59 protein-coding genes and 1 pseudogene (2 of these 60 running past the window's edge) are annotated in these 53,277 nt (G+C 70.0%); 33 read left to right on the plus strand and 27 right to left on the minus strand.

The window, feature by feature from the left end:
• From AC1DSA_RS00565 to AC1DSA_RS00580, 4 genes and pseudogenes are all read left to right on the plus strand, one after another.
• Window positions 1–513 carry the 3' portion of an IclR family transcriptional regulator gene (locus AC1DSA_RS00565; protein WP_477884979.1) on the plus strand. 309 nt of this gene lie to the left of the window's left edge, so only the last 513 of its 822 coding nucleotides appear in the window; its start codon lies beyond the left edge, outside the window; its stop codon occupies window positions 511–513.
• A 217-nt stretch (window positions 514–730) separates the two neighbouring features.
• Window positions 731–1,641: pseudogene (locus AC1DSA_RS00570) on the plus strand (tripartite tricarboxylate transporter substrate binding protein).
• 10 nt (window positions 1,642–1,651) lie between these two features.
• Window positions 1,652–2,839, plus strand: a complete 1,188-nt coding sequence (locus AC1DSA_RS00575; RefSeq protein WP_477884981.1) for a CaiB/BaiF CoA transferase family protein — start codon at window positions 1,652–1,654, stop codon at window positions 2,837–2,839.
• Window positions 2,840–3,294: 455 nt separating this feature from the next.
• A complete protein-coding gene (locus AC1DSA_RS00580; protein WP_477884983.1) occupies window positions 3,295–3,597 on the plus strand; it encodes a YodC family protein in 303 nt (100 codons plus the stop codon).
• Window positions 3,598–3,628: 31 nt separating this feature from the next.
• On the opposite strand, the gene AC1DSA_RS00585 is transcribed toward AC1DSA_RS00580, so the two are convergent.
• The 4 genes from AC1DSA_RS00585 to glmS form a co-directional block, all read right to left on the minus strand.
• A complete protein-coding gene (locus AC1DSA_RS00585) occupies window positions 3,629–4,024 on the minus strand; it encodes a YciI family protein (protein ID WP_477884985.1) in 396 nt (131 codons plus the stop codon).
• A 25-nt stretch (window positions 4,025–4,049) separates the two neighbouring features.
• Complete coding sequence (locus AC1DSA_RS00590) at window positions 4,050–5,501, minus strand: MFS transporter (RefSeq protein ID WP_477884987.1); 1,452 nt, start codon at window positions 5,499–5,501, stop codon at window positions 4,050–4,052.
• A 2-nt stretch (window positions 5,502–5,503) separates the two neighbouring features.
• On the minus strand, window positions 5,504–5,983 hold the full coding sequence (locus AC1DSA_RS00595) for a VOC family protein (RefSeq protein ID WP_477884989.1): 480 nt from the start codon (window positions 5,981–5,983) through the stop codon (window positions 5,504–5,506).
• A 309-nt stretch (window positions 5,984–6,292) separates the two neighbouring features.
• Entirely contained in the window at window positions 6,293–8,137 is a 1,845-nt protein-coding gene (gene glmS, locus AC1DSA_RS00600) for a glutamine--fructose-6-phosphate transaminase (isomerizing) (protein ID WP_477884991.1), read from the minus strand.
• Between the two features lie 123 nt (window positions 8,138–8,260).
• Between glmS and AC1DSA_RS00605 the strand changes: the two genes are divergently transcribed.
• Window positions 8,261–8,755 carry an Lrp/AsnC family transcriptional regulator gene (locus AC1DSA_RS00605; RefSeq protein ID WP_477884993.1) on the plus strand — a complete coding sequence of 165 codons (495 nt, stop codon included), beginning with the start codon at window positions 8,261–8,263 and terminating at the stop codon, window positions 8,753–8,755.
• 30 nt (window positions 8,756–8,785) lie between these two features.
• Here the strand turns inward: AC1DSA_RS00605 and AC1DSA_RS00610 are convergent, their stop codons facing one another.
• Window positions 8,786–9,295 (minus strand): OsmC family protein, encoded by a 510-nt coding sequence (locus AC1DSA_RS00610; RefSeq protein WP_477884995.1) that lies wholly within the window; start codon window positions 9,293–9,295, stop codon window positions 8,786–8,788.
• 81 nt (window positions 9,296–9,376) lie between these two features.
• Entirely contained in the window at window positions 9,377–10,777 is a 1,401-nt protein-coding gene (glmU, locus tag AC1DSA_RS00615) for a bifunctional UDP-N-acetylglucosamine diphosphorylase/glucosamine-1-phosphate N-acetyltransferase GlmU (RefSeq protein ID WP_477884997.1), read from the minus strand.
• A gap of 19 nt (window positions 10,778–10,796) precedes the next feature.
• Here glmU and AC1DSA_RS00620 point away from each other — a divergent pair, with 19 nt between their 5' ends.
• Both AC1DSA_RS00620 and AC1DSA_RS00625 read left to right on the plus strand, forming a co-directional pair.
• Window positions 10,797–11,681, plus strand: a complete 885-nt coding sequence (locus tag AC1DSA_RS00620) for a DUF6279 family lipoprotein (RefSeq protein ID WP_477884999.1) — start codon at window positions 10,797–10,799, stop codon at window positions 11,679–11,681.
• Window positions 11,678–12,820, plus strand: a complete 1,143-nt coding sequence (locus AC1DSA_RS00625; RefSeq protein ID WP_477885001.1) for an MFS transporter — start codon at window positions 11,678–11,680, stop codon at window positions 12,818–12,820. Before AC1DSA_RS00620 ends, AC1DSA_RS00625 begins: the two co-directional genes overlap by 4 nt.
• On the opposite strand, the gene AC1DSA_RS00630 is transcribed toward AC1DSA_RS00625, so the two are convergent.
• From AC1DSA_RS00630 to AC1DSA_RS00640, 3 genes are all read right to left on the minus strand, one after another.
• Complete coding sequence (locus AC1DSA_RS00630) at window positions 12,821–13,117, minus strand: hypothetical protein (protein WP_477885003.1); 297 nt, start codon at window positions 13,115–13,117, stop codon at window positions 12,821–12,823.
• Window positions 13,118–13,244: 127 nt separating this feature from the next.
• The gene (locus tag AC1DSA_RS00635; RefSeq protein ID WP_477885005.1) at window positions 13,245–14,234 is read right to left on the minus strand and encodes an MBL fold metallo-hydrolase; all 990 of its coding nucleotides are present in this window, start codon (window positions 14,232–14,234) and stop codon (window positions 13,245–13,247) included.
• Between the two features lie 82 nt (window positions 14,235–14,316).
• A complete protein-coding gene (locus tag AC1DSA_RS00640; RefSeq protein ID WP_477885007.1) occupies window positions 14,317–14,814 on the minus strand; it encodes a DUF2917 domain-containing protein in 498 nt (165 codons plus the stop codon).
• Window positions 14,815–14,929: 115 nt separating this feature from the next.
• Here AC1DSA_RS00640 and AC1DSA_RS00645 point away from each other — a divergent pair, with 115 nt between their 5' ends.
• Window positions 14,930–15,913 (plus strand): LysR substrate-binding domain-containing protein, encoded by a 984-nt coding sequence (locus AC1DSA_RS00645; protein WP_477885009.1) that lies wholly within the window; start codon window positions 14,930–14,932, stop codon window positions 15,911–15,913.
• A gap of 4 nt (window positions 15,914–15,917) precedes the next feature.
• On the opposite strand, the gene AC1DSA_RS00650 is transcribed toward AC1DSA_RS00645, so the two are convergent.
• Window positions 15,918–16,514, minus strand: a complete 597-nt coding sequence (locus AC1DSA_RS00650; RefSeq protein ID WP_477885011.1) for a 5-formyltetrahydrofolate cyclo-ligase — start codon at window positions 16,512–16,514, stop codon at window positions 15,918–15,920.
• A gap of 9 nt (window positions 16,515–16,523) precedes the next feature.
• Here AC1DSA_RS00650 and AC1DSA_RS00655 point away from each other — a divergent pair, with 9 nt between their 5' ends.
• Together AC1DSA_RS00655 and AC1DSA_RS00660 are read left to right on the plus strand one after the other, a co-directional pair.
• Window positions 16,524–18,512, plus strand: a complete 1,989-nt coding sequence (locus tag AC1DSA_RS00655) for a lytic transglycosylase domain-containing protein (RefSeq protein WP_477885013.1) — start codon at window positions 16,524–16,526, stop codon at window positions 18,510–18,512.
• A 7-nt stretch (window positions 18,513–18,519) separates the two neighbouring features.
• A complete protein-coding gene (locus AC1DSA_RS00660; RefSeq protein ID WP_477885015.1) occupies window positions 18,520–19,014 on the plus strand; it encodes an MgtC/SapB family protein in 495 nt (164 codons plus the stop codon).
• Between the two features lie 9 nt (window positions 19,015–19,023).
• Here AC1DSA_RS00660 and AC1DSA_RS00665 read toward each other — a convergent pair whose 3' ends face one another.
• Window positions 19,024–20,412 carry an amidase gene (locus tag AC1DSA_RS00665; RefSeq protein ID WP_477885017.1) on the minus strand — a complete coding sequence of 463 codons (1,389 nt, stop codon included), beginning with the start codon at window positions 20,410–20,412 and terminating at the stop codon, window positions 19,024–19,026.
• Between the two features lie 135 nt (window positions 20,413–20,547).
• Between AC1DSA_RS00665 and AC1DSA_RS00670 the strand changes: the two genes are divergently transcribed.
• Together AC1DSA_RS00670 and AC1DSA_RS00675 are read left to right on the plus strand one after the other, a co-directional pair.
• Complete coding sequence (locus AC1DSA_RS00670; RefSeq protein WP_477885019.1) at window positions 20,548–21,231, plus strand: glutathione S-transferase family protein; 684 nt, start codon at window positions 20,548–20,550, stop codon at window positions 21,229–21,231.
• Window positions 21,232–21,244: 13 nt separating this feature from the next.
• Window positions 21,245–22,486, plus strand: coding sequence for a multifunctional CCA addition/repair protein (locus tag AC1DSA_RS00675; protein WP_477885021.1), 1,242 nt, complete (start codon window positions 21,245–21,247; stop codon window positions 22,484–22,486).
• Here AC1DSA_RS00675 and AC1DSA_RS00680 read toward each other — a convergent pair.
• Genes AC1DSA_RS00680 through AC1DSA_RS00690 form a run of 3 tightly spaced genes read right to left on the minus strand, consistent with a single transcriptional unit; the run spans window position 22,459 to window position 24,705 of the window.
• Window positions 22,459–23,385 carry an ROK family protein gene (locus AC1DSA_RS00680; protein ID WP_477885023.1) on the minus strand — a complete coding sequence of 309 codons (927 nt, stop codon included), beginning with the start codon at window positions 23,383–23,385 and terminating at the stop codon, window positions 22,459–22,461. The genes AC1DSA_RS00675 and AC1DSA_RS00680 overlap by 28 nt on opposite strands.
• A gap of 5 nt (window positions 23,386–23,390) precedes the next feature.
• A complete protein-coding gene (locus AC1DSA_RS00685; protein WP_477885025.1) occupies window positions 23,391–23,585 on the minus strand; it encodes a DUF2905 domain-containing protein in 195 nt (64 codons plus the stop codon).
• Window positions 23,586–23,610: 25 nt separating this feature from the next.
• The gene (locus AC1DSA_RS00690; RefSeq protein ID WP_477885027.1) at window positions 23,611–24,705 is read right to left on the minus strand and encodes a class I SAM-dependent methyltransferase; all 1,095 of its coding nucleotides are present in this window, start codon (window positions 24,703–24,705) and stop codon (window positions 23,611–23,613) included.
• Between the two features lie 17 nt (window positions 24,706–24,722).
• On the opposite strand from AC1DSA_RS00690, the gene AC1DSA_RS00695 reads away from it, so the two are divergent.
• From AC1DSA_RS00695 to AC1DSA_RS00750, 12 genes are all read left to right on the plus strand, one after another.
• The gene (locus tag AC1DSA_RS00695; RefSeq protein WP_477885029.1) at window positions 24,723–25,484 is read left to right on the plus strand and encodes an SDR family oxidoreductase; all 762 of its coding nucleotides are present in this window, start codon (window positions 24,723–24,725) and stop codon (window positions 25,482–25,484) included.
• A 91-nt stretch (window positions 25,485–25,575) separates the two neighbouring features.
• Window positions 25,576–25,944: a dihydroneopterin aldolase gene (locus AC1DSA_RS00700; RefSeq protein WP_477885031.1), complete on the plus strand. Its 369-nt coding sequence runs from the start codon at window positions 25,576–25,578 to the stop codon at window positions 25,942–25,944.
• A gap of 178 nt (window positions 25,945–26,122) precedes the next feature.
• Window positions 26,123–26,527 (plus strand): DUF1924 domain-containing protein, encoded by a 405-nt coding sequence (locus tag AC1DSA_RS00705; protein ID WP_477885033.1) that lies wholly within the window; start codon window positions 26,123–26,125, stop codon window positions 26,525–26,527.
• Between the two features lie 7 nt (window positions 26,528–26,534).
• On the plus strand, window positions 26,535–27,044 hold the full coding sequence (locus AC1DSA_RS00710) for a diheme cytochrome c (RefSeq protein ID WP_477885035.1): 510 nt from the start codon (window positions 26,535–26,537) through the stop codon (window positions 27,042–27,044).
• The gene (locus AC1DSA_RS00715; RefSeq protein WP_477885037.1) at window positions 27,016–27,708 is read left to right on the plus strand and encodes a cytochrome b/b6 domain-containing protein; all 693 of its coding nucleotides are present in this window, start codon (window positions 27,016–27,018) and stop codon (window positions 27,706–27,708) included. Before AC1DSA_RS00710 ends, AC1DSA_RS00715 begins: the two co-directional genes overlap by 29 nt.
• A 7-nt stretch (window positions 27,709–27,715) precedes the next feature.
• Window positions 27,716–28,384 carry a winged helix-turn-helix domain-containing protein gene (locus AC1DSA_RS00720; RefSeq protein ID WP_477885039.1) on the plus strand — a complete coding sequence of 223 codons (669 nt, stop codon included), beginning with the start codon at window positions 27,716–27,718 and terminating at the stop codon, window positions 28,382–28,384.
• A complete protein-coding gene (locus tag AC1DSA_RS00725; protein ID WP_477885940.1) occupies window positions 28,384–29,745 on the plus strand; it encodes an ATP-binding protein in 1,362 nt (453 codons plus the stop codon). The genes AC1DSA_RS00720 and AC1DSA_RS00725 overlap by 1 nt, the downstream gene beginning before the upstream one ends.
• Window positions 29,746–29,749: 4 nt before the next feature.
• A complete protein-coding gene (ttcA, locus tag AC1DSA_RS00730; protein ID WP_477885041.1) occupies window positions 29,750–30,670 on the plus strand; it encodes a tRNA 2-thiocytidine(32) synthetase TtcA in 921 nt (306 codons plus the stop codon).
• 27 nt (window positions 30,671–30,697) lie between these two features.
• Complete coding sequence (locus AC1DSA_RS00735) at window positions 30,698–31,291, plus strand: DUF4136 domain-containing protein (protein WP_477885043.1); 594 nt, start codon at window positions 30,698–30,700, stop codon at window positions 31,289–31,291.
• A 50-nt stretch (window positions 31,292–31,341) separates the two neighbouring features.
• Window positions 31,342–31,986 (plus strand): histidine phosphatase family protein, encoded by a 645-nt coding sequence (locus AC1DSA_RS00740; protein WP_477885045.1) that lies wholly within the window; start codon window positions 31,342–31,344, stop codon window positions 31,984–31,986.
• Window positions 31,955–33,148, plus strand: a complete 1,194-nt coding sequence (locus tag AC1DSA_RS00745) for a DSD1 family PLP-dependent enzyme (protein ID WP_477885047.1) — start codon at window positions 31,955–31,957, stop codon at window positions 33,146–33,148. The genes AC1DSA_RS00740 and AC1DSA_RS00745 overlap by 32 nt, the downstream gene beginning before the upstream one ends.
• A 54-nt stretch (window positions 33,149–33,202) precedes the next feature.
• Window positions 33,203–34,954 (plus strand): lysoplasmalogenase family protein, encoded by a 1,752-nt coding sequence (locus AC1DSA_RS00750; protein ID WP_477885049.1) that lies wholly within the window; start codon window positions 33,203–33,205, stop codon window positions 34,952–34,954.
• Here AC1DSA_RS00750 and AC1DSA_RS00755 read toward each other — a convergent pair.
• The 5 genes from AC1DSA_RS00755 to ruvA are packed head-to-tail and all read right to left on the minus strand — an operon-like array spanning window position 34,929 to window position 39,694.
• Window positions 34,929–35,645, minus strand: coding sequence for an ABC transporter ATP-binding protein (locus AC1DSA_RS00755; RefSeq protein WP_477885051.1), 717 nt, complete (start codon window positions 35,643–35,645; stop codon window positions 34,929–34,931). The two genes, AC1DSA_RS00750 and AC1DSA_RS00755, sit on opposite strands and share 26 nt — an antisense overlap.
• Entirely contained in the window at window positions 35,642–36,865 is a 1,224-nt protein-coding gene (locus tag AC1DSA_RS00760) for an ABC transporter permease (protein ID WP_477885053.1), read from the minus strand. The genes AC1DSA_RS00755 and AC1DSA_RS00760 overlap by 4 nt, the downstream gene beginning before the upstream one ends.
• 10 nt (window positions 36,866–36,875) lie before the next feature.
• Window positions 36,876–38,033 (minus strand): efflux RND transporter periplasmic adaptor subunit, encoded by a 1,158-nt coding sequence (locus AC1DSA_RS00765; protein ID WP_477885055.1) that lies wholly within the window; start codon window positions 38,031–38,033, stop codon window positions 36,876–36,878.
• A gap of 4 nt (window positions 38,034–38,037) precedes the next feature.
• Window positions 38,038–39,099: a Holliday junction branch migration DNA helicase RuvB gene (gene ruvB / locus AC1DSA_RS00770; RefSeq protein ID WP_477885057.1), complete on the minus strand. Its 1,062-nt coding sequence runs from the start codon at window positions 39,097–39,099 to the stop codon at window positions 38,038–38,040.
• 22 nt (window positions 39,100–39,121) lie between these two features.
• Entirely contained in the window at window positions 39,122–39,694 is a 573-nt protein-coding gene (ruvA, locus tag AC1DSA_RS00775) for a Holliday junction branch migration protein RuvA (RefSeq protein ID WP_477885059.1), read from the minus strand.
• A gap of 27 nt (window positions 39,695–39,721) precedes the next feature.
• On the opposite strand from ruvA, the gene AC1DSA_RS00780 reads away from it, so the two are divergent.
• Both AC1DSA_RS00780 and ybeY read left to right on the plus strand, forming a co-directional pair.
• Window positions 39,722–40,663: a PhoH family protein gene (locus AC1DSA_RS00780; RefSeq protein WP_477885061.1), complete on the plus strand. Its 942-nt coding sequence runs from the start codon at window positions 39,722–39,724 to the stop codon at window positions 40,661–40,663.
• Window positions 40,660–41,109: an rRNA maturation RNase YbeY gene (gene ybeY, locus AC1DSA_RS00785; RefSeq protein ID WP_477885063.1), complete on the plus strand. Its 450-nt coding sequence runs from the start codon at window positions 40,660–40,662 to the stop codon at window positions 41,107–41,109. The genes AC1DSA_RS00780 and ybeY overlap by 4 nt, the downstream gene beginning before the upstream one ends.
• A 136-nt stretch (window positions 41,110–41,245) precedes the next feature.
• Here ybeY and dtd read toward each other — a convergent pair whose 3' ends face one another.
• A complete protein-coding gene (dtd, locus tag AC1DSA_RS00790) occupies window positions 41,246–41,686 on the minus strand; it encodes a D-aminoacyl-tRNA deacylase (RefSeq protein WP_477885065.1) in 441 nt (146 codons plus the stop codon).
• Entirely contained in the window at window positions 41,686–42,603 is a 918-nt protein-coding gene (locus tag AC1DSA_RS00795) for a cation diffusion facilitator family transporter (protein ID WP_477885067.1), read from the minus strand. Before AC1DSA_RS00795 ends, dtd begins: the two co-directional genes overlap by 1 nt.
• Window positions 42,604–42,645: 42 nt before the next feature.
• Here AC1DSA_RS00795 and AC1DSA_RS00800 point away from each other — a divergent pair, with 42 nt between their 5' ends.
• The 4 genes from AC1DSA_RS00800 to AC1DSA_RS00815 all read left to right on the plus strand — a co-directional run bounded on the left by AC1DSA_RS00800 (window position 42,646) and on the right by AC1DSA_RS00815 (window position 46,151).
• Window positions 42,646–44,106, plus strand: coding sequence for a sensor histidine kinase (locus AC1DSA_RS00800; RefSeq protein ID WP_477885069.1), 1,461 nt, complete (start codon window positions 42,646–42,648; stop codon window positions 44,104–44,106).
• A 31-nt stretch (window positions 44,107–44,137) separates the two neighbouring features.
• Entirely contained in the window at window positions 44,138–44,758 is a 621-nt protein-coding gene (locus AC1DSA_RS00805; protein ID WP_477885071.1) for a response regulator transcription factor, read from the plus strand.
• Between the two features lie 206 nt (window positions 44,759–44,964).
• Entirely contained in the window at window positions 44,965–45,456 is a 492-nt protein-coding gene (locus AC1DSA_RS00810; RefSeq protein WP_477885073.1) for a GlcG/HbpS family heme-binding protein, read from the plus strand.
• Window positions 45,453–46,151 carry an ankyrin repeat domain-containing protein gene (locus tag AC1DSA_RS00815; protein WP_477885075.1) on the plus strand — a complete coding sequence of 233 codons (699 nt, stop codon included), beginning with the start codon at window positions 45,453–45,455 and terminating at the stop codon, window positions 46,149–46,151. Before AC1DSA_RS00810 ends, AC1DSA_RS00815 begins: the two co-directional genes overlap by 4 nt.
• 46 nt (window positions 46,152–46,197) lie before the next feature.
• Here AC1DSA_RS00815 and tyrS read toward each other — a convergent pair whose 3' ends face one another.
• Window positions 46,198–47,433, minus strand: coding sequence for a tyrosine--tRNA ligase (gene tyrS / locus AC1DSA_RS00820; protein WP_477885077.1), 1,236 nt, complete (start codon window positions 47,431–47,433; stop codon window positions 46,198–46,200).
• 221 nt (window positions 47,434–47,654) lie between these two features.
• Here tyrS and AC1DSA_RS00825 point away from each other — a divergent pair, with 221 nt between their 5' ends.
• The gene (locus AC1DSA_RS00825; RefSeq protein WP_477885079.1) at window positions 47,655–48,977 is read left to right on the plus strand and encodes a M23 family metallopeptidase; all 1,323 of its coding nucleotides are present in this window, start codon (window positions 47,655–47,657) and stop codon (window positions 48,975–48,977) included.
• Between the two features lie 28 nt (window positions 48,978–49,005).
• Window positions 49,006–50,112, plus strand: a complete 1,107-nt coding sequence (locus AC1DSA_RS00830) for an anhydro-N-acetylmuramic acid kinase (protein WP_477885081.1) — start codon at window positions 49,006–49,008, stop codon at window positions 50,110–50,112.
• On the opposite strand, the gene erpA is transcribed toward AC1DSA_RS00830, so the two are convergent.
• From erpA to rplM, 5 genes are all read right to left on the minus strand, one after another.
• Complete coding sequence (gene erpA / locus AC1DSA_RS00835) at window positions 50,109–50,474, minus strand: iron-sulfur cluster insertion protein ErpA (protein WP_477885083.1); 366 nt, start codon at window positions 50,472–50,474, stop codon at window positions 50,109–50,111. The genes AC1DSA_RS00830 and erpA overlap by 4 nt on opposite strands.
• Window positions 50,475–50,532: 58 nt before the next feature.
• On the minus strand, window positions 50,533–50,943 hold the full coding sequence (locus AC1DSA_RS00840) for a bactofilin family protein (RefSeq protein WP_477885084.1): 411 nt from the start codon (window positions 50,941–50,943) through the stop codon (window positions 50,533–50,535).
• 28 nt (window positions 50,944–50,971) lie between these two features.
• Complete coding sequence (locus tag AC1DSA_RS00845) at window positions 50,972–51,679, minus strand: DUF6776 family protein (RefSeq protein ID WP_477885942.1); 708 nt, start codon at window positions 51,677–51,679, stop codon at window positions 50,972–50,974.
• A 213-nt stretch (window positions 51,680–51,892) separates the two neighbouring features.
• On the minus strand, window positions 51,893–52,285 hold the full coding sequence (rpsI, locus tag AC1DSA_RS00850; protein ID WP_477885086.1) for a 30S ribosomal protein S9: 393 nt from the start codon (window positions 52,283–52,285) through the stop codon (window positions 51,893–51,895).
• On the minus strand, window positions 52,282–52,728 hold the full coding sequence (gene rplM, locus AC1DSA_RS00855) for a 50S ribosomal protein L13 (protein WP_477885088.1): 447 nt from the start codon (window positions 52,726–52,728) through the stop codon (window positions 52,282–52,284). The genes rpsI and rplM overlap by 4 nt, the downstream gene beginning before the upstream one ends.
• Before the next feature lie 337 nt (window positions 52,729–53,065).
• Between rplM and AC1DSA_RS00860 the strand changes: the two genes are divergently transcribed.
• On the plus strand, window positions 53,066–53,277 hold the 5' portion of the coding sequence (locus AC1DSA_RS00860) for a 23S rRNA (adenine(2030)-N(6))-methyltransferase RlmJ (RefSeq protein ID WP_477885090.1). The gene runs 700 nt beyond the window's last position; 212 of the gene's 912 nt are visible here — the first part of the coding sequence; the start codon lies at window positions 53,066–53,068; the stop codon falls past the right edge of the window.

Here is a 53,277-nt window from a genome sequence, read left to right on the forward strand (position 1 = left end):
GTGCTTGCGATCGCCGCGCCCCGGATGCGCCAGGCGGCGGAGGAGAACAGGATCAACGTGGGCCTGGCCGCGCCGGACCGCGACGAGATGGTCTACCTGGAGTCGATCCGCTACAACCGGCGCCCGTCCCTGCGGTCGGTGGTCTCGGGGCAGCGGGTGCCGATGGAACTCACGTCACTCGGGCGCGCCTACCTGGCGAGCGCCCCGGAAGCGAAACGCAAGGTGCTGCTCGCGCACTTCCGCAAGGCAAGGTCGGGATCGTGGAGCGTGCTGGCGGCCGAGATTTCGGAGGCGATCGCAAGTGTTTCCGAGCGGGGCTTCTGCGCCGCTTCATGGCAAGCCGAAGTCGTGGCGGTCGCCACCCCGCTCCTGTTCCAGGGATCGCACTACGCGCTGAACGTCAGCCTTTCCACGGCAGAACCCATGGACGCGGTCGTCACCGAGTTCGCACCGCGGCTGATGGCCTTGAAGAAAAGCATCCTGCACGCGCTGGAAGTCGCCTCCCCCGACTGACGCGAACGGCTGGTCCGTCATCGCTTCGCCCGCATTCCATTCCTTGGAATCGCACCGGTGCAGCGAAGCGTTTCTGTCCCTAGAGTCTCCTGGAAGCCGCCGATCCAGCGCGGCCTGCCAACTTACTTCGGAGACAGTCATGCACGTTTCAATCGACCGCGCGCTCGGCGGGATCGGCAAGGCCATGGCAGGCACTGCCGTTGCCTTGCTGGTCGCCATGTCGACGGCCCAGGCCGCCTACCCGGAAAAACCCATCAAGATCATCGTGCCGTTCTCGCCCGGCGGTGGCGCCGATCTCATCGCTCGCACACTCTCCGTCGACCTGGGGAGGGAGCTGGGGCAGCCCGTCATCGTCGACAACAAGCCGGGCGGGGGAACCGTCATCGGGTCCGACATGGTCGCCAAGAGCCCGCCGGACGGCTACACGTTGCTCCTGTCCTCGATAGCGCATTCGGTGAATCCGAGCCTTGCCGAAAAGTTGCCCTACTCCACCGAGAAGGACTTCGTGCCGGTCGCCATGCTGGTCCGCTCGCCGAACGTCCTGGTCGTGCGCGCCGACAGCCCGTACAAATCGGTGAAGGACATCGTGGATGCAGCAAGGCGCAGCCCGGCAAGCTGACTTACGCATCGCCTGGAAACGGGACCTCGTCCCACCTGGCCGGCGCCCTGTTCGAGGACCTGGGCAAGATCCGCCTGCAGCACGTCGCGTACAAGGGATCGGCCCCCGCGCTGACCGACCTGCTGGGCGGGCAAACCGACATCCTGTTCGGGACCTCGGGCTCCGTCGGCAGCTTCATCGACAGCGGAAAGCTCAGGGCCCTGGCCGTGACATCGGCTGCACGCTCCACTGCGTATCCCAGTGTGCCGACCATGGTGGAAGCCGGCGTACCCGGCTATGTCACCGAAGGCTGGTACGGCCTGCATGCCCCCGCAGGCACACCGCCCGCAGTGATCGACAAGCTGAACGCCGCGGCGCGCAAGGCGAGCGCCACGGACTTCTTCAAATCCAAGCTCGTTCAGGAGGGGATGGTGGTCCAGGCCGGCACGCCGGTCGACTACGACCGCTACGTGCGCGCCGAAATCGCCCGCTGGTCCAGGCTGGTCAAGTCCCATGTCATCACCAAATAAGGGGGCGGCCATGCCCAAGGTCCTGCAAGGTGTCCGCGTTCTCGACTTGACCCACGTGCTGGCCGGGCCGTTCGGAAGCTACCAGCTTGCCGTGCTGGGTGCAGAGGTCATCAAGATCGAGGCGCCGGACGAGCCCGACCAGGCCAGGTTCCAGGGATCGGACCATGCACTCAACGACAAGGGCATGGGGACTGCATTCCTCGCGCAGGCGTCGAACAAGCAATCGATCACCCTCAACCTGAAGTCCGAAGCGGGACAGCGCATCCTGCGCCAGCTGGTGCAGACCGCGGACGTGCTGGTCGAGAACTACCGGCCGGGCGCACTCGATGCCCTGGGGCTCGGCTATGCGGACCTGTCAGCCCTGAAGCCGGACTTGATCTACTGCTCCATTTCTGCGTTCGGCAGCACGGGGCCCAAGCGGGAACTCACCGCCTACGACGGCGTCATCCAGGCCTGGTCCGGAATGATGGCCATGACCGGCGAGCCGGATACGTCCCCCGTGAAGTGTGGCGCCCCGGTGGTCGACTACGCGACCGGCACGACAGCGGCGGCGGCCGTCCTGGCCGCGCTGCTCCATCGAAAGAACCACGGCGTCGGCCAGTTCGTCGAGGTCGCCATGTCCGATGTCGCCATGATCCTGTGCAGCTCGCACCTGACGGGCCACCTCTGGAACGGCTGGCATCCGGAGCAGAAAGGCAACCGCTATCCCTTTGCGACCATCGGGTGTTACCAGGCCGCGGACGCACCGTTGATGATCTCCGCGTCCAACCTGCGGCAGCAAAGGAGGTTGTGGCAGGTGCTGGGACGGGAAGACCTGATCAAGCAGAACAACGGAGAGCGCATTCGCGCACACGCCACCGAATCGGAAGCCCTCCGGCAAATCATTGCCACCCTGCCGGTGGAACACTGGGAACGGGTGCTGCAGGCCGCGCGTGTTCCGGCGTCGCGGGTCCAGCGCATGGAAACGATGTTGGCGGACGAGCATGTCAGGTCCCGCAAGGTCCTGCATCGTTTCGACGGGAATGCCGGCGCACTCGACGGGCTGACGGTGCCCGTCGCAGGCTTCCGGCTGGGTGCATGCGACGTAGGGGTCAGCACGGTTCCCCAATCCGCCGGCGCGCAGAACGAGCAGGTCCTCACGAGCCTGGGGTACTCGCGTGGAGACATTGAAAGCCTGAGGGCGGAAGGAGTGATCTAGCGAACGGAGAACAAGGGTCGCCCGGTGCCGCGAGGAATTCGCCGGTGAGCCGGCTGATCACCTCGATGGCGTCCACGATGCGCTGGGTCTTCATGCTCTCGACTGCGGCTATCTGAAGTGCGCGGATTCCAGGTGCCGACCTCCCACGACGTGTCCGCGTTTTTGGACGTTTGCCTCGGCTCTCCCCTTCTCCGACTGCCTGAGGCGGCGCAAGGCGCTTTCCGAGCCCTCACCGGTGCCGCCCGTGCGTTGCGGTTCAGGCCGTTTGTCCTGCTTCACAGGGGCTGGGTTCTTCGGCTGAAGTGGTGGTTGCTTCATCCAAGTGACACTAATTGCTCAGCCAGCCCCTGGCGCTGCCGCCACTGCAATGCCTTGTGTAGGACACAGTCCATGGAAGCTGAAATCGTTCTTCTTACTTACAGAAAACTCGTTGCGAATCTCCTGAGAATCGCGGCGTGGACAACGACGACAGCGAGATTCAGAAAGGTGCCAAGGTCGTGCTGCGCTCAGGCGGGGCAGAGATGACCGTGCAGACGTGCTCGCAGAATCTCGCCTATTGCAGTTGGGAAGAGGACGGTAAGGTGCAACACGGCACCTTCACGCTGGACACTCTGCGGCTTGTGTCCCTTGCGCCTGGCGAAGCACTCCTGCGCAGAACGCCCATGCCGGCGCAGGCACCGGTCGCGGCACTCATGCCGCAGCCGGACACGGAAGCGCCCTCCGCGCCTGCGAGCAGCGAACCGCCCGAAGCAACTTGAACGGCGGGTATCAAAGGCCTCGCGCGTCGCCCTACCAGGCTCTCCTCGGCGTCTCGTTGGTTTCGCGATAAGCGCTCGCCTGTTCGGCCTCGATCGGGCGGATCTCGAAAGCCAGGCCGCAGGCGAGGCAGGGGTTGTCTGCCACGATGCGAGCGGCCTCGTCCAAACTGCCAGCCAGGACGAACCAGTAGCCGCCGACCACTTCCTTCGCTTCGGTGAACGGCCCGTCGGTGATCCCGGAGCGCGTGACCAGCTTCGCCGCTTTCGCCAGGCGCTGCCCGGGCTTGAACCGTCCTTGCGCGACCAGCCGCGCGTGCCAGGCATAGAACGCATCGATCGCCGCCTGGATCTCCTCGGGCGACTTGTCGGCGTCCCAGTGGCCGCGCGACAGCAGCAGGTATTCGTTCGTCGAAGAAGTCGTCGACATGGTGGCTGTTCCTCCTCGCCGCGGCTTACGCGGACTCCACGCTTTGACGTCCGGCCGGGAGCTCGCCGGTCCGCAGTGCGAACCAGCCGAGCAACGCCGTGCCCCCGGCGAACACCGCGCCCAGCAGGAAGGCCAGGCGATAGCCGGCGTTCAGCGCGACGGCCTCGGCGGCGCCGTCCGCCTGGAACTGCGTGGTGCGCGCCGCCGCGAGGCTGGCGAGCACCGCCAGGCCCAGTGCCCCGCCCATCATGAAGGAAGTGTTCACAACGCCGGACGCCAGGCCCGCGTCCTCGGGCCGCACGTCGTTCATGGCGGCGAGCAGCATCGGGTTGAAGGCGATGCCGGCACCGATCCCCAGCAACACCATCGCGGGGAAAACGTCGACCAGGAAGCTGCCTTCGACGGGCGCCCGCGCGAAGAGCGCCAGGCCCGAGGCGGCAATCAGCAAGCCCGCGGCAAACGGGCCGCGGATCCCCCAGCGCACGACGATGCGCGCCGACGCGCCCAGCGACATGAAGGCCATGATCAGGTTCCCGGGCAGGAACGACAGGCCCACCTGCATGGGCGTGTACCCCAGCACGAGCTGCATGTAGAGCGCCGACATGAAGAACCAGGCGAACATCGCCGCCGCCCACAGCACGCCGGACACGTTCGCGACGGCCAGGTTCCGGTGCGCGAACAGGCCCGGCGGCATGAGCGGCTGCGCCACGCGGCGCTCCACGGCGATGAAGAGCGCCCCCAGCACGACGGATGCGGCGAGCAGGCCGAGCGTCCGCGCCGAGGTCCATCCCGCGTCGTTCGCATTCACCACGGCGTAGACCGCCACCAGCAATGCGCTGGTGACCAGAACCGCGCCCGCCCCATCGAGACGGCGGCTCAGGTCGCGCTGCCCCGGCGCGATCAGCGCCCGGCACAGCAGCGCCACGGCAACCCCGATCGGCAGGTTCACCAGGAAGATCCAGCGCCAGTCCAGCAACGTGGTGAGCACGCCTCCCAGCAGCACTCCCACGCTGCCGCCGCCCGCGCAGACGAAACCGTAGACGCCCATGGCGCGGGCCCGCTCGCCCGTGTCCGTGAACATCGTCATGATCAGCGACAGGCCGACCGCCGACACCACGGCGCCGCCCAGGCCCTGCACGGCGCGCGCCGCCACCAGCGCGAACTGCGTCGGGGCGACGCCGCAGGCGAGAGATGCAGCCGTGAACAGCGCAATGCCCACCAGGAACATCCGTCGCTGCCCGAACAGGTCGCCCAGCCTTCCGCCCAGGAGCAGGAACCCGCCGAAGGTCAGCATGTAGGCGTTCACGACCCACACGAGCGATGTTTCGGTGAACTCCAGGTCCGTGCGGATGGACGGCAGGGCAACGTTCACGATCGTCGTGTCCAGCACGATCATCAGCACGCCCAGGCACAGCACGTACAGCGCCCACCAGCGCTTGCGCGCGCCCTCTCCTTCGGAATCAGCCTGCATGTTCATGCTCAGCCCCGCCGTGCGGCCTCGATCCTGCCGATGTCGATCTTCCCCATCTGCATCATGGCGTCGAAGGCCCGCTTCGCCGCGGCACGGTCCGGGTCCGTGATGGCCGCCAGGAGCGCCCTGGGCGTGATCTGCCAGGACAGGCCCCACTTGTCCTTGCACCAGCCGCACGCGCTGGCTTGCCCGCCGTTGCCGACGATCGCGTTCCACAGGCGGTCGGTTTCCGCCTGGTCGTCGGTCGCCACCTGGAACGAGAACGCCTCGTCGTGCTGGAACGCCGGCCCGCCATTCAGCCCGACGCAGGGAATGCCCATCACGGTGAATTCGACGGTGAGGACGTCGCCCTCCTTGCCGGATGGAAAGTCGCCCGGCGCCCGGTGCACGGCGCCGACCTTGCTGTCGGGAAAGGTCTCCGCATAGAACCGCGCAGCTTCGAGGGCGTCGCGGTTGTACCAGAGGCAGATCGTGTTCTTGCTGGCCACTTGCATTCTCCAGGGGATCGCGGGCTCGTCCATGGCCATGCCGGCGACCCGCATCGGCCTGCATGACGGCGGGCGGCACGCCCGGCTCTCCATGACGACGAACCACGCCTGGCGAAATCGACAGCGAATGGACTGGGGTTTTCCCGCGGGCGCCCTACCCCATCGTTGAGCTCACCTCCGGCTGCTTTCGAATGCGAAGGGACTTCCCGTGAAGGTTGAGGCATGTCCAATCGCCTAGATTGACACGTCGAGGTCAGTCTGCAGGGGAAAGGATCAGAGACGCTGCTGCGCGGACCTCACGGTCCCCCGTCACTCCACCGTCACGCTCTTCGCCAAATTCCGCGGCTTGTCCACGTCGGTTCCGCGCGCCAGTGCCGTGTGGTACGCCAGCAGCTGCAGCGGCACCACGTGCAGCAGCGGGCTGAGCGTGCCGTAGTGCTCGGGCATGCGGATCACGTGCACGCCTTCGCTGCTTTCGATGCGGCTGTCCGCGTCGGCCAGCACGTACAGCACGCCGCCGCGCGCGCGCACTTCCTGCATGTTGGACTTGAGCTTTTCCAGCAGCGCATCGTTCGGCGCCACCGTCACCACCGGCATCTCGCTGGTGACCAGCGCCAGCGGCCCGTGCTTGAGCTCGCCCGCGGGGTAGGCCTCGGCGTGGATGTAGCTGATCTCCTTCAACTTGAGCGCGCCTTCCAGGGCGATCGGGTAGTGCATGCCGCGCCCGAGGAACAGCGCGTTCTCCTTGTTGGCGAAGTCCTGCGCCCAGCTGATCACCTGCGGCTCCAGCGCCAGCACGGCCTGCAGCGCGGTGGGCAGGTGGCGCATGTCCTTCAGGTGCTGCGCTTCATCGGCTGCGGCCAGCTTGCCGCGCACCTGCGCCAGCGCCAGCGTCAGCAGGAACAGGCCCGCCAGCTGGGTGGTGAAGGCCTTGGTCGAGGCGACGCCGATTTCCACGCCGGCGCGCGTGATGTAGGCGAGCTTGCATTCGCGCACCATGGCGGACGTGGACACGTTGCACACCGTGAGCGTGTGCTCCATGCCGAGCGAGCGCGCATGCTTCAGCGCCGCCAGCGTGTCGGCCGTCTCGCCCGACTGGCTGATGGTCACCACCAGGGTGCGCGGATTGGGCACGCTCTCGCGGTAGCGGTATTCGCTGGCGATCTCCACCTGCGTCGGGATCTTGGCGATCGACTCGAGCCAGTACTTGGCGGTGCAGCCGCTGTAGTAGCTGGTGCCGCAGGCCAGGATCAGGACGGAGTCGATCTCCTTGAACACCCGGTAGGCACCATCGCCGAACAGCTCCGGCGTCACCTGCTCGACGCCCTGCAGCGTGTCGGCGATGGCACGCGGCTGTTCGAAGATCTCCTTCTGCATGTAGTGACGGTACGGGCCCAGTTCGGCAGCGCCGCTGTGCGCCTGCACCGTCTTCACCGGCCGCGTCGCCGGCTTGTGGTTGCGGTCGACGATCCAGTAGCGCCCCAGCTGCAGGTCCACCAGGTCGCCCTCTTCCAGGTAGACGATCTGGTCGGTGACGCCGGCCAGGGCCATCGCGTCGCTCGCCAGGAAGTTCTCCTCCTTGCCGACGCCCAGCACCAGCGGCGAGCCCAGGCGCGCGCCGATGACGCGATGCGGCTCGTCCTTGCAGAACACGGCGATGGCATAGGCGCCGTGCAGTTGGGCGGTCGCGGCCTTCACCGCCTCGAACAGGTCACCCTCGTACAGGCTGTCGACGAGGTGCGCGATCACCTCCGTGTCGGTCTGGCTGGTGAAGCGGTACCCCTTGGCCTTCAGCACGGCGCGCAGTTCGTCGTGGTTCTCGATGATCCCGTTGTGGACCAGCGCGACGCGTCCCGGTCCGGCCGCCGCGTTCTCGCCGGGGCCGTGGCTGAAATGCGGGTGCGCGTTGTGCACCGCCGGCGCCCCGTGCGTGGCCCAGCGGGTGTGGGCGATGCCGGTGCCGCCTTCGATGTGTTCGGACTCCACCTGCGCCATCAGTTCGGCCACGCGCGCGGTGCTGCGGGCCCGCTTCAGTCCTCCGGCATAGACGGCGACGCCACAGGAGTCATAGCCCCGGTACTCCAGGCGCTGCAGGCCCTGGACCAGGATGGGAACGATGTTGCGCGTGGAAACCGCGCCGACGATGCCGCACATGAATGTACCTCAGGGACTGGAATGCGCCGACTTTAGAGGGGCGGAACCGCAAGATGCTTGCTAAATTTCTGTCATTTTGGAATTTTCAAGCGCCCCATGGCCATTGCGAAATAAAATGCCGACATGTCATCGAATGTCGAATTGGATTCCACCGATTTCGCGATCCTGGGCCAACTGCAGGACGACAGCGCCCTGAGCAACCAGGACCTGGCCGCCAAGGTGCACATCTCCCCGGCCACCTGCCTGCGGCGGGTGAAACGGTTGCGCGACGCCGGCCTGATCGAGCGCGAGATCGCGGTCCTCAACCCGCAGCGTCTGGCGGACGCCTTGGGCCACGGGCTCGAAGCCGTGGTCGAAATCTCGCTGGACCGCCAGGGCAACGAGGAACAGGATGCCTTCGAGCAGCGGGTGGGGGCGGACGATGCCGTGCAGCAGTGCTACCGGGTCTCGCCCGGGCCGGACTTCATCCTGATCGTGGTCGCGCGCGACATGCCCGATTACCTGGCGCTCGCGCAGCGCCTGTTCACCAGCGACGCGAACGTGCGCAACGTGAAGGCCTTCTTCTCGGTGCGCCGCGCGAAGTTCCGTCCGCGCATCCCGCTGCCCGCCCGGACCTAGGCGTCAGGCGGCGAGCGGCTGCGCGTTGGGCTAGCGGATCGTGGAGCTGACCTGCAGCGGCCTGCGCAGCGCCCCGGACATCGGGGCATGGGCATCGGCATAGGCCACCAGGTCCTGCAGGGCCTGGGCATCGGCACTGTCGGCCTCGATCACGACTTCCATCGACAGCTGCTGCGGTCCCGGCGGCACGCCGTCCGCGCACCCGAGCAGTCCGCGCGGGTCGGAGTCGCTGCGTGCCTCCACCTCCAGCCGCCGCAGCGCGATGCCGCGCACGGCGGCGTGCATGGCGATCGTCGTCACCAGGCACGAAGCCGCGGCCGCGCGCAGGTACCAGCCCGGCGCGGGCGCCAGGTCCTCGCCGCCGAGTGCCGTGGGCATGTCCGTGAGCAGGGCCTGCGGCTTGTCGGTGACGAGCTGGACGGACAGGCCGCCCTGCCACACCGCGCGCGCCGGCACGTCCGGCTTGGCCTTGGGCGCACTCTGTCCGAGCGATTCGGACACGCGCTGAACGCTGGCTCGGATCTGGGCGGCATCCTTCATTGCGAACTCCGGCTGTGGCGATGGGCGCCCATTTTCAGCGAATGCCGCAGGCGTGTCGACGCCGGCCAGGCAGCGTCGGAATCATTTGGGCTGCTTCTTCGGTCGCTGCCAGTTCGCCAGGCTCACCTGCCTGGCGCGCGACACCGTCAGCGCACCGGGCTCGGTGCTCTTGCTGACGACGGAGCCGGCGCCGATCGTGCCGCCCTGGCCGACCGTCACCGGCGCCACCAGCACGCAATTGCTGCCGACGTGCACGTCGGCCTCGATCACCGTGCGGTGCTTGTTGGCGCCGTCGTAATTGGCCGTGATGCTGCCGGCGCCGTAGTTCACCCGTTCGCCGACCGTGGCGTCGCCCAGGTAGGCCAGGTGGTTGGCCTTGGCGCCGCGGGCCATGCTGGAGTTCTTCACCTCCACGAAGTTGCCGATGTGCACCTCCGGGCCCAGCCTCGCGCCGGGACGCAGCCGCGCGAACGGCCCCACCAGCGCGCCTTCGCCGATCTCCACGCCCTGCGCCTCGCCCTCCACGTGGGTGAAGGCATGGAGTATCGCGTTGTCGGCGACGCGCACGTTGGACAGGTAACAGTTCGGCCCGATCCGGACGTTGTCGCCCAGGCGCACGTCGCCCTCGAAGACGCAGTTGACGTCGATCTCCACGTCCTGGCCGCAGGCGAGCGTGCCGCGTACGTCGAAGCGCGCCGGGTCCGCCAGCCGCACGCCCTGCTCCATCAGCGCGCGGGCCTGCCGCAGCTGGTAGGCGCGCTCGAGCTGCGCCAGCTGCAGCGGGCTGTTGACGCCGTCCACCTCCACCGGCTCGGCGGCCGGCGAGGCCACCACCGGGCAACCGTCCGCGACCGCGAACTTCACGATGTCGGTGAGGTAGTACTCCTTCTGCGCGTTGTCGTTGGTCAGGCGCGCGAGCCAGGTTTTCAGCTTGGCCGCAGGCACGGCCATGAAGCCGGTGTAGACCTCCGTGATCGCCCGCTGCTCCGCGCTGGCGTCCTTGTGCTCCACGATCGCCTGGACCACGTCGCCGCGCCGCACGATGCGCCCGTACCCCGCGGGGTCGGTCATCTGCACGGTCAGCAGCGCGAGCCGCGTGCCGCCGCACTTGTCCACCAGCGCCTGCAGGGTCTCGGGGCGGATCAGGGGCACGTCGCCATTGAGGATCAGCGCGATGCCGTCGTCCGGCAGCACGGGCACCACCTGCTGCACCGCGTGGCCGGTGCCCAGCTGCGGCTCCTGCCGCACGAAGTCGGGAGCGGGCGCGCCGGCGGCGGCGGCCGAATGGCGCAGCCAGGCCTCGACCTCGTCGGCGCCATGGCCGGTGATGACGATGGTGCGCCGCGCCTGCAGCGCGTGGGCCGTGTCCATCACGTGCTGGATCAGGGGCCGGCCGGCCAGCCGGTGCAGGACCTTCGCCGTCCGGCTCTTCATGCGCGTGCCCTTGCCGGCCGCCATCACCACCACATCAACTGCTGTCATTCACGTACCCTTCGTACCCATGAAGTCGATGGACCCCACCCGTATCGGCGGCATTATCCTTGCGCTCGCCCTCTGCCTGGCGCTGTCCGCCTGCAGCGCGATCAAGCTCGGCTACAACGCGCTGCCCACGCTGTCCTACTGGTGGCTGGACGGCTACATCGACTTCAGCGCCGAACAGGCGCCGCGCATGCGCGACGAGCTCGCGCGCCTGCTGGCCTGGCACCGGCAGCAGGAGCTGCCGCGGGTCGTGGAACTGCTCGAACGCACGGAGCGCATGGCACCCGGCGAGATCACCGCCCAGCAGGCCTGCGGCGTGGTGGCGGAGGCGCGCGACCGCCTGCACGCGGTGGCCGGCAACGCGGAGCCGGGCATCGTGGCCCTGGGAGCCAGCCTGACCGGCCGGGAACTGCGGCACCTCGGGCGCAAGTTCCGCCGCAACAACGAGCAATTCGAGCAGGACTGGGTCAAGCTGCCGCCGCCCGAGCGGCACGACAAGCGCTTCCAGCAGCTGCTGGAACGCATCGAGATGATCTACGGCCGGCTGGACGAACCGCAGCGCGCGGTGCTGCGCCAGCGCATCGAGCAGTCCGCCTTCGACCCGGCGCGCGCACTGGGGGAGCGGCAGCGCCGCCAGCACGAGCTGCTGCAGGTGCTGCACCGCCTCACGGCCGCCGGCGGGATGCCGGAACCGGAAGCCCGCACCCTGGTGCGCACCTGGATTGACCATGCCGAGGTGTCGCCCGATCCGGCCTACCGGGCCCACCAGGAGGCGCTGCTGCAGGAAGGCTGCACTACGTTCGCCCTGGTGCACCAGAGCACGACCGCGGCGCAGCGCGAGCAGGCCGTGCGCCGGCTGCGCGCCTACCAGCGCGACCTGCGCGACCTGATGGCCCAGCAACCGTGAACGCCGGCGCTCCGGGGTTGGCGCTGGTCTGGCGGTTGGGCGCCGCCACGACGCTGATCGTCACCGCCTTCTCCATGATCGGCCCGGTGCTGGCTGTGCTGCTGCAAAAGGCCGGCCGCGGCACCACCTTCATCGGCGCGTTCGCGATGGTGTCCTTCATGATGGTGGGCCTGCTGATCCCGGTGATGCCGCGCCTGCTGGCGCGCTGGGGCACGCTGCGCTGCTACCGGGCCGGCGCGGTGCTGCAACTCGCGGGCGTCCTGGGCTATGCCCTGACCGACTCCGTGGCGGTCTGGGCCTTGTCCTCGGTGGTGGCGGGGACCGGCGCCGCGGCGCTGTGGAACACCACGGAAGCGTTGCTGGCCGAAGAAGCTCCGCCCGCCATGCGCGGGCGCGTCATGGGCCTGTACCAGACGGCGCTGGGCGGCGCGCTGGCCCTGGGTCCGTTCCTGCCCGGGTTGCTGCGCCTGGAAGCGCGCCACGTGCTGTGGCTGGGTGTGGCGATGGTCGCGGCCTGCCTGCTGCTGGCCGTGACGGCGCCGGCGCACGAGCCGAAGGAGCGGACGGGCGCGCCGACCGGCACGGTGCAGGCGCTTCGGCTGGTGCCGTGGCTGGCGCTGCTTGCTTTCTGCGGCGGCGTGTTCGAGGCCGGTCTGGGCGCGGTCGGAGCGGCGCATGCGTCGGAATCCGGCATGAGCCTGCGCGCCGCCGCGAGCGTCGCCGGCGTGATCGGCGTCGGCAGCTTCCTGCTGCAGTACCCCGCGGGCTGGGCGGCGGACCGCTTCCCCTTGCGCACGGTGTTCACGGGTGCCGCGCTCGCGCTGCTGGCCGCCAGCCTCGCCATGGCCTTCGCCGTGCGGGCGCCCTGGATCCTGTGGGCCTCGGGCCTGGTGTGGGGCGGTGTCGGCGGCGCCCTCTACACCCTCACCATGGTGCAGGTCGCGCACGCATTCGCCGACCGCGCGACGGCGGGCGGCACGGCCGCGATGATCACCGGCTACACCTGGGGCGGCACGCTGGGACCGGTCGCGAGCGGCTCGGCCCTGGAGAACGGCGGCACGGCGGGGCTCGCCCTCGTGCTCACGCTGCTCGCCCTGGCCGCGCTGGCCGCGGCCCGGCGTGCGGTGCCGGCGCGCTGATCAGCGCTCGCCGCGCGAGTGCGACTTGCCCTCGCGCTCGGCTTCCTCGAGCTCGCTGGCTTCCGACTCGGAGCGCGGCTTCGACGCCTCGGCGTCCTTGGCGACGTCGGCCTTGTCGAGGTAGTCCTTGATGTTCTTCTGGTAGTCGCGCGTGGCGCTGTAGCTGCCCTCGCCTTCCACCTGTCCTTCGCCCTGCGGCTGGAGGTCGGTGGCGCCGGCGCGCTGCTGCTGCGGGTCGCTCTCGCGCTGCGGCTGCTGCTGCAGGACGCGCGGAACGGGCTTGTCGTCGTTGGACATGGCGGTCTCCTCTGTGGACAGGGCGCGCGAAGCGCCGGCTGCCCAGCTTAGGAAAGTGCCCGCGGCGGCCCTGTCGTCCGGCGTGAGAGCAACTTGTAGTCAGTCACCTACAAGGCGACCCTGCTCCTCACGGCTGCAGCGACGCCCACATCTCCTTGTCGCGCTCGGCCGTCCAGACCCGCGGGTTCTTGATGCCCTTGGCCTCGTCGTAGGCCCGGCTGACGTCGAAGGGCAGGCAGTGTTCGTAGATGAACACGTTGCCGAACACCGGGTCCATCGCCTTGCGCGTGTGCGCCATGGCGGCCTTCAGGTCCATGTTGGCGGCCGCCGCTTCCCGGGCGCAGGCGAACAGGGTCTCGACCCAGCGCTTCGTGTAGTCGAGCGCGCGATTGACTTCCGCGTTGCCCTTCATCGCCTCGCCGCGTCCGGGCACCAGCGCCTCGGCCTTCAGCGCGCGCAGCGCCTCCAGCGTGGCCGGCCATTCGGCGAGCTGGGCATCGCCGGTGTAGACGCCCGCGTTGTATTCGACCAGGTCACCCGAGAACAGCACCTGCTCGGATTCGACCCAGGCGATGGTGTCGCCGCGCGTGTGGCCGTGGCCGGGCGACCAGATCTGCACCTTGACGCCGCCGAGGTCCACGGTGAGCTTGCCGGGCAGCTCGCCGCGGGTCGGGTCCCCGCCGCCGATGACCAGCGTCGGCCAGGTCAGGCCCGGCACGCTTTCGGCATTGCGGAACAGGCGGGGGAAGCGGTCCATCTCGGACTGCATGTCCTCCTTGCCGCGCTCCGCGATCAGTTCGTAGGTGCCCTGGCTGGCGATGATCTCGGTCGCGCCCTCGGCGAAATAGGCGCTCGCGCCCAGCACGCGCACCGCGTGGTAGTGCGTCAGCAGAACGTACTTGATCGGCTTGTCGGTGACCGTGCGGATGCGCGCGATCAGGTCGCGCGCCATCGCGGGCGTCGCGGTGGCGTCGCTGACCATCACGAACTGGTCGCCGACGATCACGCCGGAGTTCGGGTCGCCCTCGGCGGTGTAGGCCCAGCAATGGGACGACAGCTGCTCGAAGGTGATCTTCTTGTCGGCCAGGTCCGCCTGGCTCGCGAAGGCTTTGCTCATGGGTCTCCCTGCTTGCGCGTGAATGCGGGCGATTCTACCTAGCGTAATTCATTACGCATTGTTGAACGCCCGCGTTCGCGCGCTAGCCGGCGAGACCGTGGCGGCGACCCGCGGACGGCGGCCGGGCGCCGCCGCGCGTGGCATGCCAGGCCACCTGGACCAGCCCGTGGCCCAGCTGGCCGAGCGCGCGACCGGCCAGGCCCAGGGCCAGGCGCAGGTCCGCCAGCGGCTGCAACACCACCGCCGTGTTCAGGCGCGGGCCCGCGGCCAACGCGGTGGCGTAGACCGGGTCCCAGGCGAAGTAGGAAGCGCCGCTGGCGTTCCAGGCCTCGATCACCACGCGCTGGCCGGCGCGCACGTACATGGAGCGGCCGGCCTGCAGCACGTGGTCGCCGCTGTCGTCGGGCGCGCGACCGTGCGGCCCGTCGACGGTGGCCCAGACCTGGCCGTGGGCGATGCGCAGGATGCCATCGGTGGCCGGACGCAGCGTGACCGCGCGGCCGCGCACCAGCTTCCACGTGCCCGGCAGGGCAGCGGCAGGGGCGGAGGCAAGGAAGCGGGCGGCGGAACGTTCGTTCATGGCGATCTCCAGCGATGGCTTTTCGGAATGGAATGATCGGTCACGCCCGCTTGGCGGTCCAATGAAATACCGCTACGCTATTGATTCCACATCCGCATCAATCGCCGGACCCGCCATGCAGCACTCGCAGACCCACCTGCGCACCCGCCCGATCTCCGCCGGGCACCTGCGCGCCTTCGACGCCGTGGCCCGCCACCTGAACTTCCGCGCCGCCGCGGAGGAGATGGCGCTGACGCAATCCGCGGTGAGCCGGCAGATCCAGGCGCTGGAAGAGGAAGTGGGCGTGAGCCTGTTCCTGCGCCACACGCGGGCGGTGGAACTCACCAGCGCCGGCGCGCAGCTGCTCATGGCGGTGTCGCAATCGCTGCCTCGCATCGACGGCGCGGTGCGCCAGATCCGCCAGAGCGCGGGCCGGCGGGCCGTGGCCCTCACCACCTTCGCTTCCTTCGCCTCGATGTGGCTGATCCCGCGGCTGGAGCAATTCCAGCGCGACAACCCCGACATCGACATCCGCATCGACGCCACCGACAGCGCGCTGGACCTGGAGGTCGCCGACGTCGACCTGGCGCTGCGCTACGGGCCGATGGCGGCGATGCCGCCGCAGGCGGTCCGCCTGTTCGGCGAACAGCTCACGCCGGTGGTGAGTCCCTGGCTGTTGAAGGGCGGCCAGACGCTCACCAAGCCGGCGGACGTGGCGCACTTCGCACTGATCGAGGCGGGCGATGCGCACCAGACCCACCTGGAATGGCTGACCTGGCGGCGCTGGTTCGACGAGCATGGCCTCAACCGGCTGCAACCCAAGCGGTGGCTCTATTTCAACTACGCCTACCAGATGGTGCAGGCGGCGCTCTCCGGCCAGGGGGTCGTGCTCGCACGCCTGCCGCTGGTGGCCGAGAGCCTGGCGAATGGCGACCTGATCGAGCCGCTGCCCAAGCTGCGCATGGATTCGCCCATGGCCTACTGGCTGCTCGTGGGACCGCGGAGCGCGCAGCGGCCGGAGATCCGCGCCTTCTGCGACTGGCTGATGACGCAGAGCCGGATCACGCGGCAGACCATCGGGGAAGTGCCGGACCCGGACACGGTGGACAACATCGACTGAGGCGTCAGCCTCCGAGCGGGATCGGCCAGACCACCCCGAGCTCGTTCAGGATGGCGTCGAGCGGGATGTCGTGGGCCTCGGGCTCCAGGTCGGGGAGGAAGCCCTGGGCGAATCCCAGGCCCACGGTGAACGGCTTGGGCTGCAGCAGCGCCAGCGTGCGGTCGTAGAAGCCGCCGCCGTAGCCCAGCCGGAAGCCGCCCACGCTGTACCCCACGCAGGGCACGAACAGCAGCGTGGGGACCACCACCTCGGTGTCCTTCGGCTTGGGAATGCCATAGGCGTCTTCTTCCATCGGGCAGCCCGGGAACCAGGCATGGAACTTCAGCGTCTGATGGAGCTTGTCGACCACGGGCAGTCCGATGCGGCGCAACTGGGCCTGGTCCAGCAGCTCGCCGTCCTCTTTCCAGCGGTGCAGCGCCGGCAGCGGATCGAACTCGCCCTTGATCGGCCAGTACGCCCCGATCACGGTGTCGGGGCGTCCCACGAGCCAGATGCGCATCACCTGCTGCAAAAGATCGGCGCGCCGTAGGCGATCCGGCATCTTGAGGCGTTGATCAATGAGTTGCTGGCGCAGAGCCTTTTTTTCGTCCGACCTGTCCATAATTCCCCGATGAAGTTGAGAACGATTCTGGCATCCCTGGCCGTCGCGCTGCTTGGTTGCGCCCAGGCGCAGCCCCGGGACGAGGTCCTGCTGCAGATGCAGGACGCCTTCCGCCAGGGCAACAAGCCCCGCCTCGCCCAGCTTTTGCCACTGGCGCAGGGCCATGTGCTGGAGCCCTGGGCCGCCTACTGGGAGCTGCGCGCGCGCCTCGACACGGCCGGCGCGCAGGAGATCCAGCAGTTCTTCACCCGCTACGCCGGCACCTACCAGGAAGACCGGATGCGCAACGACTGGCTGCAACTGCTGGGCCAGCGCCGTGAATGGGACACGTTCGCACAGGAATATCCCAAGTTCCGCATGAAGGACGACCGCGAGGTCCGCTGCTACGCGCTGCTGGTGCAGGCGCAGCGCGAACCGGCCTCGCTGCCGGCCGTGTCCGAGGACGTGCGCCGGCTCTGGCTGTCCCTGCGCGACGCCGACGACGGCTGCACCCTGGCGGCATCCACCCTGCTGGGCAAGGGCATGGGCCCGCACCGGCTGACGGCGTCGGATGCGTGGCGCAAGGCGCGCCAGGCTATCGAGGCCAACCGCCTGAAGGCCGCCGCGGGTGCGCTGGAAATCGTCAAGCCCGAGGCCCTGCCGCTGCTGGCCGAACTCAATGCCAGCCCCACCCACTTCATCACCAGCAAGGTGTTCGCGGCCTCACGCACCCGGCGCGAGCTGGTGGGCCTGGCGCTGATCAAGCTGGCGACCAGCGACGTGGAGAACGCCGCGGCGCAGCTGGAGAACAAGTGGGGCCCGCAGCTGCATCCCGAGGAACGCGACTGGATCTGGGGCGTGATCGGCCGGCAGGCGGCGCAGCGCGTGCTGCCCGAAGCCAATGCCTATTTCTCCAAGGTGGAACGCGACAAGCACCTGAGCGACGAACTCCTCGGGTGGAAGGTGCGGGCCGCGCTGCGCGCGCCCAAGGGCGCCGACTGGCGCAACGTGCTGGAGGCCGTGAACGCCATGGGCGACGACGCGAAGTCGGAACCCACCTGGGTGTACTGGAAGGCGCGCGCGCTGCTGGGCACCGGCAACTCCGAAGCGCAGCGGGCCGAGGCCCAGAAGCTGCTGGCGTCCATCGCCTCGCCGCGGGGCTTCTACGAGCAGCTGGCGCTGGAGGAACTGGGCCAGAAGATCACCGTCCCCGCGAAGCCGGCGCCGCTGACCGACGAAGAGAAGAAGCTCGCCCGCCAGGACCCGGGGCTCAATCGCGCGCTGTACGCCATCGCGATGGGGCTGCGCGCGGAGGGCAACCGCGAGTGGAACTACACGACCAACCTGCACCGCCCGGGCGGCCTGGAAGACCGCGAGCTGCTGGCCGCGGCGCAGTTCGCGTGCGACCGCGAGGTCTGGGACCGCTGCATCAACACCAGCGAGCGCACCAAGGGCGAATTCGACTTCGAGCAGCGCTTTCCCACGCCCTATCGCGAGGCGGTGGTGCGGCGCGCGCGGGACATCGCCCTCGACCCCGCCTACATGTACGGCCTGATCCGCCAGGAAAGCCGCTTCGTGATGGACGCGCGCTCCAGCGTCGGCGCCTCCGGCCTGATGCAGGTGATGCCCGCCACGGCGCGCTGGACCGCGCGCAAGCTGGGCATCGACGGGTTCCGCGCCGACCAGCTGCAGGATCGCGACACCAACATCGCCATCGGCAGCGGCTACCTGAAGCTGGTGCTGGACGACTTCGGCGGCTCGATGCCGCTGGCGGCGGCCGCCTACAACGCGGGCCCGAGCCGGGCGCGCGCCTGGCGCAACGGGCCGGTGGTCGAAGGCGCGGCCTGGGCGGAGAACGTGCCCTTCCAGGAAACGCGCGACTACGTCAAGAAAGTGCTGGCCAACACCACCTTCTACGCGGCGATCCTCACCGGCCAGCCGCAGTCGCTGAAGGCGCGGCTGGGGATGATCTCCCCGCGCGACACGGCCCTGCCCGCCCCCAGCGCCGACCTGCCCTGAGGGTCCCATGGCGACGTGGGACACCGTCCTGCAGACCGTCGTCGAGGAATTCTCCGACCTCGGCGGCGCGCGCGAGGTGACGCAGCTGGTGCTGCGCCTGCTGCTGGCGGCGCTGCTCGGCGGCCTGCTCGGGCTGCAGCGCGAGCACCAGGGCAAGGCCGCGGGCATCCGCACCCACATGCTGGTGGCGGCGAGCTCGGCGCTCATCGTGGTGGTGTCGCTGCAAAGCGGCCTCGGTCCCGATGGTCTCAGCCGCGTGTTGCAGGGCCTGCTGGCAGGCGTCGGTTTCGTCTGCGCGGGCGCGATCCTGAAATTGGAGCGCGAGGAGCAGGTGCACGGCCTCACCACCGCGGCGGGCGTCTGGATGACCGCCGCCATCGGCATCGCGGCAGGGCTCGGGCGCGAGATGACCGCGGCGCTGGCTACGCTGGTCGTGCTCGGCATCCTGATGCTGGAAGGGCCGTTGCGCCGCCTGGGCGTGCGGCGCGGCGGACCCGGCTGAGCCCCTCTCTCAGCCGGGCGGGCGGCGCAGGTGCCAGTCGGTCGCCTGCTGCAGGGCCCAGCCGATGCGCAAGGCCATGGCCTCGTCGCAGCCGCGGCCGACGACCTGCAGCGAAGTCGGAAGGCCGGCCGCATCGGCGCCGTTGGGCAGCGCCAGCGCCGTGAGGTCCAGGAAATTGGCGAAACGTGTGAAGTGCGCCGGCGACTGCGTCTGGTCCACCTCGTCCAGCGGGAGGGCGGTGGTCAGGGTCGTCGGGGTCAGCAAGGCATCGATGCCCTCCATCGCCGCGGCGAACTGCTGCTTCATCGTTTCGCGCAGGCGCAGCGCCTCGATGTAGTCACGCGCGCTCAGCTGGCGGCCGGCGGCGATCCGCGGCCGCACGTGCGGATCGAGCGGGGCCGCCTCGTCGTCGATCAGCGCGTGGTACAGCGCGTAGCTCTCGGCCGCCATGATCCGCAGGTTGAACGCGGCGACGTCGGCGAAGCGGAAGGGCAACTGCACCTCCACGATCTGCGCGCCCAGCCGCTCCAGTTCCGCCAGGGAACCCTCATAGGCTGCGAGCACGTCGGCCGATGCATGCTGGCCCTCCGCTTGCGGCATGCGCGCGAGGCGCAGGCCGCGCACCCCGCGCCGCAGCGTCGGCATCGGATCCAGATAGGGCAGCCCGCGCGTGAGCGGGTCCAGCGGATCCGGACCCTGCATCAAGGTGTACAGGAGCGCCGCGTCCTCGACCGAACGCGCCATGGGTCCGGGCGTGTCCAGCGTGGGGCTCAGCGGCAGCACGCCGTGCGTGCTCACGCGGCCGATGGTGGTCTTCAGGCCCGTGAGGCCGCACCAGGAGGAAGGCAGGCGCACCGAGCCGCCGGTGTCGGTGCCCACCGCCCAGGGCGCGAGGCCGGCCGCGACGGCGACGCCCGAGCCGCTGCTGGAGCCGCCGGGCGTGCGCGCGCGGTCCGCATCCCACGGGTTCCAGGGCGTGCCGCGGCGGCTGTTGGTGCCCCAGCCGCCCATGGCGAATTCCACCGTGTGGGTCTTGCCGAGCACGACCAGGCCCTGCGCGACCAGTCGCTTCGCCAGCGTCGCGGTGCGGGTGGCGTGCCGGTCCTTCCAGGCCTCGCTGCCGCCGGTCACCACCTTGCCTTCCAGCTCGACCAGGTCCTTCAACGCGATCGGCACGCCGTGCAGCGGCCCGACCGCATGGCCCGAGCGGATCGCGGCATCGGCCCCGTGCGCGGCCAGCCGGGCGTCCTGCGCGTAGACCTCGGTGTAGGCATGCAGCCTGGGATCCTGCGCGGCGATGCGCGCCAGGCAGGCCTCCACGAGGTCGACCGACGACAGCCGCCGCTGCTGCAATCGCAGCGCGATCTCGTGCACCGGCAGCCGGGTGAGTTCGTCCATGTCCATCGGTGGTCCCCTGTGGCGGCCCGAGGATAAGGCGAAGGCGCGGCGCGCGCATTAATCGCCCGGGGTTTTGGCATCAATGGCCGGCGCGGCGCAGGTAGCATGCTGCCGTTTCCCGTCCCGGAGGTCCGCATGCTCACGCTCTACATCGGCAACAAGAACTACTCGTCCTGGTCGATGCGCCCCTGGGTGCTGCTGACGCAGGCCGGCATCCCGTTCCAGGAACACCTGGTGCGCTTCGACTCCTTCGAGGGCGACTCGCGCTTCAAGAACGAGGTGCGCAAGGTCAACCCGGCGGGCCGCGTGCCGGTGCTGGTGGACGACGGCCTGGCCATCTGGGACAGCCTCGCGATCGCCGAATACGTGGCGGAGAAATTCCCGGACCGGGCCCTGTGGCCGCGCGACGCCAGGGTGCGCGCCCAGGCCCGCAGCGTGGTCGCGGAGATGCACTCCGGCTTCGGCGCGCTGCGCAGCCACTGCCCCATGAACATCGAAGCGTCGCTGCCGCAGGTGGGTGCGCTGTTGTGGCGCGACCAGGCCGCGGTCCGCGCCGACGTGCAGCGCATCTGCGAGATGTGGACCGGCCTGCTGGAGCGCAGCGGCGGCCCCATGCTGTTCGGCGAGTTCAGCATCGCGGACGCGTTCTATGCGCCCGTGTGCATGCGGCTGCGCAACTACGCGCTGCCGGTGCCGGGCGCGGTCACCGACTACATCCGCCGCGTGTGCGCCCTGCCCGGCGTGAAGGCGTGGATCGAAGGGGCGTTGGCAGAGCACGACTTCGTGGCCATGGACGAACCGTATCGCACCGCGAGGTAGCTACACTGCGCCGATGCGAAGCTTTCGGGTCGGCGGTGCGGTGCGGGATGCCCTGCTGGGCCAGCCCGTCAACGACACCGACTGGGTGGTGGTGGGTGCCACTCCCGACCGGATGATCGCCGCCGGCTACCTGCCGGTGGGCAAGGACTTCCCGGTGTTCCTGCATCCCGACACGCGCGAGGAATACGCGCTGGCGCGCACCGAGCGCAAGAGCGGCCGCGGCTACCACGGCTTCACCTTCCACACTTCGCCCGACGTCACGCTGGAGCAGGACCTGGCCCGGCGCGACCTCACCATCAACGCGATCGCGCAGGCGGAAGACGGCTCGCTGATCGATCCCTACGGCGGCCAGCAGGACCTGCGCCGCAAGGTGCTGCGCCACGTGACGGAATCGTTCCGCGAGGATCCCGTGCGCATCCTGCGCGTGGCCCGCTTTGCGGCACGGTTCCACGACTTCAGCCTGGCGCCGGAAACGCTCGACCTGATGCGGACGATGGTGCAGGAGGGCGAAGCCGACCACCTGGTGCCGGAACGCGTGTGGCAGGAGCTGGCGCGCGGCCTGGTGGAAGCGCGGCCCTCGCGCATGTTCGCGCTGCTGCGCGAGTGCGGAGCGCTGGATCGCATCCTGCCCGAGGTGGACCGCCTGTGGGGCGTGCCGCAGCGCGCCGACTACCACCCGGAAGTGGACACCGGCGTGCACAACATGATGGTGCTGGACATGAGCGCGCGGCTGCAGGCGCCGCTGCCGGTGCGCTTTGCCTGCCTGACGCACGACCTGGGCAAGGGCAACACGCCCCAGGACGTGCTGCCGAAGCACACGGGCCACGAGCAGCGCAGCGCGAAGCTGCTGAAGGACGTCTGCAACCGGCTGCGGGTGCCCAACGAATGCCGCGAACTGGCGGACGTGGTGGCCCGCGAGCACGGCAACATCCACCGCAGCGCCGAATTCGGCGCGGCCGCCGTCGTGCGGTTGCTGGAGCGCTGCGATGCCTTCCGCAAGCCGCAGCGCTTCGAACAGGTGCTGCTGGCGTGCGAATGCGATGCGCGCGGGCGGCTGGGGCTGGAGGAGTCGCCCTATCCCCAGCGGGACCGTCTGCTGGCGGCGCTGGCGGCCGCGCGCTCGGTGGACACCGCCGTGGTGGCGGAGCGTGCGCGCGGGGAAGGGCTCGCGGGCGATGCGATCGGCGAACGCATCCAGCGTTCCCGCATCCACGCCGTGGAGCAGCTTCAGACCAACAGCGCGAGCGCCGCGTAGTCGCCGACCCGCTCACCCAGGCCGGCCGCGACGATGTCGCACCCCGACGTCAGCGCGGGCAGCTTGCCCGCCAGCTGCGCCCGCAACCGCGGCAGCAGCAGGTCCTGGTTGTTCAGGAACACGCTGCCGCCCACGCTGATGCGCTGCAGGTCCAGCAGGACGGTGATGTTGTAGAAGGCGCGGCCCATCACGCGGCACAGCTCGTCGACCGTGGCCAGCGCAGAGGCGTCGCCACTGTTCGCGCGCTGCATCAGCGTGGCCGCATCGGCGCCGAAACGGCGAGCCACCGCGTTCCCGGCCACCAGGGCCTCCAGGTCGCCCACGTTGCCGCAGCCGCACAGGGCATTGTCGTTGTCGCTGACGAACATGTGGCCGCCGTGTCCCGCATTGCCGTTCTTGCCGCGCAGCACCCGGCCATCCACGCACAGGCCCATGCCGACCCCGGTGCTCCAGGTGACGTACGCGCAATGCTCGAAGCCCTGCAGCGCGCCCCAGCGGCGCTCGGCCTCCAGCGCCGCCACCGCGTCGTTTTCCACGCGCACGCCCTGCGTGAAGCGGTGGCGCAGTGGCGCCTCCAGCGTGGCGGTCATCCAGTCGTTGGGCAGGCCGCGGGCCGGCCCGGCGATGCCGCCGCAGATGTTGGGACTGGCAAGTTCCACCAGACCGGCCTTCAGCACGAAGGGCCCGGCGGACGAGACGCCGGCTCGCTGCAGGCGCGACGGGTCGATGCCCGCCTCGGCGCAGGCCTCGTCCGCCAGCCGGATCACCTGCCGCGCCAGCACATCGTTGCTGCCGGTCTTGGCGGTCGGCTCGCTGCGCCGGGCGATGAGGTCGAGCCCGGCGCCGGTGTTCAGGCTCACGGCGACCTTGGTGCCGCCGACGTCGATGCACGCTTTCATGGAACTCAGAGGAACTTGGCGATCGCCGCCGCCAGCATGGACAGCAGGATGGTCGAGGTCAGCGGGATGAACAGCTCGCGGCCGAACACCTTGAAGCGCAGGTCGCCCGGCAGCCGGCCGAAGCCCAGCTTCTGCAGCACGGGCGAGAACCAGCTGATGAGCACCAGCGCGAGGAAGACGACGATGACCCAGCGAATCATGGAGAGTCCCAGTGTGCCCGCAAACTCACAGCGTGTGGGTGCGGTCGCCGTGGCGGAAGCCGATCGCGTCCCAGAAAGGACCGCGCTGGAACGCGATCACCTTGAACAGCTCGCCCATCTCGTGTTCCGCCACCAGGCGCTGCGCCGCCGCCTGCTCCTGCAGCGAGGCCGCCTCCATGCGCTCGCCGATGCCGCAGTTGACCAGGAAGCGGCCCTGCGTCGTGTAGCCCAGCGTCGGCAGCCCGGCCTCCTGCGCCGCGGCCGCCACGCCGGTGAAATCGACATGCGCCGTGATGTCCTTCTCCCCCGGGGACTCCAGGGGATCGGTGTCCGCCATGTGGCCGCGGTGGCACATCAGCGTGCCCATGTGGCGTTGCGGGTGGTAGTACTCGGCCTCGGGAAACCCGTAGTCGATGAAGAACGCGGCGCCCGCGCTCATGCGCTCGGCCAGGGTGCGCACGAAGGCCTGCGCCTGGTGGTGCACCTCGGTCAGGTAGTCCTGCGGGCCCGAGGGCTCCACCGGCGGACGCAGGTGCGTGAGCACGTCCGACCACGCCAGCCGGCCCTCCAGCAGGGTGACGCCGCGTTCGTGCCACACCTGTTCCTTGCGCACCAGCAGCTTCACCGGCATGGCGTCCAGCACTTCATTGCCCACCACCACGCCCGCCAGCGCATCGGGCAACTCGGCCACCCACTGCACACGGTCGGCGAAGAGCGCCAGGGCCTCGCGCTGGCGCTCCCGCAAGGCAGCCGAGAGCTCGACGATCGTGTAGCGCTGCACGCGCGGGCCGAGCGCCTGCAGCAGTTCGCGCGCGAGCGCGCCGGAGCCGGCGCCGAACTCCCACACCTCGTGGGTGCCCGTGTGCTGGAGGGCCTCGCCCACCTGCACCGCCAGGCTCTGGCCGAACAGCGGACTCATCTCCGGTGCGGTGGCGAAATCGCTGCCGGTGCCGGGCATGGTGCCGAACTTGCGGGACGTGTTGGCGTAGTAGCCCAGGCCCGGCGCGTACAGCGCCAGGGCCATGTAGCGGTCGAAGGGCAGCCAGCCGCCGGCGCGCGCCACCTGTTCGGCGATGAGCTTGTGCAGCGCGCTCGTTACACTGGATGGATGGGATTCCACCCCGCCATTGTCCGCGAATGAGCAGCCGTCCCGCCCGCACCGTGCTGGTCACCGGCAGCGCGCGCCGGCTCGGCCGCAGCATCGCGCTCGACTTGGCGGGCGCCGGCTGGCAAGTCGGCGTGCACTACCGTGGTTCGGCGGCGGAGGCCGCGCAGACCGTCGCCGACTGCGCGCGCCATGCACCGTCCGAATCCTTCCAGGCCGACCTGGCCGACGAGGCGCAGCTGCGCGCCTTGCTGCCGCGTGTCGTGCAGCGCTTCGGCAGCGTGGATGCCATCGTCAACAACGCCTCGCGCTTCGAACACGACGATGCGCGCAGCTTCACGCCAGCCTCGCTCGCCTCGCACATGGCCTCCAACACGGCGGCGCCGGTGCTGCTGGCCCAGGCCCTCGCGGCCCACCTGCAGGAGCGCGGCAGTACGGGCTGCGTGGTCAACCTTCTCGATCAGAAACTGTGGAACCTGAACCCGGATTTCTTCAGCTACACCCTGTCGAAGGCGGCGCTGGAAGCCGCGACCACGCTGCTAGCGCAGGCGCTCGCGCCGCAGCTGCGCGTCGTCGGGGTGGCGCCCGGACTCACGCTCACCAGCCACATGCTGGCGCCGGAGCGCTTCGAGCAGCTGCACAAGCTGTCGCCGCTCGGCCAGTCCTCCACCCCCGAGCAGGTCGCGCACGCCGTGCGCTTCGCGCTGGAGAACGGCGCGATCACCGGCACCACGCTGCTGGTCGACGGCGGCCAGCACCTGATGAAGTTCGACCGCGATTTTTCGCTGATGTGATGCGCATCACCCATCCACCCGCCGATGCCCGCGCCTTCCTGCAGGAAGAAGGGGCCGTTCACACCGTGGAAAGCCCAGGGGAAGGTGCTCCATGACCCAGGCCGGCAACCAGATCCTGACCCTCGAGGGCCTGCGCTTCGACGCCAACCTGGGCATCCTGGACCACGAGAAATCGGCGCCGCAGCCGATCCAGGTCGATGCGGAGCTGAACCTGGGCAACCAGCCGCTGCTGCCCAGCGACGACGACATCATGCACGTCCTGGACTACCGCAAGGTGCGCCGCATCATCATCGAGGAGTGCACCGCCGTGCACGTGAACCTGCTGGAGACGCTGATCGGCAAGCTCGCGTACCGGCTGATGCAGCTGCCCGGCGTGCTGGGCGTGCGCGTGCGCATCGTCAAGCTGGAGATCTTCGAGGACTGCGAAGTGGCGATCCGCGTGGAGACCGGCCACTGGTGAGCGCTCCTTCCGGGGCGACAAGCCCGCGGCTGCCGCCTGGACTGGCCGCATGGCCAACACCCCGCTCGCGCGGGCGCCGGACCCGCTCGCACCGCCGCCGCGCCGGCCGCTGCGGCGATGACGCGTTAAGAAATCCCTAAGCGCCGCTGCGAATCATTGGCAGCCAAAGGAGTTGCCAATGATCCTGCGAAAGCATCCTTCCCTCGTCCTGTGCCTCGCGCTAGCCGTGGCCGCGCTCGGCGCGGCCCATGCAGCCACGCCGGGCGAGCTCGCCGCCGGCTATGCCAGCCAGGCGGGCACGACCGCCGCCGCCGCACGCGGCGAGCAGTTCTTCACCGGCAAGCACGGGCGCGAGTGGGCCTGCGCCTCCTGCCACGGCGCGCCGCCCACGCAGGCCGGCAAGCACGCCGCGACGGGCAAGCCGATCTCCGCGCTGGCGCCGGCCTTCAACCCCGAGCGCTTCACCGATCCCGCCAAGGTGGAGAAATGGTTCCGCCGCAACTGCAACGACGTGGTGGGCCGCGAGTGCAGCGCCGGCGAGAAGGCCGACGTCCTCGCCTGGTTGATGACGCTCAACAAGTGAGGCCCCCATGCGTGCCACAGTGAACCTGACGCCCAAGATGACCCTCCCCTTCCACGCCACGGCCTTCGCGCTGCTGGCCCTGCTCACGGCGGCGAGCGCCAGCCCGGTGCGCGCCGATGGCGACCGGCGCGCGGCCGTGCCACTGCTGCCCAAGTACCGCAGCGAATGCGCGGCCTGCCACGTCGCGTACCCGCCGGGCCTGCTGCCCGCGGCGTCGTGGCAGCACCTGATGCAGGACCTGCCGCACCACTTCGGCACCGATGCTTCGCTCGATGCCGCCACCGTCGGCGAGCTGACGAAGTGGCTGGCCGCCAACGCGGGCACCTCCAGGCGCGGGCGCGAGGCCCCGCCGCAGGACCGCATCACCCAGTCCGCCTGGTTCCAGCGCGAGCACCGCGAGGTCGCGGCCGCCACCTGGAAGCTGCCGGCGGTCAAGAGCCCCTCCAACTGCGCCGCGTGCCATACGTCGGCCGACCAAGGAAACTTCGATGAACACCAAGTCCGCATTCCCCGCTGAGCGTCCGCGCACCCTGGTCTGGGACGCGCCGGTGCGCGTGTTCCACTGGCTGCTGGCCCTGTGCTTCGGCATCGCCTGGCTCACGGCCGAAAGCGAGCGCTGGCAGCTGGTGCACATCACCGCCGGCTACACGATGGCGGGCCTGGTGGCCTTCCGCATCCTGTGGGGCCTGGTGGGCACGACGCACGCCCGCTTCAGCGATTTCGTGCGCGGGCCACGCGCCGTGGCCGGCTACCTGAAGTCGCTGGTGACCCGCAACCCGGAGCACCACACTGGCCACAACCCGGCCGGCGCCCTGGCCATCATCGCCCTGCTGGTGCTGGCCGCGCTCACCGTCGCCAGCGGCTGGGCGGGCTACAACGAAATCGGCGGCGAGCTGTTCGAGGAAGTGCACGAGGCGCTCGCCAGCACCCTGCTGGCCATCGTGATCGTGCACGTGCTCGCGGTCGTCGCCAGCAGCGTGCTGCACAAGGAGAACCTGGTCGGCGCCATGCTCCACGGCCGCAAGCCCGTGCCCGCGGCCGAAGGCATCCGCTCGCCCTGGCGCGGCATCGCCGCGGTGCTGCTGGCCGCGGTGCTGGGCTTCTGGTGGCTGCAGTGGCAGTCGACTCCGGTCGACGCGCTGAGCGGCGTGCCCGAGGTCACCGCCGGCGACGACGACTGAGCCAGCGATGCGCGTCCTGCTCGCGGAAGACGATGCCCTGCTCGGCGACGGCCTGCAGTCCGGGCTGCGCCAGCTCGGCTTCCAGGTCGACTGGGTGCGCACCGGCGATGCGGCGGAACGCGAGCTGCGCAGCGGCGCCTACGGCGCGGCCGTGCTGGACCTGGGCCTGCCGCACAAGGACGGACTGCAGGTGCTGGCCGCGGTGCGAGCCCAGGGCCTTGACCTGCCGGTGCTGGTGCTGACGGCGCGCGACGCGGTGCCCGACCGCATCCTGGGGCTGGACCTCGGCGCCGACGACTACGTGGTCAAGCCGGTGGATCTGCACGAACTGGCGGCGCGCCTCCGCGCCCTGGTGCGCCGCTCGCACGGCCAGCCGCAGGACGTGCTGAAGGTGCAGGACATCGAACTCGATCCGGCCGCGCGCAGCGTGCGCAAGGCGGGCAAGCTGCTGCAGCTGCACACGCGCGAGTTCGACCTGCTGCATGCGCTGATGCTCAACGCGGGCCGCGTGCTGTCGCGCGAGCAGCTGGAGCAGCACCTGTATTCCTGGGGCCGCGAGGTCGAGAGCAACGCGGTGGAGGTGCACGTGCACCACCTGCGGCGCAAGCTGGGCAGCGAGGTGATCCACACCGTGCGCGGCGTGGGCTACACCCTGCTGCGCGAGGCGCCCGTGTGATCCGGCCGCCCGCGTCGCTGCAGGGCCGCCTGCTGCTGCTGGTGCTGGGCACCTCGCTGGCGGTGTGGCTGGCCACGGCCGCCCTCACCTGGCGCGACGCGCGGCACGAGCTCGACGAGTTGCTGGACGGCCACCTCGCCCAGGCCGCCGCGCTGCTGGTGGCGCAGCAGGCGCGCGGTGAGGACGACGAGCGCGTGGATGCCCCCACCCTGCACCGCTACGCACCGCGCGTGGTGTTCCAGGTGTTCCACGAGGGACAGCTCGCCATGCGCTCCGCCAACGCCCCGGCGCAGCCGCTGGTGGCGCAGGGCCCGCGTTCCCTGCAGGGCTTCCACACCGTGCTGCTGGAGGGCGAGCGCTGGCGCGTGTTCGCCACGCGAGGCGCGCACAGCGACGTGCAGGTCTTCGTCGGCGAGCAGGAGAGTTCGCGCGGGGCCATCCTGCGGGCCGTATTGCGCAGCACGGCGTCCTCGATCGCCATTGCCCTGCCGCTGCTGGCCCTCGCCGGCTGGTGGGCGGTGCGGCGGGGCGTGCGGCCGCTGCGCGCGCTGGGAAGCACCCTCGCCGCCCGCCGCGCCGACGACCTGCAGCCGGTGCAGCTCGCCGACGCGCCTTCGGAGATGCGGCCGCTGCTGGCGGCGCTGAACACGCTGTTCGAGCGCATCGCCGGCATGGTGGAGCTGGAGCGCCGCTTCACCGGCGACGCCGCGCACGAACTGCGCACGCCGATCGCGGCGATCCGCACCCAGGCGCAGGTCGCGCTGGGGGCCAACGACGATGCCCAGCGTCGCCATGCCCTGGAGGCGACGCTGGCCGGCTGCGATCGCGCCACCCGCCTGGTCGAGCAGCTGCTGACCCTGTCCCGGCTGGAGGCCGAAGGCAGCGCCGCCCACGGCCAGGTCGATCTCGGCCACGTGGTGCGGCGCGTGGCGGCGGAACTGGCGCCAGCCAGCCTGCAAAAGCAGCAGGTGCTGGAACTGGACGCCGCGCCCCGTTGCGTGGTTGCCGGTGACGAGACGCTGCTGACGGTGCTGGCCCGCAACCTTTTGGACAACGCGATCCGCTACAGCCCGGTGGGCGCCCGCATCGCGGCGCGGGTGGAAAGCGGCGCCCAAGGCGTGGTGCTCACGGTGGAGGACAGCGGCGCCGGCCTGGCGCCGGAACACCTGGCACGGCTGGGTGAGCGCTTCTTCCGCGTCACCGGGACGGACACGGCCGGCAGCGGGCTGGGCTGGTCGATCCTGCGGCGGATCGTGGACGCCCACGGCGCCACGCTGCATGCGCAGGCGTCCCAGCGGCTCGGCGGACTGCAGGCGCGGGCCGTGTTCCCGAGCGCGGAACATGCCGCGATGCGAAAATAGCGCCATGAGCGCCGTCTGGATCGAAGCCGACCCCACCCCGCAGAGACCCGATCGCCGCATCGAGCGGGAAAACCACAAGCTGGAGAAGCGGCTGTGCCGGCTGGTCGGCCAGGCGATCGGCGACTACCGGATGATCGAGGCCGGCGACAAGGTGATGGTCTGCCTGTCGGGCGGCAAGGACAGCTATGCGCTGCTGGACATCCTGCTGAAGCTGCGGCAGCGCGCGCCGGTGGATTTCGGGATCGTGGCGGTCAACCTGGACCAGAAGCAGCCCGGGTTCCCGGAGCACGTGCTGCCCGAATACCTCGAGACCCTGGGCGTGCCCTTCCACATCGAGGAGCAGGACACCTACTCCATCGTCAAGGACAAGATCCCCGAGGGCAAGACGATGTGCAGCCTGTGCAGCCGGCTGCGCCGCGGCATCCTGTACCGGGTGGCCGACGAACTGGGCGCGACGAAGATCGCCCTGGGCCACCACCGCGACGACATGCTGCAGACGCTGTTCCTCAACATGTTCTTCGGCGGCAAGCTCAAGGGCATGCCGCCCAAGCTGGTCAGCGACGACGGCCGGCACGTGGTGATCCGGCCGCTGGCCTACGTGAACGAAACGGACCTGGTCCGCTGGGCCGAGGTTCGGCAGTTCCCGCTCATTCCCTGCACGCTGTGCGGCAGCCAGGAGAACCTGCAGCGCAAGCAGGTCGGCGCGATGCTCAAGGACTGGGAGCGCCGCTTCCCCGGCCGGCTCGACAACATGCTGCACGCGCTGCAGAACGTGGTGCCGTCCCACCTCGCGGACGGCGCCCTCTACGATTTCAAGGGCCTGCAGGCCAGCGGCGTTCCCGACCCGGAGGGCGACCTGGCCTTCGACCACGAGGAATTCCCGGTGCCCGGCGCGCTGCCCGCGCTGCAGGTCATCAAGCTCTGAGGCGTGCGCGCCTCGTCGGGAGGTGTGATGGTCGGATCGATGCGTGCGCTGTTCGCCGCCGTGCTGGCGGTGGCCCTGTCGGGCTGCGCGACCGGTTACCTGCTGGACAACCAGGTCCAGTCCTTCTCGCAATTGCAGGCCCTGCCGACGCAGCCGACCTACCGGTTCGAGCGCGTCCTGTCCCAGCAGGTCGATCCCAACCAGCAGGCGCTGGAGGACCTGGCGGACCCGGCGCTGCACCGCGCCGGCCTGCGGCGCGACGATGCGGCGCCGCGCTACTCCGTGCAGGTGCTCGCCCGCACCGATCGCATCTTCTCGCCCTATGCCGATCCCTACTGGGGTGGCGGCTGGTCGCTGGGGTATGGCGGCCGCCACGGGGCCATCGGCTTCGGCGCGCCCTGGCCCAACTGGGACTCCTACTGGTTCCGCCGCCAGGTCACCCTGGTGCTGCGCGAGCTGCCCTCGAACCGGGTCGTGTACGAAACGCACGCATCCAACGAAGGGCCGCTGCTGGACAACCGAACAGTGCTCCCGGCGATGTTCGACGCGGCCATGCAGGGCTTCCCGGTGCCCCCGCCGGGGCCGCGGCGCGTGGACATCCACCTGGGCGGAAGGCCCTAGCGCAAGAATTCGGTTTGGGTTCTGTAAAGCCCTCCCTACAATGGGGCGTCATGGAAGCCACTCGCATCATTGCCGTGCGGCATGGCGAGACGGCCTGGAATGTGGACGCACGCATTCAAGGCCAGCTCGACATCCAGCTGAACGACACCGGGCGATGGCAGGCCCGGCTTGTGGGGCAAGCCCTCGCCGGCGAACCACTCAGCGCGATCTACTCCAGCGACCTCGGTCGCGCGCACGAGACCGCGCGGGCGATCAGCGACGCCGCCCAGGTTCCCGTGGTGGCGCATCCCGGCCTGCGCGAGCGGCGCTTCGGCATGTTCGAAGGCAAGACCTTCGACGAGATCCACACCAAGTGGCCGGAACACGCGCAGAACTGGCGCAAGCGCATCCCCGAGTGGCAGCCCCCCGAAGGCGGGGAGTCGCTGCTGCAGTTGCGCGAACGCGTCACCCGCACCATGAGCGACCTGGCTTCGCGGCATTACGGCGAGCTGATCGCCGTGGTGGCGCACGGCGGCGTCCTCGACACGCTGTACCGCGTCGCCACCGGACAGGAAGTCAACTCGCCGCGCACCTGGCAACTCCCGAACGGCGCGATCAACCGGTTGCTGTGGACCCCCGAAGGCTTCACGCTCGTGGGCTGGTCGGACACGCAGCACCTGGACCATGCAAATCTCGACCAAAACACCAATTTCTGAAGACCTCAAGCGGCTCGCCGGCCAGCCCGTCGCCGCCATCGATACCCCGGCCCTCGTCGTCGACCTCGACGCCATGCAGCGCAACCTGCACCGGATGGCCGAATTCACCCTGAAGCACAACCTGCGCTGGCGCCCGCACGCCAAGATGCACAAGAGCTCCGCCATCGCCAAGCTGCAGCTGCAGGCCGGCGCCGTGGGGGTGTGCGTGCAGAAGACCAGCGAGGCCGAGGCCATGGCCGCCGGCGGCGTCAACGACATCTACATCAGCAACGAAGTGGTCGCGCCGGCCAAGCTGGCGCGCGTGGCGGAGCTCGCCTACCAGCTCGCCGCGGAGCGCGGCCAGCTGGCGATCGCCGTCGACAGCATCGAGGGCATTCGCCGGCTGGCCAATGCGATGAACGACCGCCGCCGCACCGGCGAGGCGGCCATCATCGACGTCTTCGTGGAGATCGACGTCGGCCAGGGCCGCTGCGGCGTGCGCCCGGGGCGGCTGGCCGCCGAACTGGCGCTCGAGATCCGCCGGCACCCGGCGCTGCGCTTCGCCGGGCTGCAGGCCTACCACGGCAAGGCGCAGCACCTGCGCAGCGCCCAGGCCCGCCGGGACGCCGTGGCGACGGTCGTGCAGGACGTCCAGTTCACCCGCAAGATGATCGAGGCCGAAGGCCTGAGCGTGCCGCTGGTGACGGGCGCCGGCACCGGCAGCTTCGCCAACGAGGCGGCCAGCGGCGTCTTCGGCGAACTGCAGGCCGGCTCCTTCCTGTTCATGGACGCCGACTACGCCGCCAACGAGCGCGACCCGGCGCAGCCGCAGTTCGAGCACGCGCTGTTCGTGAAGGCGCAGGTCATGAGCTCGGGGCTGCTGCACGCCGTCTGCGACGCCGGCCACAAGAGCCACGCCATCGATTCCGGCCTGCCCACGGTGCTGGTGCGCGAGCCCACCGGTGAGCTCGAATACCTCAACGGCGGCGACGAGCACGGCATCCTGAAGCCCTGCGGCGGCAACCAGCGCGTGCCGCGCCTGGACGAGACGGTCTGGCTGATTCCCGGCCACTGCGACCCGACGGTCAACCTGCACAACCTGATGATCGGCGTCACCGGCGGACTGGAGCAGGGCCGCGTGGACAAGGTGATCCGGGTTGACGCCAGAGGCGCGCTGACCTGAGGCGCACCACAATCGGGGCATGACACCGAGCCCCGCCCCGGGCGTGGGGGCGCCATGAGCCCGAGCCAGGTCATCGTCCTGGCCACGCCGGTCTTCCTGCTGCTGATCGCGCTGGAGATCGCGTACGGGCTGCGCCGTGGCCGCAACACCTACCGCCTGAACGACGCCATCAACAGCATGTCGCTGGGCATGCTGAGCCAGATCACCGGCGTGCTCACGCGCCTGTTCCGCGTCGGCATCTACACCGCGGTGTTCTCCTGGGTCTCCGCCTGGCACGCCGAAGCCTTCTGGACCTCGCCGGCGGGCTGGCTGCTCGCGCTGCTGTTCTACGACTTCTGCTACTACTGGCTGCACCGCGCCGGCCACGAGGTGGCGGTGTTCTGGGCGGCGCACGTGGTGCACCACCAAAGCCAGGACTACAACCTGTCCACCGCGCTGCGCCAGACCAGCAGCGGCGCCCTGCTCGGCTGGATCTTCTACCTGCCGATGGCCGTGGCCGGCGTGCCGCCGCTGGTGTTCGGGATCGTCGCCCTGGTCGACCTGCTGTACCAGTACTGGGTGCACACGGAGCACGTGGGCAAGTTGGGCTGGTTCGACCGCGTGTTCTGCTCGCCCTCCAACCACCGGGTGCACCACGCCGTGAACGACGGCTACCTCGATCGCAACTACGGCGGCATCCTGATCGTGTGGGACCGGATGTTCGGCAGCTTCCGCGAGGAAGGCGAGCCCTGCGTCTACGGCACGCGCGCGCCGCTGGAAAGCTGGGATCCGCTGTGGTCCAACCTGGAGGTGTACTGGGCGCTCGCGCAGGACAGCTGGCATGCGCGTTCCTGGTCGGACAAGGTGCGCGTCTGGTTCAAGCCGCCCGGCTGGCGGCCGGCCGACGTGGCCGCGCGCTTTCCCAGGCCGGCCTTCGCACTGGCGCGCGTGCGGCGCTACCACCCGCCGATGACGCCCCGGCTCGCGGCCTTCGCCGTGCTGCAGTTCGGCGCGGCCTTGCTGGGCGTGCTGGTGTTCCTGTGGCATGCCGACCGGTTGCCGCTGTCGCAGTCCGTCGTGTGGCTGGCCGCGCTGACCGCGTCCTTGTGGGCCGTGGGCGCCGCCATGCAGGGGCGCATCGGCATGACGCAGGTGCTGCTGATCGAAGCCGCGGCGCTGGCGACGGMGACCGCGGCGCAGGGCTGGATCGAACTGCACCGCGTGTTCAAGCCGCTCACGATGGTGCTGGCGATCGCCTTCCTCGCGACGCGGGCGGACTGGCTGCGGTCGCAGCGCGGGTTCGACCTCAAGCTGCTGGCGGCGCTGCTGCTGTGCCTGGCGGGCGACGTGTTCCTGATGGTCCCGGGCTACTTCATCCCGGGCCTGGTGAGCTTTCTCGCCGCGCACCTCTGCTACCTCTTTCTGTTCCGCCAGGGCGTGCGCTGGTTTGCCAGCGGTCGCGCGCTGCTGGCCACGCTCGTTGCTGCGGGGGTGATGGTCGCGGTGCTGTTCCCGCACCTGGGCCCGGTGCTGCGCGTGGCGGTGACGGCCTATGCGCTGGTGATCGCCCTGATGGCCGCGCAGGCGATCGGGCGCGCCACGGTGCTGCGCGATCCGGCGTCGGTGGCGGTCGCGGTGGGCGCGGGCTTCTTCATGCTGAGCGACACGCTGCTGGCGATCAACCGGTTCGCGCAGCCCCTGCCGATGGCGTCCTTCGCCGTGCTGGCGACCTACTACCTGGCGCAGGTGCTGATCGTCAGCAACAGCCGGCCGGTGGCCGAGGCCATCGCCGAAGCGCGGTCTACGGCGTTGCAGGCGCCGGCCTGACCGGTTCGTCGCGGGCGATGCGCCCGTCGACCAGTTCCACCAGGCGGTCGCAGCGCGCGGCCAGCCGCGGGTCGTGCGTGACGACCACGAAGGTGGTGCCGCGCTCCGCGTGCATGCGCCGCAGCTGCACGAACACCTCGTCCGCCGAAGCGGTGTCCAGGTTGCCGGTGGGTTCGTCGGCCAGCACCAGGGCCGGCTGCAGCACGAGGGCACGGGCGATCGCCACCCGCTGCTGCATGCCGCCGGACAACTCCGAGGGACGCTTGTCGATCGCCGCGGCAAGCCCCACGGACGCGAGCAGGTCGCGGCCATGTTCGCGCTGCGCGGTGCCCACGCGGCCCTCGCTCATCAGCACCGGCAGCGTCACGTTCTCCAGCGCGGTGAAGGCCGGCAGCAGGTGGTGGAACTGGAACACGAAGCCGAGCGTGCGCCGGCGGCGCAGCGTGATCTGGGCGTCGTCCAGTCCCGCCACCTCCTCGCCCTGCAGCCGGTAGCTGCCGGCGGTCATCCGCTCCAGCAGGCCGACGATGTTCAGCAGCGTGCTCTTGCCGGAACCGGAGGGTCCGACGAGCGCGACGAACTCGCCGGCGCGCACGCGCAGCGACAGCCCGTGCAGCACCTCGGCCTCGTTGGGCAGCCCGATGTTGTAGCTCTTGCGCACGTCCTCCAGCGCGACCAGCTCGTCCTTCATAGGCGGATCGCCCGGGCCGGGTCCATCGCCGCGGCGCGGCGTGCCGGCGCGACCGCCGCGAGCACGCCACAGGCCAGCGCCAGCAGCCCGAGCTGCAGGGCGAGCGACAGCGGCAGCCCGATCACGAACAGCGGCTGCCCGTCGCTGCCGCGCACGAAGTGGGTGAACAGGAAGATCATCGCCCGGGCCAGCAGCAGCCCCAGCACCGAGCCGGCGGCGCCCACGATCGCGCCCTGCAACAGGAACAGCCGCAGCACCTGGCCGCGCGTGGCGCCCATCGCGCGCAGGATGCCGATCTCGCGCTGCTTCTGCACCACCGACACCACCATCACGCTGGCGATGCCCAGCACCACCACGATGACCACCACCACGCGGATCAGCATGGTGCTGATGGTCTGCGCGTGGAGCGCGGTGACCAGCTGCACGTTGCTCTCCTGCCAGCTCTCCACCTTGTAGGGCAGCTGGCTGCGCAGTTCGTCGGCCAGCACCTGCGCGTTCCACACGTCGCGCAGCCCCAGGTCCAGGCTGGTGGCGCCGCCCGGCAGGCCCAGCATGTTCTGGGCGGCGCGCAGCGGAACGATCACGGTGCGGCGATTGAGGTCCTTCACGCCCAGGTCGACGATGGCGGTCACGCGCATCGCGTCGCTCACGCTGCCGGTCTGCACGGTGAAGCGATCGCCCGGCCGCACGCCCAGGTCGTGCGCCAGTTCGCTGCCGACGATCGCCTCGCCCGGTCCCAGCCGCGCCTCGCCCGCGACCACCTTGGAGCGCAGGCCGACGATGCGGTCGTAGCGGTCTAGTTCGACCCCCAGCAGCGCCACCGCCTGGCTGGCTTCACCGCGCAGCGCGAGTCCCGACCCCGACACCATGGGCGACACCGCCGCCACTCCGGCATGCGCCTCCAGCAGCGGCAGCACGGACTGCCAGTTGGCCACGGAGCGCAGCCGCTGCGCGCGCGGCTGCGTATCGGTGATGGAGCGCTGGTCGGCGGGCACGGCCATGGCCGGCGTGACCACGTCCTCCGGCGCCGAGATGCTCACGTGCGCCTGCGCGCCCAGGGTCTTGGCCAGCGTGTTGCCCTGCAGGCCGCTGATCAGCGCGGAGATGTAGGCGATCACGGCCACGCCGGCCGCTACGCCGATCACGATCAGCACGCTCTGCATCCGCCCCTCGCGCAGGAAGCGCCAGGCCACGCGCCACTCGAAGCCCAGGGGCGTCATCGCGCCGCGCTCACTTGCCCATTGTCTGGCTGATGCCGGACATGGCATCGCCGCTGCCGCTGGCGTTGCGCACCTGCGGCGAGCGCGAAGGCTCCCACTCGACGCGCTGCACGCGCACGCGCGCGCCCGGCTTGAGCGCGGGCGCCAGCAGCACCAGCTCGCCCTCCTTCACGCCGGACAGCAATTCGACGGCATCCAGCGTGCGCAGGTCCGTGCGCACCGGACGCTCCACCGCGCGATGCCCTTCCACGACCAGCATCGTGTCGCCCGACGGGCCTGTGCGCAGCGCGCGCGACGGCAGCACCAGGGCGCGCTCGCGCCGCGCGGTCTCCACTTCCGCGGACAGGGTCATGTCCTCGCGCAGGAAGGCAGGGGGCGGCTGGTCGAGCGAGAACTTCACCTCCACCGCGCCGCGCTGCGCGTCCACTTCGGGGGCGATGCTCAGGATGGTGGCGGCCAGCCGCTGGCCGGCGAAGGCATCCGCGACCACCACGGCCTTCTGGCCCACGCGCAGCTGCTCCAGGAAGCGCTCGTCCACCTGCGCGACGATCTGGGTCGGCCCGGCGAGCGCCAGCCCCAGCAGCGCCTTGCCGGGCTGCACGATCTGGCCCGGCTCCACCTGGCGCGAGAGCACCCGCGCGGCGGCGGGGGACGCGATGACCGCCTGGGTCAGCCGTGCCTTCGCGGCGGCGATCGCGGCGCGCGCCGCCTGCCGCTGCGCCGCCGCGACGTCCACCGCGCGCCGGGCATCGTCGGCCCGGGACGCGGTGACGAAGCCCTGGGCCACCAGGGCTTCCGTGCGTTGGAGTTCGGCCTGCGCATTGACCAGGGTGGCGCCGGCCTGCTGTTCGGTCGCGACGGCCTGGGCCAGTGCCGCCTTGAGCTCCTCGGACTCCAGCCGGATCAGCGGCTGGTCTTCCCGCACCCGGTCGCCTTCGCGCACCAGCACCTCCTCGACCCGGCCCGTCACCGTGCTGCCCACGTCGACGCGCGACAGCGTCGCGACGCGCGCGGAAAACTGCAGGGTGCGCACCAGCGGTGCGTAGTGCGCCGCCACCGCGTCGGAGGGCGCGCCGCGCAGCGCGAACCAGGCGAGCCCGCCGACCACCACCAGGCCCACGGCCGCCGCCGACCAGAGCCAGCGGGTGGGGGGCAGGCGCAGGGTCATGGGGTCAGGACGGATCGAACAAGCCGCCCTCGGTGCGCGTGGGGGTGACCCCAAGGTGCCGGTAGGCCGCGAGGGTCGCCACCCGGCCACGCGGCGTGCGCTGCAGGTAGCCCTGCTGGATCAGGTAGGGCTCGATCACGTCCTCGATGGTGTCACGTTCCTCGCCGATCGATGCGGCGACGTTGTCCAGACCCACGGGTCCGCCGTCGAAGCGGTGGATCACCGCCTCCAGCAGCTTGCGGTCCATCACGTCGAAGCCGAGCGGGTCCACGTCCAGCATGGTCAGTGCCTTCTGCGCGATCTCGCGGTCGATGCGTCCGGTGCCCTTGACGTCGGCGTAGTCGCGCACCCGGCGCAACAGCCGGTTGGCGATGCGGGGCGTGCCGCGCGATCGGCGCGCGATCTCGGCGGCGCCTTCGGCATCGATCGGCGCGTTGAGCAGGCCGGCGCTGCGGTGCACGATGCGGGTGAGTTCCTCCGCCGTGTAGAACTCCAGCCGCGCGACGATGCCGAAGCGGTCGCGCAGCGGGTTGGTCAGCATGCCGGCGCGCGTGGTGGCGCCCACCAGCGTGAACGGCTGCAGGTCCAGCTTGATCGAGCGGGCTGCCGGCCCCTCGCCGATCATGATGTCGATCTGGTAATCCTCCAGCGCGGGGTAGAGGATCTCCTCCACCACCGGCGACAGGCGATGGATCTCGTCGATGAACAGGACGTCGTTGCGTTCCAGGTTGGTCAGCAGCGCGGCCAGGTCCTTCGGCTTCTCCAGCACCGGCCCGGAGGTCGAGCGCAGGTTCACGCCCAGCTCGTTGGCGATGATGTGCGACAGCGTGGTCTTGCCCAGGCCCGGCGGGCCGAACAGCAGCACGTGGTCCAGCGCCTCGCCGCGCTTGCGGGCCGCGCCGATGAAGATCTCCAGCTGTTCGCGCGTCTTGGCCTGGCCGACGTATTCCGCCAGGCCCTTGGGACGCAGCGCGCGCTCCATCGCTTCTTCGGCCGGCGACGCGGGCGCGGCCGAGACCACGCGCTTGTCCGGCGGCGGAGCGAAGTCGTCGGTCTGGATGGCCATCAGCAAACGTCTCCCGGTCGGATCATCGCGCCAGGGCCTTCAGCGCCTGCTTGATGCCCTCGCTCACGCTCACCTCCTTGGGCAGCGACTTCAGGGCGGCGGCGGCTTCCTTGTCGCTGTAGCCCAGGGCGACCAGCGCCTGCAGGATGTCGGCCTGCGCATCGTCCACCGGCCCGGCCACGTGGCCCAGGTCGGCGCCGATCTTGCCTTTCAGCTCCAGCAGCAGCCGTTCCGCCGTCTTCTTGCCGATGCCCGGCACCTTGACCAGCCGGCTCGCGTCCTGCTGCGTCACGGCCTGGCCGATGTCGGCGACGCTCATGCCGCTCAGCACCGCCAGCGCCGTGCGCGGACCCACGCCGGAAATCTTGATCAACTGGCGGAACGCCTCGCGCTCGCTCGGGGAGCCGAAGCCGAACAGGATCTGGGCGTCCTCGCGCACCACGAAGTGCGTCAGCAGCGACACCTTGTCGCCCACGCCGGGCAGGTTGTAGAAGGTGCTCATGGGGACGTCGACCTCGTAGCCGACGCCATGGCAGTCCACCAGCACCTGGGGCGGGTTCTTCTCGGCCAGCGTCCCCGTCAATTTGCCTATCATTGCGATCCCTCTCACGGGATTATCAGCTTGATTCTCCGACACGCCTTCAGTCCCCTGAACAACAGCCGCCTCATGCACCTGTGCGGCGCCATGGACGAACACCTGAGGACCATCGAGACGGGGCTGCAGGTCCGCATCTCGCATCGCCAGGAACATTTCCGGGTGGAGGGACCCAAGGCCAAGGCGGAAAAGGCCCTCGACGTGCTCCAGGCGCTGTACGAACTGGCCGGGCGCACGATCTCCAAGGAGAAGGTGCAGCTGGTGCTGGCCAGCGACACGGCGATGGAAGAAGCCGAGGACGGCGCGCTGGTGCTGCACACGCGCCGCACCGACCTGAAGGCGCGCACGCCCAACCAGAGCGTGTACCTGGACAACATCGCCGGCCACGACATCACCTTCGGCATCGGCCCCGCCGGCACCGGCAAGACCTATCTCGCGGTGGCCTGCGCGGTGGACGCGCTGGAGCGCAGCGCGGTGCAGCGCATCGTGCTGACCCGTCCCGCCGTGGAAGCGGGCGAGAAGCTGGGCTTCCTGCCCGGCGACCTGACGCAGAAGGTCGATCCCTACCTGCGCCCGCTGTACGACGCGCTGTACGACCTGATGGGCTTCGAGCGCGTCACCAAGGCCTTCGAGCGCAATGCGCTGGAGATCGCGCCGCTGGCCTTCATGCGCGGGCGCACGCTGAACAACGCCTTCGTGATCCTGGACGAGGCGCAGAACACGACGCCGGAGCAGATGAAGATGTTCCTCACGCGCATCGGCTTCGGCAGCAAGTGCGTGGTGACCGGCGACGTGAGCCAGATCGACCTGCCCAAGGGATCGCTGTCGGGGCTGGTCGAGGCCGAGTACGTGCTCAAGCGCGTCAAGGGCATCGCCCACACCCGCTTCACCAGCGCCGACGTCGTGCGGCATCCACTGGTGGCGCGCATCGTCGACGCCTACGACGCGGCGCGCAAGAGCGAGCGATGACGCCGGCGCTGGACCTGTCGCTGCAGTTCGGCGACTTCCCGGGCGCGGCTGCGCACCGGGCGGTGCTGCGGGCGGCGCGCGTAAAGCAATGGGTCGGCACGGCGCTGGCGCGCCCCGCGGAGATCGCGGTGCGCATCGTCGGCGCCGACGAAGGCCAGGCGCTCAACCGCGAATACCGCCGCAAGGACTACGCCACCAACGTGCTGACCTTCGACTACACCCGCGACCCCGTGGTGGCGGCCGACCTGGTGCTGTGCGCGCCGGTGGTGGAGCGGGAAGCGAAGGAACAGGGCAAGACCCTGGAAGCGCACTACGCGCACCTGCTGGTGCACGGCACCCTGCACGCGCAGGGGTACGACCACGAGACGGGCGAGCGCGATGCGCTGGAGATGGAGGCGCTGGAGATCCTGCTGCTGGCGGTGCTGGGGTATCCGAACCCGTATTGATCGCTGGGGTTCGCCTGTGGGCTCACCCCAGCCTGCGGGGGCTGCGCTCACCACCAGCCTACGGATCGCGCGGCGTCTCCCGTAGGCTGGCGGTGTCCAAGTAGGCTGGCGGTGAGCCCGCAGGCGAACCCCAGCATCACCGCACCGTGATCGGAATCGTCACCGGCCCGTCGTTCACCAGGTGCACCTGCATGTCGGCTGCGAATTCGCCGGTCTGCACCACCGGGTGCGCCGCGCGCGCCTTGGCCACGAAGTCTTCGTAGAGCCTGCGCCCTTCCTCGGGCGGCGCCGCGTTGGTGAAGCTGGGCCGGTTGCCGCCGCTGGTGTCGGCCGCCAGCGTGAACTGGCTCACCAGCAGCAGGCCGCCGGCCACGTCCTGCACGCTGCGGTTCATCTTGCCGGCCTCGTCGCTGAAGATGCGCAGCTTCAGCAGCTTGGCCAGCAGCTTGTCGCCCTGCGCCTCGCCGTCGCCGCGCTCGGCGCACACCAGCACCAGCAGGCCCGGTCCGATTTCGCCGACGGTCCGGCCGTCCACCACCACCTTCGCCTCGCGCACGCGCTGCACCAGGGCCAGCATCAGATCAGGTCCTTTTCGTCGTCGAAGTGCGCTTCCACGTCGCTGGGCAGCAGCTGGATGGTGGCGCGCAGGCCCGGCACGGCGCTCATGAGCGCCTGTTCGACCGTCGTGCGCACCGCCGCCGCCCGGCCCAGCGTCCAGGTGGCCGGCATGTGCATGTGCAAGTCCACGAAACGGCGCTGGCCCGAGCGGCGCGTGGACACGTGGTCGAAGCGGATGGTGTGGTGCTTGAACTGCTCCAGGGTCTTGTCGATCTCCGCGATCACCTCCGGCTCCAGCGCGCGGTCCATCAGGCCTTCGGACGATTTCCACACCAGGTGCACGCCCTCGCGCAGGATGTTCGCCGCCACCAGGATGCCGACCACCGGGTCCAGCCACAGCCAGCCGGTCGCGACCACCAGGCCGACGCCGACGATCACGCCGACCGAGGTCCACACGTCGGTGAACAGGTGGCGGGCGTCGCCTTCCAGCGCCATGGACCGGTGCGTGCGCGAGGACTGCAGCATCGCCCAGGCCAGGGCGCCGTTGATGGCGGAGCTCACCACCGACAGCACCAGGCCGATGCCCACCTGTTCCAGCGGCTGCGGCGCGCGCAGCCGCAGCACGGCGGCCCACATGATGCCGGCGGCCGCCACCATGATCAGCAGCCCCTCGAAGCCGGCGGAGAAGTACTCCGCCTTGTGGTGGCCGTAGGGATGGTCCTCGTCGGCCGGGCGCTGCGCGATCTTGACCATCAGCAGCGCGAAGGCGGCGCCGGCCAGGTTGACGATGGACTCCATCGCGTCGGACAGCAGGCCGACCGAGCCGGTGAGCCACCAGGCGAGCGTCTTCAGGGCAATGGTGAGGGCCGCCACGAAGACGGACCAGCGCAGGAGCACCTGGGGTTCCAGGCGTTGCGCGGCAAGGGCAAGGGACATGCCCCGGATTGTGCGGCAGGCCTGCGTGCAAGAATCTTGCGCATGCGCATGCTCAGCCGCTATCGCGCGCCTTTCGCGCTCTGGCTCGCCCTCACGGCGGCGGGTTGCGTGCTGCTGGCGCGGGCCGAGCTGGCGCACCTGCGCGAGGCCTTCGAGACCGATGCGCGCATCGCCCACCGGCTCCTGAGCCAGCGCGTGGTGCAGCACGACGCGATCCTCGCCACGCTGGCGCTGCTGCAGCCGGCGGGCGTGGCGGGCGCAGCCTCCGCGGAGCAGCGGCTGCCCGCGCTCTATCCGCAGATCCTGTCGGTGCAGCGGCGCGATGCAAGCCAGGCCTGGCCGGACGCGGCACTCGCCGCGGCGGAGACGCGCTCGCGCAGCGCACGGCGGCCGGCGCTGGCCGATGCGGATTTCGCCGCCGGCCGCTATCGCGTGGTGCTGGCGGCGGAGCCTGCGAGCTTCGCGGCGCAATTCGACCTGCGCCAGCTCGTGCCCTGGAGCGAATGGCCCACACCGCGCGACACCAGCCCGGTGTCCTTCGCCCTGGAACACGAAGGCCAGCGCTTCGCGCTGCAGCCGGGACACGGCACGGGCCCCTGGACCTTCGAGTTCCGCAAGCACCTGGCGGCCGAGAGCCAGCCTTTCGAAGTGGTGGGGCTTCGCAGCGTCGGCTGGGCCGAACTGCCCTGGGGCTGGATGCTCGCGTGGGCCGCGGCGATGGCCCTGGCGGTCGCCGGCTGGCAGGCGCTGCGGCGGCAGCGCGCCGAACGCCTGCGCGCCGAGGAACTGCTGCGCCTGGGCCAGGTCGCGCGGCTGAACACGCTCGGCGAGCTGGCCGCGGGCATGGCGCACGAACTGAACCAGCCGCTGGCCGCCGTGCTGGCCAGCAGCCAGGCCGCGCGCCGCCTGCTCGATGACGAGCCGCCGGACCTGGCGACCGCACGCGGGGCGCTGCGGCAAGCCGAGGAGCAGGCGCGGCGCGCCGCCGACGTGCTCGCCCGGCTGCGGCGCGGCGTGGAGCGCCCCGCGGACCGCGCGGCGCTGCAGCCGGTGGTGCTGCAGGACGCGGTGCGCAATGCCTTCTACCTGCTGGAACCGGAATTCGCGCGCCGCCAGGTGGCGCCCAGCCTGCAGGCGCAGGGTGCGGACGTCGCCGTGCAGGCCGAGCCGGTGGCGCTGGAGCAGATCATCCACAACCTGCTCACCAACGCGCTGCAGGCGCTGGACCAGGTGCCGCCGCAGGAGCGGCAGCTTTCGGTCACGCTGGAGGCGCGGCAGGGCGAAGGCGCGCTGACGGTCGGCGACAGCGGGCCGGGGATCGCGCCCGAGGTGCTGCCGCGCATCTTCGAGCCCTTCTTCACCACGCGCGACCACGGGCTGGGCCTGGGCCTGAGCCTGTGCGAGAGCCTGGCGGCCGGCATGGGCGGCCACCTGGGCGTGCAGGCGCGCGCACCGCGCGGCGCCGCCTTCACCCTGCGCCTGCCGCTGGCGGCGGCCGCATGAAGGCGCCGGCTTTTCGCGCGGGGGTCGGCGAATGAGCGCGCCGCTGTCGCCCCTCATCCACCTGATCGACGATGACGAGGCGGTGCGCAGCAGCCTCGCCCTGCTGATCTCCACCGTGGGGCTGCGAGTGCAGGGCTGGGCCGATCCGCTGCAGTTCCTGCGCGAATTCCCGCGCGGAGACATCGGCGCGATCGTCCTCGACGTGCGGATGCCCGGCATCAGCGGCCTGGCGGTGCTGGAGACGCTGGTGCGCGAAGGCGTGGACCAGCCGGTGATCATGCTCACCGGCCACGGCACGGTGGAGATGTGCCGGCGTGCGTTCAAGTCCGGCGCCGCGGAGTTCCTGGAAAAGCCGGTGGACGACGAGGCGCTGCTGGAGGGGCTGCAGAACGCCGTGCGCCAGCACGTGAAGTCGCGCGAGCGGCTGGCCGCGGACCGCGCGGCGCGCGAGCGCTATGCGCAACTGTCCGAGCGCGAGAAGGAGGTGGTCGGCTTCATCGTCGAAGGCCTCACCAACAAGGAGATCGGCCGCGCCCTTTCGCTGTCGCCGCGCACGGTGGAGACCCATCGCGCCAACCTGTTCGCCAAGCTGCAGGCCGACTCGCTGGCGCAGCTGATCCGGCGGTATGCCAGCCTGATCGACGAGGGCTGAGCGCTGGGGTTCGCCTGGGCGCTCACGCCGCCTGCGGGAATGCACGACAGCGTCGGCTCGTAGGCTGGGGTGAGCGCGCAGCCGAACCCCGGCGCTCCGTAGTTCTACGGACCCCGAGGCGTAGCCGTACGAATGTTGCCGACGACGCGCCTTTCCTACAGTTCTCCCACGGTCACCACCGACCGGAACCACGTCAGGAGAACCCCTTGCGCCTCATCGCTTCCGCCCTCGCCGCCTCCCTCGCCTTCGCCGCCGTCGGCGCCCACGCCCAGGCCGTGCGCAGCGAGCGCAACATCTCCCTGGCCCTGGCCGGCCAGATCGCCACCGAGGCCGTGAACGCCTGCGCCGCCAACGGCTACGCCGTCGCCGCCACCGTCGTCGACCGCGCCGGCACCGTGCGTGCCGTGATGCGCGCCGACAATGCCGGCCCGCACACCCTGGCCTCCAGCGAGCGCAAGGCCTGGACCTCGGCTTCCGCCAGGAACACCACCCAGGCCATGATGCAGGGTGCCCAGGCCAACCCGGCCGGCGCCAACCTGGTTTACCTGCCCGGCTTCCTGCTGCTGGGCGGCGGCGTGCCGGTCAAGGTCGGCAACGACACCATCGGCGCGGTCGGCGTCGGCGGCGCGCCCGGCGGCCACCTGGACGAGCAGTGCGCGATGGCCGCGATCGAGAAGGTGAAAGGACAACTGCAATGAAGATCCTCCCCAGCCTGGTCCTGTCCCTGGCCGCCACGGTGGCGGCGCTGGGTGCGGCGACCGTGCAGGCGCAGGTCGGCCCGTCGGCCAGCGAGTCGGCCCGCTACCAGGGCCTGCACGCCGCGGCGCACGCGGGCGATGCCGCGCGCATCGCCACGCTGGCAGCCGGCGGCGCCGACCTGAACGCCCGCGACGGCCATGGCCGCACGCCGCTGCACGTCGCTACCTTCGCGAAGCAGCGCGGCGCGGTCCAGGCCCTGGCCAAGGCCGGCGCCCACCTGAACCTGCTGGAGAACGACCGCTACGACGCCGTGACCATCGCCTCCGTCGCCAACGACGAGGAGACGCTGCGCCTGCTGCTGTCGCTGGGCGCCAGTGCCAAGCAGGTGACCAGCCGCTACGACGGCACCGCGCTGATCGCCGCCGCGCACCTGGGCCACGCGGGGGTGGTGCAGCAGCTGATCGCCGCCGGCGCACCGCTGGACCACGTCAACAACCTGCACTGGACGGCGACGATCGAGTCCATCGTGCTGGGCGACGGCGGGGCGCGGCACCAGGCCACGCTCAAGGCGCTGGTCGCGGCGGGCGCCAACCTGCAGCTGGCCGACCGCGAGGGCCGCACGCCGCTGCAGCTGGCGCAGGCCCGCGGCTACGGCGAGATGGTGAAGATGCTGGAGGCGGCGCGCTCGCGCTGAGCCGCCGCGGCCGGCCCGCCTGGGACCGGCGCGGGTTCGCCCTTGCTCACGCCAGCGTGACGCGGGCGAACTTGCGCTTGCCGACCTGCACCACATAGGTGCCGGCGGCCAGTTTCAGGCCCTTGTCGCTCACGGTGCCGGAGTCCACCCGCACGCCGCCGCCGTCGACCAGCCGGTTGGCCTCGCTGGTGGACGGCGCCAAGCCCGCCTGCTTGAGCAGCTGGGCGATGCCCAGCGGAGCGCCGGTGAGCGTCACTTCCGGAATCTCGTCCGGGATGCCGCCCTTGCTGCGGTTGACGAAGTCCTGCTCGGCCGCGTCCGCCACGGCCGGGCTGTGGAAGCGGGCCGTGACTTCCTTGGCCAGCAGCACCTTGGCGTCCCGCGGGTTGCGCCCGCCCTGCACCTCCGCCCGGAGCGCCGCGATCTCGTCGGCGCGGCGGAAGGACAGCAGGGTGAACCAGCGCCACATCAGGGTGTCCGAGATCGACATCACCTTGGCGAACATGGTGTTCCCGTCTTCGGTGACGCCGATGTAGTTGTTCTTGCTCTTGGACATCTTCTCGACGCCGTCGAGGCCCTCGAGCAGGGGCATGGTCAGGATGCACTGCGGCTCCTGCCCGTATTCCTGCTGCAAATGGCGGCCCATGAGCAGGTTGAACTTCTGGTCGGTACCGCCGAGCTCCAGGTCGCTCTTGAGCGCGACCGAGTCGTAGCCCTGCATCAGCGGGTACAGGAATTCGTGGATGCTGATGGGCGTGCCGGCCTTGAACCGGTCGTGGAAGTCGTTGCGCTCCATCATCCGGGCCACCGTGTACCTGGCGGCCAGCTGGATCATCCCGCGGGCGCCCAGCGGGTCGCTCCACTCGCTGTTGTAGCGCAGCTCGGTGCGCTCCGGATCCAGGATCTTGTCGGCCTGGGCGCGGTAGGTCTCGGCGTTGGTCCGGATCTGCTCGGCGCTCAGGGGCGGCCGGGTGCTGTTCCGGCCGGACGGGTCGCCGATCATGGACGTGAAGTCGCCGATCAGAAAGATCACCTGGTGGCCCAGGTCTTGCAACTGGCGCAGCTTGTTCAGCACCACCGTGTGGCCGATGTGGATGTCCGGCGCCGTCGGGTCCAGCCCGAGCTTGATGCGCAGCGGCACCCCGGACGCCTCGGAGCGCGCCAGCTTCTGTTCCCAGTCCTCCTTGGGAATCAGCTCTTCCGCGCCCCGCAGCGTGACCGCCATGGCCTCGCGCACACGGTCGGTGACGGGCAGGCTTTTTGTAACAACGTCTTGATTCATAAGGGGTTTTACGGAGGATGGGCCGCGTGGGCTGGCTATACTGCGGCTCGTCTTATCGCTGTCGATTCTAGTTCCGGCAGTCTTTCTTTCCTTCCCGCCATCAGCGCAAGCCGCGCCAGTGTGCAGGAAGCCACCTGACCAGGCCGTAGGACCGGTTCCTACACTGCAGGCGAAAAAGGTTCTTAGTGAAGCAATCTTGGTTGACCCTCGGGGAAAGGCTCGTGTCCCGCGTGGCGCACGCGCTGGAACACCACCCCCGCCAGGTCACGGCCGCCATCGCGACGATGCTGCTCACCGCCGGTGGCGGGGCATTCGCCGTCGCCTCGCTCGGCCCGGACCCGTCCCTGCTACCCGTTCGCGAGATTCTGGAGAACGTGCAGCCGCTGCCGCTGCAGGCCCAGAGCGAGGCGCTTGACGCGCACCGCTTCAGCCTGTTCACGACCGAAGCGGTGCGTCCCACCGACTCCGCCGAGTCCCTGCTCGCCCGCCTGGGCGTGAACGATCCGGCCGCAGCTGCTTTCCTGCGCCAGGATGCGCTGGCGCGCGCGCAGGTGCTGGGCGCCGCCGGCCGCACGGTCAACGTGGAAGCCACCGATGGCCACAACCTGCTGCGCCTGTCGGTGCGCTGGGCCGTGGACAACGCCAATTTCCGCCGCCTCGTGGTGGAACGCCAGGGCGATGGCCGGTTCGCGACCCGGGTCGAAACCGCGGCGCTGGTGCCTTCGCTGCGCATCGGCAGCGGCAGCATCCGCAGCTCGCTGTTCGCGGCGGTGGACGAAGCAGGCGTGCCGGACGCCGTCACCACCCAGCTGGTGGACATCTTCTCCGGCGACATCGACTTCCACCACCTGCGCGGCGGCGACCGCTTCGCCGTGGTGTACGAAACGCTCGAAGCCGACGGCGAGCCGATGCGCACCGGCCGCATCGTGTCGGCCCAGTTCGTCAATGCCGGCCGCACGCTCGAAGCCGTCTGGTTCGAGCAGCAGGCCGGCCAGCGCGGCGGCTACTACGATTTCCAGGGGCGTAGCCTGCAGCGCGCCTTCCTGGCCTCGCCCATGGAAGTGACCCGGATCACCAGCGGCTTTTCCATGCGCATGCACCCGATCCTCAACAGCTGGCGCGCCCACAAGGGCGTGGACTACGGTGCGCCCAGCGGCGCGCCGGTGCGCACCGTCGGCGACGGCCAGGTGGAATTCGCGGGGACCATGAGCGGCTACGGCAACGTCATCGAGATCGACCATGGCAAGGGCAACAGCACGCTGTACGCGCACCTCAGCCACATCGACGTCCGCAAGGGCCAGCGCGTGGAGCGCGGCCAGCGCATCGGTGCCGTGGGCTCCACGGGCTGGGCGACCGGCCCGCACCTGCACTTCGAGTTCAAGGAAAACGGCCAGCAGCGCGATCCGCTGGAAGTGGCGCGCCGCCAGGCGCCCGCCACCGAGCTGACCGCGCAGGCCCGGCCGCAGTTCGACCGCATCGCGCAATCCATGCGCACGCAGCTGGCCGTCGCCGCCTCGGCCAACCTGGTCGCCTCCGCCCGCTGACCCGCGGCGGGGCGCTAGGATGCGCCCCATGGAGCATTTCATCGGCCTGATGTCCGGCACCTCGATGGACGGGGTGGACGGCGTCCTGGCCGATTTCTCCGGCGGCGGCTTGCACGTGCTGGCCCACGCCGACGCGCCCCTCCCGGAACCCTTGCGTGCCGAACTGATGGCGCTGAACAGCGCCGGTCCCAACGAGCTGCACCACGCCTGGCTGGCCGGCAATGCGCTGATGCGGGTGTACGCGGACGTGGTGCGGCAACTGCTGGCGGCCTCGGGCCTGGGCGCCGACCGCATCTGCGCCATCGGCGCCCACGGGCAGACCGTGCGGCACCGGCCGCAGCAGTTCGACGGCACCGGCTACACGATCCAGCTCGCCCAACCGGCCCTGCTCGCCGAGCTCACGGGCATCCGGGTGGTGGCCGACTTCCGCAGCCGGGACGTGGCTGCGGGTGGCCAGGGGGCGCCCCTCGCGCCCTTCTTCCACCAAGCGCTGTTCGCGCGACCCGGCGAAACCGTCGGCGTGCTGAACATCGGCGGCATCTCGAATCTCACCCTGCTGCGTGCCGACGGCTCCATGGCCGGATTCGATTGCGGTCCGGGCAACGCCCTGATGGACGCCTGGTGCCTGCAGCACACCGGCCGGCCCTATGACGACGACGGCCGATGGGCCGCCGGCGGGCGCGTCGTACCGCAGTTGCTGTCCTCCTTGCTGGCGGAGCCCTATTTCCAGCAACCGCCGCCCAAGAGCACCGGGCGCGACCTGTTCAACCGGCCCTGGCTGGACGGCCACCTCGCCCGGCTGGGGCACGCCGCCCCGCAGGACGTCCAGGCCACGCTGACCGAACTCACGGCCTGCGCCTGCGCTGGCGACGTCGAGCGCCACACACCCGGGCTGCAGCGGCTGCTGGTGTGCGGCGGCGGGGCCCTTAACGGTCACCTCATGGGCCGGCTGCAGTCCCTGCTGCCTGCGGCGCGCGTGGCCTCCACGGCCGAGGCGGGCCTGCCGCCCCAGCAGGTGGAAGGCGCTGCCTTCGCCTGGCTGGCGATGAAGGCGGTGCGCGGCGAAAAACTGGCGCTGGAAAGCACCACGGGCGCCAGAGGCGCCCGCGTGTTGGGTGGGATCTATCCCGCTTAGGCGCTGAAGCTGGAGCCGCAGCCGCAGGTCGTGGTCGCGTTCGGGTTCTTGATGACGAACTGGGCGCCCTGCAGGTCTTCCTTGTAGTCGATCTCGGCGCCGACCAGGTACTGGTAGCTCATGGAGTCGATCAGCAGGGAAACACCGTTCTTCGTCATCACGGTGTCGTCATCGTTCGCGATCTCGTCGAACGTGAAACCGTACTGGAAGCCCGAGCAGCCGCCGCCCTGGACGAAGACGCGCAGCTTGAGATCCGGGTTGCCCTCTTCCGCGATGAGGTCGGCGACCTTGGCCGCCGCGCTGTCGGTGAACAGCAGCGGTGCAGGCATCTCGGCGGAAACGTTTTCGGCGACTGCGCTCATGGGACCTCTTTCGTCAATGCTGCCGGTGATGGTACGCGGCCTGCGACGACCCCGTCCATCAGGAGTTCTTTGTCGCCAGCTTGAGTAAGGGCTTTTCCTCCTCGCCGGCGGCACCCGTGACCAGCGGCCGCAACTGACCGGAGATGGTGGCGCCCTGGTGCATCTCAAGGGAGACATAGGACACGTCGCCCTCGATCTTGGCCTTGGGCTGCAATTCAAGCAGTTCGCGGGCGTGGACCGGGCCACGGACCGTGCCGTTGATGATCACGTGGTCGGCCTGGATCCCGCCCTGGACCACGGATGCTTCGGAAATGACCAGCAGGCTGCCGGCTTCCTCGGCCGTGGCCTGGATGTCACCGAAGACCTCGCCGTCGACCCGCAGGCCTTCGGTGAACTTCACGTTGCCTTCGATGCGCGTGCCCTGGGCGATCAGGCTCTTGATGGGCGGCTGGGCTTTCTTGCCAAACATGGATGCTCCTCAACGACAAGGATTTGACTTACAGGGAAACATTCTGCACCGCGCGGCTGGTCGAACCTTCGACCACCCGTGCGGATACGTTCTTTACAACGACCTGTGGCGGCAAGTCCACCATGCCCTCCACCCGGCGGTACTGCCGGAACTGCAGGGGCTGGCCGCCGCCCGGCAGCGGCATCGTCCAGGGCTTGCCGTCCTGCGTGCCGGACAGGCTCAGTTCCAGGCGGCCCTTGAATTCCGGGGCGTTCTTGACGGGCTGGATCACCAGCACCTGCCACTTCAGCTGGCTGCCCGCCACGACTTCGGCCTGCAGGCCGCGAATCGCCACGGCGCCCGTCCCGCTGGAGGGCGTGAGCTTTTCGAAGAACCCAAGGTCCTCGCGCAGCGAGCGGTTCTCGGCTTCCAGCGTGCGGACCTGCGCCGCCATCCGCTCCTGGGCGGCCCGCTCGACCGTGATCGCGCTGCCCGAGGTGTTCAGGATCGACTGGACCCGGTCGCGCTCGGCGCGCAATTTCGCCACATCGTCGCGCAGGCGGACCAGCTCTTCGCGGGAACTCGTGTCGACGCCGGCGATTTCCTTGCCCTTTTCGAAAGCCCAGAGGCTGATCGAGGCGCAGAAGCCGAGCACCACGGCCGCGGCCGCCCACTGGAAAGGCCAGGGCATGGCGCTGCGGACCTTCATCCTCGGCGCGCTGATCGTCAGCCGTCTCCTCAACAACTTGAAACGCATATGGATGAGGATGCTGCCCAAAGAAGAATGCCGCGACAAGTGCCGACTTGTGCGGCTTTGTGTCGGACGGGGGCGCAGGACGCGTCGGCCGGCGCCCGAGTCCGGGCCGGCCTGCACATGCGGGCCGCGCCCATGAAAAAAGCCCGGCAAGCCGGGCTTTCGGATGCAGCAGGAGACCCGCGGATCGCCGGAGCGACCTGGGGGCAACCGGGCTCAGCGCTTGGAGAACTGCTTGCGGCGGCGAGCGGAGTGCAGGCCGACCTTCTTGCGTTCCACTTCGCGGGCGTCGCGGGTCACGAAGCCGGCTGCGGACAGCTGGGGCTTGAGCGACGCGTCGTAGTCGATCAGCGCACGCGTGATGCCGTGGCGCACTGCGCCGGCCTGGCCGGATTCGCCGCCACCGTGCACGTTGCACTGGATGTCGAACGCTTCCGCGTTGCCGGTCAGCATCAGCGGCTGCTTGGCGATCATGATCGAGGTTTCGCGGCCGAAGAACTCCTGGATGTCCTTGCCGTTGACCGTGATCTTGCCGGAGCCCTTTTTCAGGAACACGCGGGCGACGCTGCTCTTGCGCCGGCCGGTGCCGTTGTTCCACTCACCAATCATTTGGACGCTCCAGGGATTTCCAGCGGCTTCGGTTGCTGGGCGGTATGCGGGTGCTCGGCGCCACCGTAGACCTTCAGCTTCTTGATCATGGCGTAGCCCAGAGGGCCCTTGGGCAGCATGCCCTTGACGGCCTTCTCGAGTGCGCGGCCGGGGTGCTTGGCCTGCATTTCCTTGAAGGTCTGCTGGCGGATGCCGCCAGGGTAGCCGGTGTGCCGGTAGTAGACCTTGTCGGTTTCCTTGTTGCCGGTGACACGCAGCTTGGATGCGTTGATGACGACGATGAAGTCGCCGGTGTCGACGTGAGGCGTGTAAATGGCCTTGTGCTTGCCGCGCAGACGGAGGGCAGCTTCGCTGGCTACCCGTCCGAGCACCTTGTCGGTGGCGTCAATCACAAACCACTCGTGCTTCACGTCAGCGGGCTTGGCGCTGACAGTGGTGGACATGAGATTTCCTGGTTTGGCGGGCCCTTTTCCACGGTCGGTTTCCCTCTGGCGGGGATCTCTTAGGTGGGATGTTCGGGCACGGACCCCTTGCGGAGAGCCGTTCCCTGGTTTCCGTCGCGGGGCCACAAAAGCGCTGCGGAACCCGGCATTATAGGCGGAAAGCTTTGCTGGGGTTCGCTGCGCTCACCGCCAGCCTGCGATCACCGCCAGCGCACGACGATCACGCCAGCCTGGCCCCTCCCTCCGGGCCTGCGAAATTCCCCCGGAGCCCGTCTCGTCCTGTAGGCTGGTGGTGAGCCGAAGGCGAACCCCAGCGACCGGCTACCATCCCGCCCCTATGTTCAGCTACCGCCACGGCTTCCATGCCGGCAGCCACGCCGACGTCCTCAAGCACATGGTGCTGATCGCGGTCGTCAAGCACCTCACGGCCAAGCCGACGGCCGTGACGGTGGTGGACACCCACGCCGGCGCCGGGCTGTACCGCCTGGACAGCGACTTCGCCGACACCTCCGGCGAGGCCCAGGACGGCATCCTGAAACTGCGGGCGAG

The organism is Ramlibacter sp. P4_H7 (assembly GCF_056400765.1).

What these genes read in the sequence shown, in the direction of transcription:
- AC1DSA_RS00575 (WP_477884981.1), top strand. Translation starts at nt 1,652, where the DNA reads ATGCCCAAGGTCCTGCAAGGTGTCCGCGTTCTCGACTTGACCCACGTG.
- AC1DSA_RS00585 (WP_477884985.1), bottom strand. Translation starts at nt 4,024, where the DNA reads ATGTCGACGACTTCTTCGACGAACGAATACCTGCTGCTGTCGCGCGGC.
- AC1DSA_RS00590 (WP_477884987.1), bottom strand. Translation starts at nt 5,501, where the DNA reads ATGAACATGCAGGCTGATTCCGAAGGAGAGGGCGCGCGCAAGCGCTGG.
- glmS (WP_477884991.1), bottom strand. Translation starts at nt 8,137, where the DNA reads ATGTGCGGCATCGTCGGCGCGGTTTCCACGCGCAACATCGTTCCCATC.
- AC1DSA_RS00605 (WP_477884993.1), top strand. Translation starts at nt 8,261, where the DNA reads ATGTCATCGAATGTCGAATTGGATTCCACCGATTTCGCGATCCTGGGC.
- AC1DSA_RS00610 (WP_477884995.1), bottom strand. Translation starts at nt 9,295, where the DNA reads ATGAAGGATGCCGCCCAGATCCGAGCCAGCGTTCAGCGCGTGTCCGAA.
- glmU (WP_477884997.1), bottom strand. Translation starts at nt 10,777, where the DNA reads ATGACAGCAGTTGATGTGGTGGTGATGGCGGCCGGCAAGGGCACGCGC.
- AC1DSA_RS00620 (WP_477884999.1), top strand. Translation starts at nt 10,797, where the DNA reads ATGAAGTCGATGGACCCCACCCGTATCGGCGGCATTATCCTTGCGCTC.
- AC1DSA_RS00630 (WP_477885003.1), bottom strand. Translation starts at nt 13,117, where the DNA reads ATGTCCAACGACGACAAGCCCGTTCCGCGCGTCCTGCAGCAGCAGCCG.
- AC1DSA_RS00635 (WP_477885005.1), bottom strand. Translation starts at nt 14,234, where the DNA reads ATGAGCAAAGCCTTCGCGAGCCAGGCGGACCTGGCCGACAAGAAGATC.
- AC1DSA_RS00640 (WP_477885007.1), bottom strand. Translation starts at nt 14,814, where the DNA reads ATGAACGAACGTTCCGCCGCCCGCTTCCTTGCCTCCGCCCCTGCCGCT.
- AC1DSA_RS00645 (WP_477885009.1), top strand. Translation starts at nt 14,930, where the DNA reads ATGCAGCACTCGCAGACCCACCTGCGCACCCGCCCGATCTCCGCCGGG.
- AC1DSA_RS00650 (WP_477885011.1), bottom strand. Translation starts at nt 16,514, where the DNA reads ATGGACAGGTCGGACGAAAAAAAGGCTCTGCGCCAGCAACTCATTGAT.
- AC1DSA_RS00655 (WP_477885013.1), top strand. Translation starts at nt 16,524, where the DNA reads ATGAAGTTGAGAACGATTCTGGCATCCCTGGCCGTCGCGCTGCTTGGT.
- AC1DSA_RS00660 (WP_477885015.1), top strand. Translation starts at nt 18,520, where the DNA reads ATGGCGACGTGGGACACCGTCCTGCAGACCGTCGTCGAGGAATTCTCC.
- AC1DSA_RS00665 (WP_477885017.1), bottom strand. Translation starts at nt 20,412, where the DNA reads ATGGACGAACTCACCCGGCTGCCGGTGCACGAGATCGCGCTGCGATTG.
- AC1DSA_RS00670 (WP_477885019.1), top strand. Translation starts at nt 20,548, where the DNA reads ATGCTCACGCTCTACATCGGCAACAAGAACTACTCGTCCTGGTCGATG.
- AC1DSA_RS00675 (WP_477885021.1), top strand. Translation starts at nt 21,245, where the DNA reads ATGCGAAGCTTTCGGGTCGGCGGTGCGGTGCGGGATGCCCTGCTGGGC.
- AC1DSA_RS00680 (WP_477885023.1), bottom strand. Translation starts at nt 23,385, where the DNA reads ATGAAAGCGTGCATCGACGTCGGCGGCACCAAGGTCGCCGTGAGCCTG.
- AC1DSA_RS00685 (WP_477885025.1), bottom strand. Translation starts at nt 23,585, where the DNA reads ATGATTCGCTGGGTCATCGTCGTCTTCCTCGCGCTGGTGCTCATCAGC.
- AC1DSA_RS00695 (WP_477885029.1), top strand. Translation starts at nt 24,723, where the DNA reads ATGAGCAGCCGTCCCGCCCGCACCGTGCTGGTCACCGGCAGCGCGCGC.
- AC1DSA_RS00700 (WP_477885031.1), top strand. Translation starts at nt 25,576, where the DNA reads ATGACCCAGGCCGGCAACCAGATCCTGACCCTCGAGGGCCTGCGCTTC.
- AC1DSA_RS00705 (WP_477885033.1), top strand. Translation starts at nt 26,123, where the DNA reads ATGATCCTGCGAAAGCATCCTTCCCTCGTCCTGTGCCTCGCGCTAGCC.
- AC1DSA_RS00710 (WP_477885035.1), top strand. Translation starts at nt 26,535, where the DNA reads ATGCGTGCCACAGTGAACCTGACGCCCAAGATGACCCTCCCCTTCCAC.
- AC1DSA_RS00715 (WP_477885037.1), top strand. Translation starts at nt 27,016, where the DNA reads ATGAACACCAAGTCCGCATTCCCCGCTGAGCGTCCGCGCACCCTGGTC.
- AC1DSA_RS00720 (WP_477885039.1), top strand. Translation starts at nt 27,716, where the DNA reads ATGCGCGTCCTGCTCGCGGAAGACGATGCCCTGCTCGGCGACGGCCTG.
- ttcA (WP_477885041.1), top strand. Translation starts at nt 29,750, where the DNA reads ATGAGCGCCGTCTGGATCGAAGCCGACCCCACCCCGCAGAGACCCGAT.
- AC1DSA_RS00735 (WP_477885043.1), top strand. Translation starts at nt 30,698, where the DNA reads ATGGTCGGATCGATGCGTGCGCTGTTCGCCGCCGTGCTGGCGGTGGCC.
- AC1DSA_RS00740 (WP_477885045.1), top strand. Translation starts at nt 31,342, where the DNA reads ATGGAAGCCACTCGCATCATTGCCGTGCGGCATGGCGAGACGGCCTGG.
- AC1DSA_RS00745 (WP_477885047.1), top strand. Translation starts at nt 31,955, where the DNA reads ATGCAAATCTCGACCAAAACACCAATTTCTGAAGACCTCAAGCGGCTC.
- AC1DSA_RS00755 (WP_477885051.1), bottom strand. Translation starts at nt 35,645, where the DNA reads ATGAAGGACGAGCTGGTCGCGCTGGAGGACGTGCGCAAGAGCTACAAC.
- AC1DSA_RS00760 (WP_477885053.1), bottom strand. Translation starts at nt 36,865, where the DNA reads ATGACGCCCCTGGGCTTCGAGTGGCGCGTGGCCTGGCGCTTCCTGCGC.
- AC1DSA_RS00765 (WP_477885055.1), bottom strand. Translation starts at nt 38,033, where the DNA reads ATGACCCTGCGCCTGCCCCCCACCCGCTGGCTCTGGTCGGCGGCGGCC.
- ruvB (WP_477885057.1), bottom strand. Translation starts at nt 39,099, where the DNA reads ATGGCCATCCAGACCGACGACTTCGCTCCGCCGCCGGACAAGCGCGTG.
- ruvA (WP_477885059.1), bottom strand. Translation starts at nt 39,694, where the DNA reads ATGATAGGCAAATTGACGGGGACGCTGGCCGAGAAGAACCCGCCCCAG.
- ybeY (WP_477885063.1), top strand. Translation starts at nt 40,660, where the DNA reads ATGACGCCGGCGCTGGACCTGTCGCTGCAGTTCGGCGACTTCCCGGGC.
- dtd (WP_477885065.1), bottom strand. Translation starts at nt 41,686, where the DNA reads ATGCTGGCCCTGGTGCAGCGCGTGCGCGAGGCGAAGGTGGTGGTGGAC.
- AC1DSA_RS00795 (WP_477885067.1), bottom strand. Translation starts at nt 42,603, where the DNA reads ATGTCCCTTGCCCTTGCCGCGCAACGCCTGGAACCCCAGGTGCTCCTG.
- AC1DSA_RS00800 (WP_477885069.1), top strand. Translation starts at nt 42,646, where the DNA reads ATGCGCATGCTCAGCCGCTATCGCGCGCCTTTCGCGCTCTGGCTCGCC.
- AC1DSA_RS00805 (WP_477885071.1), top strand. Translation starts at nt 44,138, where the DNA reads ATGAGCGCGCCGCTGTCGCCCCTCATCCACCTGATCGACGATGACGAG.
- AC1DSA_RS00815 (WP_477885075.1), top strand. Translation starts at nt 45,453, where the DNA reads ATGAAGATCCTCCCCAGCCTGGTCCTGTCCCTGGCCGCCACGGTGGCG.
- tyrS (WP_477885077.1), bottom strand. Translation starts at nt 47,433, where the DNA reads ATGAATCAAGACGTTGTTACAAAAAGCCTGCCCGTCACCGACCGTGTG.
- AC1DSA_RS00830 (WP_477885081.1), top strand. Translation starts at nt 49,006, where the DNA reads ATGGAGCATTTCATCGGCCTGATGTCCGGCACCTCGATGGACGGGGTG.
- erpA (WP_477885083.1), bottom strand. Translation starts at nt 50,474, where the DNA reads ATGAGCGCAGTCGCCGAAAACGTTTCCGCCGAGATGCCTGCACCGCTG.
- AC1DSA_RS00840 (WP_477885084.1), bottom strand. Translation starts at nt 50,943, where the DNA reads ATGTTTGGCAAGAAAGCCCAGCCGCCCATCAAGAGCCTGATCGCCCAG.
- AC1DSA_RS00845 (WP_477885942.1), bottom strand. Translation starts at nt 51,679, where the DNA reads ATGCGTTTCAAGTTGTTGAGGAGACGGCTGACGATCAGCGCGCCGAGG.
- rpsI (WP_477885086.1), bottom strand. Translation starts at nt 52,285, where the DNA reads ATGATTGGTGAGTGGAACAACGGCACCGGCCGGCGCAAGAGCAGCGTC.
- rplM (WP_477885088.1), bottom strand. Translation starts at nt 52,728, where the DNA reads ATGTCCACCACTGTCAGCGCCAAGCCCGCTGACGTGAAGCACGAGTGG.